The organism is Paenibacillus alba (assembly GCF_013204855.1).
GTDB lineage: Bacteria > Bacillota > Bacilli > Paenibacillales > NBRC-103111 > Paenibacillus_E > Paenibacillus_E alba.
The window spans coordinates 1-57,671 of the sequence record NZ_JABMKZ010000024.1 but is presented as its reverse complement, the minus strand read 5'-3'; the positions used below and the strand labels follow the sequence as shown (position 1 = coordinate 57,671).

Below are 57,671 nucleotides of genomic sequence, written 5' to 3'. Positions count from 1 at the left end.
GCGGCCTGGTCCGCAAATGGTTGAGAGAACGAGTGAGAGGCTGGATTGGCAAGTCGCTTATTAATGGTTTGGGAGGCATTGTCTCCTTTGCCGTGCTGCTGATCTTTTGTTTCACCAAATTCAGCGAGGGTGCTTGGATCGTCATTATCGTGACGCCAATTCTGCTCTGGCTCATTACGAAGGTGAGTCATCACTACGATGACGTGGCCAAACAACTGCGCATTGATATTGAGCATGAGCGTGTTTGCACCAAAGAACCTGTAATTATCGTGCCTGTTGCAGGGATTCACCGCGTTGTTGCGCAATCCTTGAACTATGCCAAATCTTTATCCCCTAACGTCATAGCTTTCTATGTATCGTTCTCAGATGAGGATGAAGAAGCGATGCAGGAGAAGTGGGATAAATGGGACCCTGGCGTTCGTCTCGTTGTGTTCAAATCACGTTATCGGACGATTCTGAAGCCGCTGGCTGAATTCATCGAACGCATTGATACCCATGTTTCGGATAAGCAATCCATTATGGTGATCCTGCCCCAATTTATGCCGAAAAAATGGTGGCACCGATTGCTCCACAATCAGTCTGCTGCGCGTATTCGTTCCAAACTCCAGTCGGACAAAGATATTGTTGTCGCAACAGTACCCTATCATTTGCATGAGTAGAGTTGTACAATAAAGGGGAAAACTGTGTGAGAAATGGAACAGAGGTGAACCCGTTATGGCTAAGAAAAAATGGTCGTCTACATCCGCTGATACCAGTGTGCAAGATAAACCAGCAACGCTAAAGGACTTACTTCGCCCAGAAATTCTGGAGGGGCTGAAAGCTCAAGCAGATGCAATGAAAGCGGAGGAACAAGCGCGCAAGGATGCGATCCGAGCTGAGGCAGAAGCTGCACGCAAGGCGGAGGAGAAACGGCTGGAGAACGATTTTGGACACCTGCTCGAGAAGAGCAGCTTGGACTGGAGAAAGCACAAATGAGGGAGCGCAGATTGTGCTTCCTCTTCTTTCTAGTTGCCATGATTGCGCTATCAAGCTGCGAGGCACACAGTTCGCACACAGCTTCTATACCAACGACAAAGACAGCCCCTAACGCAACTTCAGAGCACATTCCCAAACAAACTTCAGAGCAGGTATCTGCTTCAACTACAGATCGCACACCGAACCAAACTTCAGAGCCTACAGTGGCACCAACTTTAAATCCTACACAGACCCAAAATTTAGATCCTAAACAGACCCAAAATTTAGAGCCAACTCCAGTTCTGACTTCTGAATTCACGTCATCCTTATCCACGTCTGCGTTGACAGCGCTAATCGACCGTTATAGCAAGGCAGTCCCGAAGAAGTGGGGCGAGCAAATTACTGGAGTACGGACACATCTGGTGACAAAAGAAAAAGCAATAGCGCTGACATTTGATGCATGTGGCGGCAAAGAAGGCAGCGGATATGATGAGAAATTGATCAACTATTTGATCAAAGAACATATTCCGGCCACCTTATTTATCAATTCCAGATGGATCATTGCCAATCCAGACACGTTTACGAAGCTCGCTGCAAATCCCCTATTCGAGATCGAAAATCACGGGACCGAGCATCGGCCCTTATCTATCAATGGGAAGCCTGCCTATGGCATCGCAGGAACGAAAAACGTGAGCGAAGTCATTCACGAAGTGACCGACAATGCGGACCGGATTGAGCAGCTGACAGGTCGTCGGCCTGTATTTTTTCGCTCAGGTACGGCTTATTACGACGATGTCGCCGCAGCGATCGCTCACGATTTGGGCACCCAGCTGGCAGGCTACAATGTCCTAGGGGACGCAGGTGCCACATACAACACCGATCAGGTCTACCATGCACTAATGAAAGCAAAGAGCGGTTCCATCGTTCTCGCGCACATGAACCACCCCGAAAAAGACACAGCAGAAGGCGTCATCAAAGCAATCCCTGACTTGCAAAAGGCAGGCTTTCAATTCGTCCAGCTTTCTACCTATCCGTTAGAGTAGAAAGCAACCTCATCCCGCGCAAATGAAAGCTGAGCCTGCCAAAAAGGCCGGCTCAAGCTCGGAAACGGCTCGAAACCGACCAAAGTCGCACTGAGCCTGCCAAAAAAGCAGTCTCGGAGGTGGAAAAGCTGCTACTTGCCGCTGAGCCTGCCAAAAAGGCCGGCTCAAGCTCGGAAACGGCTCGAAACCGACCAAAGTCGCACTGAGCCTGCCGAAAAAGCAGTCTCAGCAGCCCGAAAGCAGCCACCTCGCCCTGAGCCTGCCAAAAAGGCCGGCTCAATACGCGAAAGCAGCCACCCCGCGCTCTTATCTTCTTTTCATCTCGAAAAATTCACATGCATCGCGATCATAGTACGTCAAATCGCTGACACGCGTTTGTACGACAATCGTTTTCTCGCTGAAACGGAGGATGATGGCATTCGTATCGACGATATGATCATCTTTGAAAATGCGGACAGGAGCCTGTCGATCCATGGCTTCCTGAAAATCGACATTCGTTACTAAACGCTGATTACTAGCCATTGCGGTACATGCCCCTTACTTGTTTAAAATAGTTCCTTTATTGTACCACAAGGTGCCTGTGAACTCCCGAAATGCGCGAACGCCTACGCCTAGCCGAGCATATAGTGTAGCACCAAGTGCTGCTTAGGCAGAGAGGATGCGTGATTCGAGTGGAGATTCAATTATTGCCGATTCATTGGGTCTATCTCGTATTTATTGGTTTTATTCTTGCGCTTTTGATCAAGCGAAGAGATACGACGATGATTTGTGTAGTCGGTATATTTGCTCTGGGTTTACTGGCCACTGAAACGTTGAGCGGTTCGGTGTCCGGAATTTTCAACAGTTTTCTGTATGCAACGAAAGAACTGATGGGTACGATCATGATCATCTCCATTGTTGTGGCGATGAGCAGGGTGCTCATTCGAACGGGCATCAATGAAGCGATGGTAGCCCCGTTGACCCGGTTTCTGCGCACACCGGCACTTGCTTTCTGGGGAATTGGGATCATCATGATGGTGACCTCATGGTTTTTCTGGCCTTCACCTGGAGTGGCTTTGATTGGAGCGGTCCTGCTTCCGGTGGCGGTTCGTGTTGGTTTGCCTGCATTAGGTGCAGCGATGGCGATGAACTTGTTCGGCCATGGGATTGCGCTATCGGGAGATTATATTATTCAAGGAGCGCCCAAGCTAACAGCAGATGCAGCCGGATTGCCGGTTAGCTCGGTCATGGAGGCCAGCATTCCGCTTGTGATCGTGATGGGACTGGTGACGACGGTCACGGCATTTTGGATGATGCGCCGGGACATCAGGAACGGGACATGGCGGGATGGTCTTGTAGCAAGCGGCACAGGGGATAGCGGCTCGCTCCTTGCCTCAGACGAAAAAGCGCAGGTTAGCTTAACGCCTAAGGTGAAAAAGACACTGGCGATCCTTATCCCGCTGCTTTTCGCTCTGGACGTCGTGGCGATGTTCGCGCTTCATCTGCAAGGCGGAGATGCCACTGCGCTCGTTGGCGGCACTGCTGTGTTCATCTTGATTGCAGTAACGCTGCTCGCGCACCGCAATCAAGGTCTGGAACAAACGACTTCTTACCTCATCGAAGGTTTTGTATTCGGTTTCAAAGTGTTCGGCCCCGTTATTCCGATTGCGGCTTTTTTCTACCTTGGCGACTCGGCTTTTACGGAGCTCTTCGGTAAAATACTGCCCGAAGGGTCGCACGGGATCGTGAACGATCTCGGCGTTGCACTGGCGGGGCATGTTCCCCTGAACGGCGCGGTTGGCGCCGTGACGCTCACCGTCGTCGGCGCGATTACCGGTCTCGACGGCTCCGGCTTCTCCGGCATCTCCCTCGCGGGCTCGATTGCCCAGCTCTTCGCGACGGCAATCGGCTCTGGCGCGGCTGTGTTAACCGCGCTCGGGCAAGTGGCCGCCATCTGGGTCGGCGGCGGCACCTTGATTCCGTGGGCGCTCATTCCGGCCGCGGCGATTTGCGGCGTCAGTCCGTTCGAGCTTGCAAGACGGAATCTGAAGCCTGTGCTCATCGGCCTCGGCGTGACGACGGTCGTGGCGATGTTTCTGGTATAAACGGAGTAAGCATACAGCGGCAGTTCTGGGCATGTTATTTCCTAGGTAGCCGCTGTGTGCTTTTTTATTGTCTTCCGAAATGGGAGTTGCCTATTGTCCACTTGAAGCAGTAAGCTTAAAGAACAGATGAATCTAGGAAGTTGGAGATGAGATAGATGGAAGCTAAATTTTGTATGACTTGCGGAGCCGCAATGGAATCGCGCGATGTGGATGGCACGGTACGCAGAGCCTGTACGGTTTGCAGCTTTGTGCATTGGGGCAACTACAGCATTGGCGTGGGTGCGCTGGTGATGAAGGATGAGAAAATCCTGCTTGTACGCAGAGCACAGGAGCCAGGCAAGGGTCGATGGACGAACCCCGGCGGATACATTGAGCAGCATGAGCTGATTCAAGAGACGATTGTGCGCGAGGTGATGGAGGAGTGCGGTGTTAAGGCAGAAGTCACACGCTTGGTTGCAGTGCGCGATTTGCCTAGAAGCATACATAATGTTTACATTGCATTTGAACTGGATTATATCAGCGGAGAGCCTACTCCGGACGGTGTTGAAGTGGATGCGGCTGGCTTCTTTAGCTTGCAGGAGATGGAGACTATGCCAGTGGCCGATTTTACACGTTGGCTCATTGATGTAGCTCTTCATTCCACACAGGCCGGACTCGTCGAAGACGAAGACCCCATCATCCAAATGGATGGATATGGCTTGTATCGCGTACCGAAGGTGTCTGCTCAATGAGTGGGCCCATAGGACTCAGAGGCCATCACTTGCTTTGTTTATTGGGTTACCGGGGCATGGGGTACTCCAAAGAATTTTGCGAGAATATGACCGACGTTTATGAAACACTGCGCCAGCAGCCGGAGACAATCATTCAAGTCGTTCTCGGACCCGACGATCTCTGCGCAGCTTATCCAGCGAATGAGGTTGCGCATTGTGAGAACAGGTCGGTCTATGAACGGGATGCGGAAATTGTGGAAAGGCTTGGCCTGCAAGTAGGCATGAAGCTCAGCTGGGCGGAGGTTTGCGGCCAAGTGGCCGATTTTGTGAAGCCGGGGGATATCGGCCAGCTTTGCGCGACATGTCGTTGGGAGCCTTATGGCGTATGTGCGGAAGGCGTGCGCTTGATTGGAGAAGGCGGCGAATTGCCGCCTGTGCCGCACAATAAATAAAAGGGCTTGCCCTTTTCCTACCCGTAAAAAAGCTGCCCTCAAGTAGTTTTATCTACTTATAGGACAGCTCTTGTTTTTTTAAGCAAAAACACTCAGATCGGAGCCCGTATCCAGCTTTTCTTCCGGAGAAGAAAGCACGTTTGCGACCATCAGAAGATCGTCGACAGGGCGAAGGAGCGACCGAAGTAGACGGCTGTCCCGCTGCTCAGGAGCAAGCCACATCTCCGCTTGATCTTGATCGAGGATCGCAGGCATATGGCGATGATAAGGGGAGACCACAGAGTTGGCATCCGTCATCAACATCATACAAGTGCGCATTTCCTCTTGGCCGGACGGAGCTTGCCAAACATCGTACAGACCTGCGATGCCGAACGTGCCGCTGCGCATTTTGAACCTAGTCCACTGAGTTTCCTTGCCTTCTGTCACACTCACATAAAAGCTGCTGCACGGAATAATACAACGCTGCTTTCTAACGATTCGCTCGAATACGTGATTCGAGAAGATCGAATCGCGCTCCCCGCAGACGGCATCCTTGGCCCAGAACGGCATTAATCCCCAACGGAATTCATCAAGGAGACGTTCGCCCTTTTTGTTCATCATGACCGCGGAAACCGACTCCGTCGGCTTCACCTCATAACGATTGGAGCTGTAGGAGAGCAGCCGATCAATACGGAATTGTTTCATAATATCATTAACGTCAGCAAGCATAGCTATGGAATGGCACATCGTTATCACCTCATTTGATTTTGGCTATTATTGGCGGAATTCACCAAAATCATGTATGAGGTTTTTTGTTTTTTTGCGATAGGGTCGTTTAACTGAAAAGCACCTTATGTCTTATAGTGAAAAATGCGCATGAATGCGGTTTTTTCCGTTTCTTTTGGCTACGTACAAGCACTCGTCCACCTGTTGGAACCAGGCTTTCTTCATCGTATTTCGATTATAGGGAGCGAGGCCGATACTCATCGTTAAGGCTTGACCAGGCATCTCCGGGATTTCCGTTTCGCGAATGATTTGCATGAGCTTTTCGCACACTTCCATTACTTCCTTATGTGATTTGCCCACGAACAGAACCGCAAATTCCTCACCGCCATAGCGGAAAGACATATCGTCGGGTCCGAGTACTTCTTTCAGTAGGGTACCAATGGTTTTGAGCACAACATCCCCAACCCAATGGCCGTAGGTATCATTAATTTTTTTGAAATTATCAATATCCATCAGCGCAAGCTCAAGGGGAGTATCAAAGGGCATATGTGAAATCAGATGATCGGTATGGTCTTGAAAAGAGCGGTGATTGAAAAGTTCAGTGAGCGCATCAACTTTGGAAAGCCGATCGATCATCACATTTCGAATGAGTAGATCCTGCTCGCGAACGACAGATTCTTTGAGCAGCGTAATAAGGGCCAAGCCTTTGTTCATGATAGCGAAACAGACGAGCGCCGTTGAGGTGACAACCGTTATGGAGACAATGATTTCATAAGGGGTAATCGTTATGTCATTATTAACCTGGTTAAACAATAAGGCGATTAAATACATCATGCCTAAACTATAAGCGAAGATAATATATTTTTTCTGAAAATAGATAGATGCCATAATAATAGGAATGCTAAGTAATTCATAGCTTTTCGAGAGTTCAGGAATACAGATGATATAAATACTAACCGTGGTCATGGTCCATATAATCATGATAAAATCACTGTATTGTTTCAGATAGCGGACAGCTAGATAACCAGCTCCCATGAGGGAAAGCTGCAAGCAAGTCGGGATGACTTGAAATTGCATGAAGCTGATGTGCCACTGTGCAGGCTGATCATACAAATCAAAGAAAAATCCAATCATAGCGGCTACTTCATAGATGAGCAGGATCCACCATAGAAGATGTATTAGCTTACGATTCCAAATATGATCATTCGCCGGAAGTTGTTCCATCGGAGGAAGGCCACTTTCCTTTCAAGGTAGCAGTTATTGGAAAAACGTTTTGTGCCTTATCAGATCATTGTAAAGAATAACACCCCATTTAGGCAAGCAATGAAAATAGAGAGTCATTCAGGAGGGCTATGGCAGTTCAAGGGTATATCCATGCATGGGAACATTATAAAGACGAGCTTGCTTTGTTGGATAAAAAGCTAGAGCTTCTATATAAACGCCGTCAAAAGCTAACCCCAGATCCGCAAACAGATTCGTTTCGTGGGATGTTTGTGTCCGAAGATGAATTCATCCGTTTGGTGGGCGGGATTGGCGAGCAGACGGAGATAGACGAGGAAGAGCGTCAGATTCTAACAGCAATAGGGGATTTAGAGACATTCGTTGCAGAGCGTCTGGTCAAAAGCAGGGAGACCGGCGTGTTCCTTCCTCTGTCCTATATCACTTCAGTTTTCGGACTTTCTCTGGTAGAAGAGCGGTTCGTGATGCTCGGACTGGCTGTGGAGCTGGATCGCAAATACGAGCGGATTTTCGGTTTTCTGCAAGATGATTTGACTAGCAAAACACCGAATATCAGTTTGGCTCTACAAATAGCCTGCAGCCAACCGGAGGAAATGCGGGCAGCCCGCACCACCTTCATGGCCCCGGAAGGCAGACTGGCTCGTTACCTTCTTCATAGGGACGAGCAGCCAAACAGCAGTCAGTCGTTATTGTCCAAGCCGCTGCTGCTCGATAAGAGAATCATTACCTTTCTGATGGATTCCGGTGAAGTGGATCCGAAGCTGAAGCCGGCGGTTCAGATGATTTACCCGGATGACGAGCTGGCGCCTATGCTCGTCCATGAGGATTTTCAGCTGCGGCTGCGAGGCTTCATCGGCGAGATGCTGCAGTCGCCGGCAGCTGAGCGCAAGCGGCTCGCGTTCCACGTGTGGGGGAACGCGGGCGCTGGCAAGAAGCTGCAGGTCATGCACCTCAGCCGCTTCTTCAAGAAGCCGCTGCTGCTGGTTGATCTGGCGGACGTGCTTTTGCACGCCGTGAGCCTGGAAGAGCAGCTGAGCGTGATTATTCGCGAGGCGATCCTGCACCAGGCCGTGCTGTGCTTCACACGGCTGGAGGTGCTTTACCCAGAGGAGCCGGATTTGGCGGCGCAGCAGCGGCTCGGACGGTTTCACGAGCTGCTGGACGGCTACGGCGGCATGGTGTTTCTGCTCGCCGGGAAGTACAACCGGCAGAGCTGGAAGCCCAAGGAGCGGCTGCTCCTTGAGCATGAACTGCAAGTGCCGGACGAGGGCGGGCGTGAGCGCCTCTGGACGGCATTCGCGCGCGAGCTTGGCGTGAGCGCGGACATCGACTTCGCGGTGATGAGCGGCAAATTCCGCTTCACCCCAGGACAGATTCGCCGCGCGCTGACGCTGGCTCGCGGGTACTCTGCCTGGCAGGCGGGAGGGGAAAGCCCCGCCGCTGCGCCGCTGCGGGTCGATGCGCTCTACAAAGCATGCTACCAGCAGGTGCAGCATAAGCTCGAGCGCAAAGCGACGCGCATTGAGCCGCGCTATGGGTGGGAGGACATTGTCCTCCCGCCCGAGCAGAAGGATCAGCTGCGCAACGCTTGCAATCAAGTGAAATATCGCGGCGTCGTCTACGGCGATTGGGGCTTCGAAAAGAAGCTGGCCTACGGCAAGGGGCTCAGCATGCTGTTCGCCGGCCCGCCGGGCACAGGGAAGACGATGTCTGCGCAGGTTGTGGCCGGCGACCTGCAGCTCGAGCTTTACAAGGTTGATCTCTCGCAGGTGATCAGTAAATACATTGGCGAGACCGAGAAGAACCTGCACGAAATCTTCGAGGAGGCGCAGCTCAGCAATGCGGTGCTGTTCTTCGATGAAACCGATGCGCTGTTTGGGAAACGCTCGGAAGTGAAGGATTCGCATGACAAGTATGCGAATATCGAAACGGCCTATCTGCTTCAGAAGATGGAAGAGTATCAGGGGATCACCGTGCTGGCGACGAATCTCTTAAATAATATTGATGAAGCCTTTCTGCGGCGGATCAATTATGTGATTAAGTTTCCTTTTCCGGATAGCGAATACCGTGAAAAGATTTGGCAGGCGATGTTTCCGGCAGCAGCCCCTCTTAGCGACGACGTCGATTTCAAATATTTGGCGCAGCGCTATGAAATTGCCGGGGGAAATATTAAAAATGTGGTGGTTTCATCGGCATTTTTGGCTGCTGAAGCGGGTCAATCCATTCGCATGCAGCATATCATCAAATCGATCCGGCACGAATTGCAGAAATCCGGTAAAATTTTGGCTCGACAAGAATGGGAAGAGTATTGAGGCATGGGGCGATAGTATGAATGCAATGCAGCGTCATTAATGTGAGCACAACAGTGCTCCTCGGAGCGTGAAGCGGAACTAGGTTACGCTATTTGCCTGAAAATGGCCTATTTCCAGTTCAAACGGAACTACGATACGCTATTCGCTTACGTTTCCCTCTGAAACGTGCTTTTTGGAGCAATTAGCGTACCGTAGTTCCCATTCGCTGCCCATTTCACCTGATAACCCGCATATAGCGGATCGCAGTTCCCTTTCAGGCAGCCTCAGGCATCTTCAGTCCCCTTTCCGACATATAAAGTGTCAAAGAACCTCCAATTCCACGGATCCAAGTGGTTTGGGAGGTTCTTTTGTCTACCTAGGGATTGGGTGGCACCGCGCATGAAGCATGTTCGGGCAGAAAATAAAATCTCATGTAAGGTATTTTCCATCTTTCACGAAACTCTTAAATAATCGCTATAGTCATCCTAGCAATTTGCAATTATAATAGAAAAAGGTACACAATGTGACATATTCCCCATGGTTTCAACACATGAATTAGGTATTTTGAGGCAGGAAGTGAATCCCATAGGCGATTATTCGGTAATTGCTGATGTAAGTGCATCTTTAGTCAAGCTGCTTAGAGAAAACATGACCCCGGATCCCATTCCCCAACCAGAGATGATTGGGCTCGCTTCGCCTGTCGATAAAGGTGATTTTTACTTATCTCTTTATTTGTACAACATTCGCGAAAGCGGTGATAATCGTCGCACACATATGATTGCCCGAGGGACGAATGAAATTCAGTTTCCGCCTATGGTGGTAGATCTCAGCTTTTTGCTGACGGTACAATCCCCAGCCGAGCTTCAATCCAGAGCGTTGGATGAGCATCGGATCATAGGCAGAGCGATGCAAGTGCTTTATGATCATTCCGTACTTCGAGGTTCGATGACCGTAGGAACCCTAGCCGAGCAAGATGAAGAAGTGCGTATTGTGATGGACCCTCTTAAGGGAGAGAGTATGTTGAATTTATGGAATTTCGCTGAAACCCCTTACCGACTCTCAGTCAGCTACACAGTTGGGCCTGTAAACATTGATTCAACGCGCATTCGAACGACCAAAAGGGTTTCAGAAACCGATTTTCGTATCCAAGGTTAGGAGGGTTAGGTTGTGGACCATATTCGTGTATCGCAATTCAAAAACCGCGTCTCCCTTGTTGTGTACGTCATCGATGCAAGCACCTCCAAAACCCCTCTTGGCAATACCACCACCGTTTATCTCGAAGGCACCCGTTCGAAAGCAATCAGCAAGTCGAATGGTTCCTATATATTCAATGATTTGCCGCCTGGTGATTATCGTTTAACTGTAACCAGCGAGTACTATTTTCAAGAACAGTCTCTGATCACCATAGGAACTGACAATTACATAGAGATTATTCAATTGAAGCCGCTTCCTTCTTATCCTTTTTCCCAAGGCATCGGGCTGATCCGAGCTATGCTGCAGAATGCGGCGGGTTCTCCCATACGGGATGCTCAGCTGCAGGCAACAATTCTGACAGAGGAATGCGCCCGGGCTCGATTAATGGTAGACCAAGCAGAAAAAGGCGCAATGGAAGTGACACTCGGTTCGTTTACAGGAACGATTGCTGCAGGTGATTCCTACATACTGCGTGGCCGAGGGGCCAAGCCTTCTGAGGAGTATATTCGCATCGCAGAGGTGTTGGAGCATCAGAAACGGTTTCGTTTAGAGCGGAAGCTTACCAAAGCCTTCACTAGAGGAGCCTTGCTGCTGCCTGTTCAAGAAACCCGCGTAACCGAACGGGGTGAGGTTGTTATCGCCTTTCGCGGAAATCGCGTGCAAGCTTTTCAAACAGAGCTAATGATTACCTATGGCACGGATCGCCGAGCGCTCACGAAGGAAGTTTTCGTCGCAGAAGGCACCACAACAAACCTTGGTATCGTTCGTCTCACCTAACCCTATTTAGTAGAATGGACACGTCCATCTTCTATACAAAATGACAAGCAGAAAGGAGAGAACTGGTTTCATGTCTATGGCCGTATTCATTTGCAAGAAGAGCCATCTGACTGAACTGGGGAACAATGGCTGACTATTTATCACCTGGAGTCTATGTGGAAGAGTTTGACAGCGGGGCACAACCGCTTGAGGGTGCAAGCACAAGTACGGCCGGGTTTATAGGGCTTGCGCAAAGAGGGGAAATTGAAGGTGTCCCCCAATTGGTTACAAGTGTAGCTGATTTCCATCGTTTATTCGGCAGCTACTTGTCAGAGAACGAATTTGGTGAGTACCGCTTCCTTTCTTATGCTGTTGAGCACTTTTACTTAAATGGGGGTTCCCGCTGTTACGTTATGCGCGTAGCGCCAACTGACGCTAAAGTAGCTAAGAACAAAGCGGATAGCAACAAAGAAGCTTCCATTCTAGAAATCTCATCCAAAAACCCTGGTACTTGGGGCAACCAAGTTCGCATCGTGGTTGTACCATCCAGCAAAGCCAAAACACAAATCTACGAAGTGCTTAGCGAAAGACAATACCGTGTGAAAAATAACGCGGGGTTCAACGTTGGCGACGTCGTGGCTTTTGAGGCAGCTGGCCAAAAGCAATACAACAAAGTCATTTCTTCCCAAGATAACATCATCGAGCTTGCTGAAGAGCTGGACGGCGATGTTGTGGATGCGGGTCTGCTCCCATCCAAAGTGTTAACTACTTCTGAGTTCACACTGCATGTTTTCTACGGTGACGAGGCTGAGACTTACGAGAAGGTATCCCTGAACATTTCCGCAGCCAACCATATCGAGAAAATCGTTTCCCGTTCCAACATCATCACGGTGAAGGATTTGACAGAAGGCAAAGATCTCGGCGCAATCGCTCCTTTTGAAGTGCTTTCCGGTGAGAACGAGTCGGTTGGCAAATTCCAAATCGCTTTGTCCGGCGGAAGCAACGGTTCCATCGCGCAAGTGACGCCTGATGTGTTCATGGGTGTAGACCGTGGTCCTGGTAAACGTACAGGTATTCAGTCTTTCATCGATAACGATGTCGTCAGCATCATTGCGATTCCGGGTGTAACGGAGCCTACAGTGCAATTATCCCTAGTTGCGCACTGTGAAAACTTGGGCAGCCGCTTTGCGGTTCTCGATATTCCACGCGAGAAGACCAAGGTAGCAGATGTTATGACGCACCGCAATATTTTTGACAGCAGCTACGCAGCTATGTACAATCCGTGGTTGCAAGTTTTTGATCCATTAGATAAAAGAAACATTTACATACCGCCGTCCGGTTCTGTCATTGGGATCTACTCCCGTTCCGACCAAACACGCGGCGTTCAAAAAGCGCCTGCCAACGAAGTCGTTCGCGGCGCAGTTGGTCTGGATTGCCAATATAACAAAGGCGAGCAGGATATCCTGAACCCGCAAGGCGTAAACTTGATCCGTCATTTCGCTGGACAAGGTATTCGTGTATGGGGAGCCCGCACTACTTCTTCCAACGGTTTATGGAAATATGTGAACGTAAGACGCTTGTTCATCTTCATTGAAGAGTCGATCAAGAACGGCACGAACTGGGTTGTTTTCGAACCCAATGATGAACAGCTTTGGGCTCGTGTACAACGGACCATCGATGCGTTCTTAACTCGGGTATGGAGAGATGGTGCCTTGATGGGCGGAAGTCCTTCAGAGGCTTTCTACATTAACATCGGGCGCAGTACGATGACGCAGGATGACATTGATAATGGTCGACTCATCTGTGTGATCGGGGTTGCTCCAGTGAAACCTGCCGAGTTCGTGATCTTCCGCATTACTCAGAAAACAAGAGAAGAATAGTTGAAACGTTAAATATTTTTCATATTAGGAAAGGGGTATTATATGGCTGGCGAACGTAGGGATCCATACCGCAATTTTAGATTTCGAATTGAAGTAGAAGGTATTCAGCAAGCTGGATTCAGTGAAATCTCTGGATTTGACGCTTCTCTTTCGGTAATTGAATACCGTGAAGGCAACGAAACGATTACGCCTCGGAAGCTTCCGGGACTTGCCAAATACGGCAACATTACGTTGAAATGGGGGGTTACTGACTCCTTGGATATGTACAACTGGATGTCAGAATCCATTCAAGGCAAAATCTCCCGCAAAACGGTCACCATTATCGCAATCAACGAAGAAGGCGGAGACGTGGCGACATGGCAGGTTATCGAAGCATGGCCGTCCAAGTACTCAGCTCCAAGCTTCAAGGGTACTGGGAACGAAGTTGCGATCGAGAGCTTAGAGCTTGCTCATGAAGGCATGACGCGCACGAAGTAATGATAGGTTAGAGTAGGCGCCGGGACGTGAGTTCCGGTTCCTGACTCTTCTTTTTTTCAATTATACAAATGGCTAAGGAGGCACCATGATGGCTTTCAAAACGGAATACGAGTTCGAGCTGCCTAGAGGATATGTGGATGATAATGGTACGCTGCACAAGAGAGGCGTTATGCGACTTGCCACAGCTGCAGACGAAATTCTGCCCATGCGCGATCAACGCGTTCAGCAAAATCCCGGCTATTTAACGATTATTTTACTTACCCGTGTCATTACGAATCTTGGTGATTTGCGTGCCATTGATACTCGCGTAGTGGAGAAGTTTTTTACAGCGGATCTCGCTTTCCTGCAAAATTTCTATCGCCAAATTAATGAAATGGAAGTGCCAAGAGTACACACAAGCTGCCCGAAATGCGAGCATGAGTTTGATGTGGACGTGTCTTTTTTGGACGAGATGGCGGGGGCATAACGGGATATCCCATTGACAAGATCTATGAAGAAGCGGGTTTTATTGCTTACTATTTTCATTGGACACACGATGAAATCATGTCAATGGAGCACCGGGAGCGCCGAACGTGGTGTGAGGAAATCTCCCGCATCAACCGCAATTTGAACGACGATGGCAAGAAGCAGCCTGACAATCCATTTGATGTGTTCGGTAAGAGGTGAGTAAGACATGGAGATGTTAAATTTTCATAATATCGGCGGGGCTTTTCGATTCGTGGTCGAGCTTGATGGCCTTATCGCTGCGGGCTTCTCGGAAGTAACCGGCATGAAGTCTGAGGTAGAAGTAAAGCCATTGTGGGAAGGCGGCGTGAATACGCACCCTCACTATATGGTACAGCATACGAAGTTTCCTAATATAGTTTTAAAAAGAGGGATGTCCAACTCCAACGAGCTTTGGGAATGGTATTATGCGGTCTCGCAAGGCAAAATTAAACGGATGAACGGTTCGATCATTTTGAATAATGCGGAAGGCCATGAAATGTGCCGCTGGAATTTCTTTCGCGCGTTTCCCGTGAAATGGAATGGGCCTGATCTCAATGCAAGCAATGGCAATGTGGCCATTGAGTCGCTTGAACTGGTGCATGAGGGCTTGAAAACCATATTCAAAAATTAAGTGACGTTAGCTAAAGCAAACCATAAAGGGGGATTGTTTATGAAATCTCGACAATCACATAAACCCCGTGGTAAGCGGAAAAAGGGCACCCTTCTAGCCAACGCTTCCAGCATCCCGGCTGCTGGGCATGTAGGACGACAATCGAACCTTTTTGCAACTGGCGTTATGGGCAAGTATGGCTTTTGGCGCAACAATTATTTGGGGCTGCTGGCACTTATTTTTAACAAAAAGGGCCCGTTGAATAAGAAAGAATTAGCTGCTTTGACAGATACAAGTGCTCAAGCGTGGGTCATCCAGCTTCAATTGCAGTTAAACAACTTACAGCATCCCGAATCGGCATCGCTAATTACGAAGAAACAAACCATCCGCCAATTACAGCAATTGCTTGCGAATAGCGGATATCAGCTTCCTTCACCGAAGACAAGTGAACAACCTGCCAAACAAACAGACACAATTCAAGCTTATCAACAACAATTCGAGGCTACTCGCAATCTATCTAAGAACATCGGAACGAAATCCGGGTTCGTTAACAACGTTAATAAAGGAAGCTCACCACTTATTCAGCGCTCCATCGGGCAAATTGCCGCTTCCATCGGCATGTTGGCAAGCAGCCGCAATAGCAGTACGGATGCGCAGTTACATAAGGTGAGCGAACCTCAACATACAAGTCTTTCAGCAAATATCCAGCTCAAACACATACAGCTGTTCCACAAAAGTGCGACCTCAAATGCTAAAGTAGTTAATCACGTTAAAGCATTTGGCAATACTTCACAATGGCTGGAACAGTTTCAAGAAGGAAAGCCAAGTGCAGGCGCATTGGAAACAACCGAACCGAATTTGGGCTCCGTAAGACCTCAACCTGTGAGGGAGCTTTCTTTTTTGCAGCAAGCCGGACTTTTGATGCAGCAAGTGATTGGGCAGCAAATGCGCCCAACCAGCAACCAAAGCAACCAGCAAGATCAATGGTTTGCTGAGGTTAATATTGAAGCCGTTACTGGCCGTACGACGCCAGCGCGATCAGCTCGCAAGGGGTTGCCAAAGCTAGGAGAAGGTCCTTTCAGTGAAAGTGCTGCGCCAGCGACTGTCCAATTTATTAAGAGCTTGTTAGTTAGGCATATGGCGGAAGAAGCTGCACCTGCTCCAGTGAATGCAATGCGCCAAGAAGTACTGATCGGCGACGATTCCAAAGCTAGTGGAATATCAGCCAAATCTTCTGCTAGAGGCTTTCTAAAGGGAAGTCAACGGCCATCAGCTATTCAAGCAGCTAATCTGACATCAACGTTGCCTTTTGCTATGCATGCTGCAACAAGAAGGCCAGCTAGATCTGCCTCTTGGGAGAGCGGTCAGAGCACAACGCAAGTTTGGCGAAAGCAGATCGAGCAAGCGAATGATCCTAAAGGGCAAGTGCAAAGGCAGCAGCAGGAGCAATTGGATGTGCGAGCGCGAGTACAAGTGCAAGAAGAATTACAAGATCAAGTGCAGCGCAGCACTCTTCTGCGAGAAGAGCACATCCAGGAGCAACAACGGATACAAGAGCAAAGCAGCATGAATTTGCAGGAGCAGTTACAGAACTTGCATGAAGAACGGTCGGAAGAGCAAGAGATTCAAAGGCAAGAGGCGCAGGCGCGGGAAGTACGAAGACAAGAAGCGCAAGCGCAAGAGGTACAGGCGCAGGAAGTACGAAGACAAGAAGAGCAGAAGCAAGAGATACAGGTGCAAGAAGAAGTACGAAGACAAGAAGTGCAGAAACAAGAAATACAGGCGCAAGAAGTACGAAGACCAGAAGAGCACAAACAGGAAATGCAGGCGCAGGAAGTACGAAGACAAGAAGTGCAGAAACAAGAAATACAGGTGCAAGAAGAAGTACGAAGACAAGAAGTGCAGAAACAAGAGATACAGGTGCAAGAAGAAGTACGAAAACAAGAAGTGCAGAAACGAGAAATGCAAGCGCAAGAAGTACGAAGAGAAGAAACGAGTGAACAAGATAAACGGAGTGGCGAAGTGCAAGGAATAGAACGGCAAAAGCAGCAAGAAGAACACCAGCAGCTCCTGAGATTGCAAGAGACTGAGACGGCGACTACTCGGCCCCTCCTGCGTGCAGTCAGCAAGAAGGAGCAAGTGCAAGGCCTCGTTATGGGAAGTTTAACTCATAGAAAGTCTAGTGTGACGGAGAATGGCGTAGACACGGCGAGGAAAATCCAAAGCAATGAGCAATTGTTGCAGCAACTTGTTCAAAAACCAAGACAACGCTCTTCTAATGACTCATTAGTTAGAAGTACATATACAGATTTAATAGGTAAGCAAGAGTTGATTTCCAGGGATTCCAAGATGATAGGGCGCAATCCGCGAGGGAGGCAGCCGCTCACACAGACAGGCTCACTGACCCCAGGCGATATCCAGTCGAAGAGTTTGCCTTCTGTGATATCTGCAAATGGATCGCAAGCTAGTTCACAGAAAGTGATCCCGACTAATCCGAGTGAAGGTTACTTTGCCAGTGTGCAAGCAAGCAAGGTTGTACAAGATGCTCAGCGTCTATTTCGGACAGCATCGAACTTAAATAACAATGAAGATTTTCAGGCACCTAAAGTGCGTAGTGGTGAGGATTCCCAAAGTTTATCTTCTGAGATATCTGCAAAAACGGCGGAAAACAGCTTAGGCAAGGTGATTCCAACTAATCCGGTGCAAGGGTCTCGTGCAGGTGGAATAGCCAAGAATTTTGTGCAAGATGCCGAGCGTTTATTCCGGTCTGCTGCCAAGCGTGATGGTCAACTTGAAAGTCAAGAAGATGTAGGCCGCAGGCAAACAGTCAATCAAGATGAAAATCAGCGAGTACCTGCATCCTCTAATGATGATACGGATCCGATTGATTTATCCGCTGAAATCTTTGCAAAAGTGGCGCAAAATGGTTTTCAACAAATAGGAGATCCAAGTCCATTTGAAGGATATCGTGCTGGGCTTCAAGCCAGTAGTCATTTGCAGGATGTTGGACGTGTATTTCGCAAGGCAGTGGGAACGGAAAAGCTGGATGTTGAGGGGCAGAAACAGCAGTTGTTTCATGAAGAGCCTCAAAGCGGCTATGTGATTCCGTCGGTGAAGAGTGCAGCAGCTTCGACCTCTTTAGCAGAAGAGATTGTTGCAAGAGCAGCTGCATCCAGCATGAATAAAACTGCTTCAAGCGTTTCGATAGCAGATGATGTTGAAGTTCATGTAGGACACAAAGTTTCGCGTAGATCGGGGCGATTGGGACCCAATACACAAGGAAATGAACTACGTAAAGTTCATCTTACAGATGATTCCAGTTCTAGAGTACGAAGCAATCCAGCTTCCAACAATTTGGCTGCGGTCGCTGCAAAGACAGCTGAAAGCAGCTTGAGGAAAATAAGCTCAAGTCTTGTTACGGAAGCAAGACCAACTGGTTTGCAACGCAGGTTGCCAAATGATCAGGTGACACAGGTTCCTTCTACTGTTCAAGCTGCATGGCGGCGTGCTCCCAAAGGGCAGACGGAAGAAAGTGCAACCGGGGCAGCGTCCACAACACGGCTAGCAGCGGAAGATCAGCACCTTGGGCAAACGATTTTAGAAAAAAGCAATGAAACGACCAATACGGCTGTGGAAGTGGTTCGAGGAACAATGAGCCGTCCGCCTGTAGAAATTGTCAGAAGAACGGCTGAGCCTACGCGAGCGGAGCAGGTTAGACAACGATTGAAGCAGGGGCAAGCAAGCTTAGTAAGTTTAGTAGGCCGGACGAGCTTCACTAATCGTCCGGGAGAGAATGAAGTTGGGACTAAGCTTCCAACTGAGGCAGCAAGAGCCAGACGAAGCAAGCGTCCGTCTGGCGAAGAAGTTTGGCGCGGGGCGCAAGTCGAGCATGTTCAGCGGCAGGTCAATGCTGCTGAAGAAGAGCGCGAGCATCGCCAAGAGCAGGGTTCGGAGAATCGGCTGGAAGCCGAAGGCTTGCAGACAGATTGGGTGGAACGAACCATCAGGGCTAGAGTGAGCGCGCTGGAAGAAGAGCGCGCGCAAGGGGCACAGCCCGCTGCCGCTTCGCGGGCAGCGCTCGCGCCGATGGCTCGCCAGCCCGTAAGCATGACACCGCGTGTCATGCCGCTGCTGGCGAGCAGCGCAGGAGCGCTTCGCGCCGCTCCTGCGGGTCTAGCTGCGGCTTCGCCTACCGCAGCGGCAATCCAGCTGCCCGCCCGCGGGACGGGCAGTTTCACACATGCGGCTAAGGCAGCCGCCGCAAGCACCACAGCTGGCGCGCAGCGAAGCGCCAGCATGACCCACAGCAGCAGCCCAAGCCTGGCTGCTGCCACAATGGCGAAGCCGCTGAGCACGCAGGTGCAGCGGCAAGCGCAGACCGTCGGCGTGCCAAGCGCCGGCGCATCAAGCCAAGGCGCGCTGGGAAGCCGCGCGCCAAGCAGCGGCAGCAGCGCGACGCAGGCGAGGCAGGACTACGCAGCCTCGCAGCAGCAAACGCCGATGCTGGAGCACAAACAAGCGCAAGCGGCGCTCATCGAGCAGAGCGCGCTAGCCGTGGCGCCGCTTGAGATGGACTGGCTGCGCGCCAAAGGCAGCGCTGACGAAGCGCAAGCTCCGGCCGCTCCTATCCCTGAGGCAGCGCCGAAGCTTACAGAGGAACAGCTGCAGGAGCTGATCAAAGAGCTCCCGCAGCTGGACATCGCCAAAATCGCGGACAAGGTGTACCGCGAGATCGAGAAGAAAATGAAGTTCGAACGGCAGCGTCGCGGACTATAATAGTAGAAAGGACTGACCTGAATGGCACTCAAGAAAGCGATGATTATCGTCGACAAAGGAAACAGCAAAGAGAACGTACCCGTTTTATTTAACCCAGGTGAATATACACTCGACACGAAAAACAGCTACTCTTGGAAAACAGTGCCAGGTCTGTCCATGCCGATTGGTCAATTCGTGAGTGGCGGAACAACATCGCTTTCCATGGATTTTTATTTTGATACGTATGAAAAAGGGACGGACGTCCGTGACTATACGAAGAAAATATCCGGTTTACTGGATGTAGAGAAGGAACTGCATGCGCCGCCGATTTGCCGATTCGTCTGGGGTTCCTTGGATTTCAAAGGGGTCGTAGAGAAAGTGACACAGCAGTTTACGATGTTTTTGGACACCGGAGTTCCTGTCAGGGCTAAGCTGAATGTCGTGTTTCGTTCTTGGCACAACAAAAAAGAGCAGCTTCAAACGATTCCCCGCCACTCTGCGGACCGTACGAAGCAGAAAATGCTGAACCAAGGCGAGCAGCTCTGGATGCTGGCCGCCCATGAATATGAAGATCCGACGTTGTGGCGGGAAATCGCCAAGGCGAATCAAATTGATAATCCACTTAAAGTCGTAACGGGGCGCCGCATTTCAGTCCCAAGATTGGACTAAGCCGATGGCCACATTACAACTGGATTCAAGCTCTTCGACCTATGATGAATTAGCTAAAAAGTATAAAGAATTCTTTGCTCCGGCTTATCTTATTACCGTTGACGGAACGAAAATTTCGGAGAATATGGCGATTGCCACCATCCGAGTGGAAACGTCGATTGATGGCACAGCGGATTCTTTTTCATTCCGAGTCACGAATGCCTATGATGTCATGAAGAACGATTTCCAGTGGATTTCCGAATTTACGTTAGGCAAAGCCATAGATATCAGTCTAGGCTATGTGGATAAGTTTACCCCTGTATTTACGGGATTTATTACTTCTGTTGTTGTTGATTTCCCGGAAGACGGTGCGCCAGGTCTCATCGTGCGGGGGATGGACATGTCTTATCTGATGATGAAGGGCACGAGGTCGCGTTCATGGAATAAAAAGAAATATAGCGATGTGGTTACAGAGATCGCCAAAACGTATGGAGCCAAGGTTCATATTGATGCAACCACGACAGAATTTCCAACGATTTCTCAAAGCCAAATCAACGATTTTCATTTTATTCAAAACTTGGCTAATTTGGTCAATTACGATTTCTTCATCGTTGGCAAAAACTTATATTTTCGCAAGCCGCTTACGGAAATGACGGCAGTTATGACACTCGAAATGGGCAAAACGCTGCGCAGTCTTACGCTTGACATGAATCTATCCGAGCAAATTACAGGTGTAACGGTTCGGGCTTGGGACAACAAAGAGCTGAAAGTGATTCAGGGCGAATCGGGCACGATTGCCAAGCTGGGTTCCAACTCCAAGACAGGCAAGGATTTGCTGGCTTCCAAAGGCGATTTCGTGGAACATATTTATACGAATGCGGCATCTGCGGAGGAAGCGAAAACCTATGCGGATGCGCTGCTCAACCGGCGGGCGATGAAGCTGATTAGCGGTACTGGGGAATGTATCGGGATTCCGGAGATCCGGGCCGGGCGCTATATCAAGCTCAGCGGTGTCGGCAAAAAATTCGATCAACCCTATTATCTTACTGGGGCTACGCATATTTTTGATGATGAGGGCTACACAACTCGCTTTCAGATTGGAGGGAATGCGGTATAATGTTCAAGGCTCCCGATATCACGATAGGCGGTGTGACGGATTTCGCCAGCCAGAAAATAGGCGGAGTCATGGTCGCTGTTGTCACGAATAATAATGATCCAGATAAGATGGGCCGTGTGAAATTAAAGCTGCCTATGCAGGAGACCGATACGGAAACAGATTGGGTGCGCATCGCAACATTTATGGGCGGCAAGGATATGGGCAGTCTATTCATCCCGGAAGTGAATGATGAGGTATTGGTTGCCTTTCATCTGGGGGAACTGCGCCAGCCCTTCGTCATTGGCATGCTTTGGAATCCGAAGAATATGCCTCCTGCTCCTGCGGAGAAAAATGATTTGCGTATGATCAAATCACGTTCTGGTCATGAATTATCCTTCAATGATAAGAGCGGTGACGAGAGCATCACAATCAAAACAAAAAAGGGCCAAATTATCGAGCTGAAAGATAAAGATGACAGTATTTCGATAGCCGATCAGAGTGGCAATAACAAAATTGTAATCAAGGGCGGATCAGCCAATGAGATTTCGGTCGTGAGCAGCAGCTCCAAAATCACGTTAAATGCCAAAGGCGATGTAGCCATTGAAAGCTCAAAAGAAATCAAAATTAAATCAACGCAAATTAACATAGAAGCTTCGGCTACGATGGCTCTGAAAGCAGGAGCTACACTGGATCTGAAGTCAGACGGCATTATTAATATTAAAGGCAGCATGGTCAAAATCAATTAGCGAGGGGCGGGGATGGGATGTCGGAAGCATTTTTGGGACGAGGCTGGAAATTCCCGATTCAGGTCGATCCTGCAACGGGGCGAATCCGGATGTCCGAGTATGAGGAAGACATTGCTGAAGCGATCCGCGTCATCCTCGGCACGACGCAAGGAGAAAGGGTCATGCGGCCTAGCTTTGGGTGCGGCGTTCAAGAATTTATATTCGGCTTAACGGATGACACCTCGCTTCATCTGCTGGAAAGCAACATACAGGAAGCGATCCGCAACTGGGAACCAAGAGTTCACGAAGTGGATGTGAAAGCTGTGCCGGAAGTCGATGACCCCGGTAAAGTGATGATTCGGATTTCGTATCTGGTTCGTACGACGAATAACTTATTCAACCAAGTGTATCCTTTTTATTTATATGAGGGTTCCAAATAGAAAGAGGCTGCGGAAGCGATGACAATATATACAGAGAGGAGGTGGAGCTGTGCAACCTCCCAAAATTGATCCTAGGGATATTCCTGATTTGATCACGCAAATGAAGGAAATGGCGCCTTATTACACGCCGGAATGGCGGTTTACGCCGGATAACCCGGACCCAGGTTCCGCGTTGTTCCTCATGTTCGCCGATATGTTTCATGACAATATCAAACGGCTGAATCGTGTGCCGACGAAGAATTTGATCTCTTTCCTCAACATGTTCGATGTGACTTTGCTCCCGGCGCGTCCGGCTAGCAGCTATGTGACGTTTGCTCTGAACGAAGGCACGAAAGAGTCGGTATATATTTCAGCGGGAACTCAAGTTGCGGCCGCTGCCGAGGATGGCTACATTTTGTATGAGACTGCCCGCAGTGCACTTCTCACTCCTGCATTGCTGACAGATGTCTATATGACAAGCCGGAAGCAGGATAAAATTTTGCGCATATCCCAAGACTTTGTTGCCGCATCTCGGCAAGGACAAGCTTGTCCGACGAAGCTATTTTGCTTGCAGGATGGCGACAATTTGCAGGAGCATGCGATTTATTTGCAGCACAGCTCACTTTTCACCCTCTCTAGCACGGCACGTATTGAAATTGAATTCCGCAATTCCAAGAGGCGCTTTGACGAGCTTGCGATGACCAGCCAGCTGGCGGACCCTGCACTGACAGAGTGGCTGTATGCTACCGCGGACGGTTGGAAGCCATTTGATCAAGTTGAAGCTAGTGGCAATCGAATTCTTCTATTGAAAGGTCAAGCAGATGAGCTTGCCGAGCAGGAAGTGAACGGAACAGTAGGGCGATACATCCAGTGCCGTTTAAAGCCGCTTGCGCAGGGTGGACAAACACTGGCAGACAGCAAGCTTTCCATGGATCACATTTCATTCAAAACGGATTATGTGGATACGCTTGAAACGGGCGGCATTCAGCCCGATTTGATGTTTTATAATGATGTTGCCGCAGACCGGACTGGGTTTTATCCGTTTGGCGATCAGTTTGCGCTGTATGGTTCCTTCTATATCGGGAGTCAGGAAGTGTTTACGAAAAAAGACGGCGATATCAAGCTGAGCTTCGGACTTCAAGCGATTCAGAATCGCTTTCAGCCGGAGCTGACCGAGCAAGTCGATTGGAAAATGGTGATGAAAAAATCCAAGTTCGATAAGCCGCCGGTCACTCATGTTACCGTCATGCAGGTCGCTTGGGAGTATTGGAACGGCTCATCCTGGGTGCGGCTTGAGGTAGGCAAAGAAGCGGAGAAGCTATTTTATTACCCGCAAGAGCAAAAGGTGCGTAAAGATATTCACTTCCGCTGCCCAGCGGATCTGGAAGCGACCTATGTGAACGGCAATGATAATTGGTGGATACGAGCGCGGATTTTGCATATCGAGAATGCTTATGTGGCACAAGCGGTTTACCTTTCGCCGTGGATTGATGAAGTCGCATTAACGTATCGCTATGATGATCGTCTTTATCCGGCGGAAAACTGCTTGGCGTTGAATAATACGGTATTTGTAGATCGCACACGTTATAGCCGGCAGCTCGAGGGGGGATTTGAACCCTTTCAACCCTTGGAAGGCAGTCATCCCGCCTTGCATCTTGCTTTTGACACACCGCCAGTGAAAGGTCCGATTTCCTTGTTCGTTTCGGTGAAACAGCAGCGTTTTTCTGAACAGGATATCCCTTTGTTGGAATGGGAATACTTGCGGGCTGGGTTAATGCCCGGACTTCCTCCGGAATGGGTAGCTCTTAAAGTGATTGATGGCACCAACGGTTTGACGCAGAGCGGAACGGTGCAGTTCGTTGGACCTTCCGATTTTGCCGGAGCTTCGTTATTTGGCCGAGATGGCTACTGGGTTCGTGCAGTGAATCGTGATGATAAATATGATGATTTGACGGGTCATATCCAAATTCCGACGATCCACGGATTATATATGAATACGGTGCATGTGCTGCAGCAGGAAACGATCATTGGAGAGGTTCCTGATCCGAAGGGGCTGGAAGAACTGGAATATCAGTTAAGCCGTGGCAGCATCGTATCGGAAGAAGTATGGGTGGATGAGTCCGAGTTCATAACCGAAGAAGAAATTGTGGAATATGAGCATGCGGGAACCCCGATGATGGATATCAGTCGAGATTCGGATGGCAACCTGCTGCAGGTATGGGTTCGCTGGACTGCCGTTCGCCAAATGGCGGATTCCGGACATCGGGATCGTCATTACATGATTGATCGTACCTTCGGCCGAATTCGGGTAGGCGACGGCATTCATGGGATGCATCCTCCCAAAGGCGGACTTGAGCAGCTGAAAGTAACGTACCAAGTGACTGCTGGCCAAATCGGCAATACAGCAGCACGGCAAATTAATCAGATGCAGGATTCGATTGCTTTTGTCGGCGAGGTATATAACCCAGAGCCAGCCTCTGGCGGGTGCCAAGCGGAGAAGCTGGACTCGGCTTTGCAGCGCGGACCTGAGCTTCTCAAGCATCGAGACCGGGCCGTCTCGTCCAAAGACTACGAGTGGCTAGCGCGTGAAGCTTATCCGAACATTGCCAAAGTCACCTGCATTGCGAACCGCAATGCTTATATGAATAAAGAGGTCGGGGCTATGACCCTTGTCATTTTGCCCAAAGAAGGCCAGCAGGGCAGCTCCACATTCCCGGAATTAAAGAAGCAAGTTGAGCGGTATATTTTGCAAAGGGCTTCCAGTTTGGTTGCATTTCCTGAACGATTGCAAGTTATCGAACCGGTATATATGGAAATCTCCGTGTCAGCAATCGTTGCTGTGGAGGGGATGGATGCTGTCGTTGCTACAGAAATTCAAGCGATGGACAAGCTGGATCGCTTCCTCGATCCGCTTACCGGCAACTTCGACGGCAAAGGCTGGGGAATTGGCCAGCAAATTCACCCATCAGTTTTCTACGCGTTATTGAAATCCATTCGAGCAATCAGCCATGTAGAGAAGCTCTACATGACCGTATACAAACTGGAAGACAGCGAACGAATTGAACTTGACGTGAACCGTCTCCCAGCTTTGCCGCATGGGATCATCGTGAGTGGGAAGCACAAGGTCGTTGTGAATGCTCTGTAGCGGTTAGGCGGTTGTGAGCAAGTCGTTAAAAGTAGCCTATTCGAAGGAGGTGAGTACAAGTGCTGCCGATTCCTAATTTGGATGACCGCATGTTTGAACAGATGGTGCAGGAAGCCCGGAAGTCGATTCCGAAGCTATTTCCGGAGTGGACGGATGAGAACGAGCATGATCCGGGGATTACGCTGCTGGAGTTGATGTCGTGGGTGACGGAGTTGCAGCAGTACTATTTGAATCGCGTGACAGAGCGCAGCGAGCGGAAGTTTCTGAAGCTGCTTGGCATTCGTCCGCATGAAGCGGTATCCGCCGTTTGCGAGGTATCGTTCACAGGCTTACAGCAGCAGCTTGTGCTCCCGAAGGGAACACCGCTGCAAGCGATGGATCAGCGTTATGAGACGGTGGGCACGGTTCAGCTCGTGCCTTCGACTCTGGAGAAAGTACTGGTTCGTACTGAAACAGCGGCGGGTGACTTCACTTCGAATAACCATGCGAAGATCGCATATTATGCTTTTGGCCCTGAGGCGCGTAAAGGGGCGCATCTGTATCTAGGATTTGATCGCGCATTGCCGGAGCAAACGGAGATCTCGATTTCTTTTAAATTGTTCGATCGTTATCCGGTAACGATGGCTAGTACGGTTAACGGAACAGCGCCAATGATATCATCGGCCAAGGTAGCTTGGACTTTCGCGGGCGCAGGACAGCAAGGAATGAGTGAAAGCTGGCTGCCCATCGAATCGGTCAGTGATACGACTGTTCACTTATCGCAAAGCGGTGAACTCCGTTTTCGTGTCACATCCGAGATGAAGCCGATCGCCTTGTACCCAGCGGATGATCGCAGCCGGTATTGGATTTGTTGTACGCTTGAGGAGGATGGCTACGAGCTGTCGCCGAAGATTGAGAAGGTAAGCCTGAATGCCGTGAAGGCGGCTCAGGTGGAAACCTTTAGTGAAGTTACTTCCTTCACGAGCAGCGGAGAGCCGAATCAGAGCTTTGAGGCAAGCTCTTATCTAGCCTACAACGGCCTGCACACGATACAGGTGCAGGACGAGCAAGGGCGCTGGCGCGACTGGCAGGCCGTCGCGCAGCTTGCGGCTTGCGGGCCGGCTGATTACTGCTGCGAGCTGCAGCAGGATTCGGCCCGTCGCGTCACCCGTCTGCGCTTCGGCGACGGCGTGCACGGCAGCATCCCGCCGCAGGGCGCGCAGCGGGTGCGGCTCATTGCCTATACGGCCGAGTTCGACTACGGCCGTTATGTCGGGGGCAGCAAAGGTCTGCCTGGGCAGACCTTTGAGGTCAGCCGCGGCCTGATCTATAAGCCCAGCAGCCTGCTGCTGCAGGTGGGCTCTAGGCCGCGCGGAGAGACCAGCGTCGTCTGGGACGACTGGCAGGCCGTGGATGACATCGACAATTCGAAGTCCACGGACCGCCATTACGTCTACGACGCTGCTGCCGGAACCATCCGCTTCGGCAATAACGAAGCGGGCCTTACGCCGCCGAAGTCCGTGGAACCGAATATTCGGTTCATCCGGCTGCAAGCCGGCGGGGGTGTGCGAGGCAACGTGAAGGACGGTCTGGTGACCGGCTTCACGGAAGTGCCTGGCGTGAGCGTCACGAACGCCTTCCCGGCACGGGGCGGCCTCGAAGCGGAGACGCTCGATCAAGCGAAGCTTCGCGTACAGCGCGAGCTCAGCACGCCGACAAGAGCCGTAACCGCCGAGGATTACGAGGCGATTGCCAAGGCCACGCCAGGGCTGCGCGTCGCGCGGGTCAAAGCGATCCCGCTCTACAAGCCAGGCATGCGGGATTATCCGAAGATCAAAGCGCCGGCACAGATGACCATCGTTGTCGTTCCATACAGCGAAAGCGATAAGCCGAAGGCAGGCAAGGGCTTTTTGCAAACGATTAAGCAGCATTTGGATCGGCATCGTCTTTTAACAACAGAACTTCATGTGATTCCGGCTGAATATATTAAGCTTACCGTTCATGCCATTGTGGTTATGGAGCCCAAATTTAAAAATGAACAGCGGGCAATTACACAAGCGTTAAGACTATTGCTTCAGCCGATGGATCTTGGACAGGGCTCTGAGGGCTGGCGTTTTGGACGAACGGTCTATAAGGGCGATATATATGGGGTCATTTCACGCATGAAAGGCGTGGTTTATGTGCAGGACATCTGGTTGGATGCGGAAGGCACAGGTTTCCATAAGGATGCCGCCGGTGATATTCATATCCCGCCATATGCGTTGGTTTATTCAGGTGATCACGAAGTAGAAACGATTAGTCAGACCGATGTATAAATCATTATGTAGAGACGAGATGAGGTGACGAACGATGCAGGATGGACAAACTTTTTTTTCACTGAACAAGCCGCTGGATTGGGAGCAAGGTTATGAAGCGAATATCGATATGCAGGAGCATGGATTTTCGATCGGGCAGACCGAGAAGTATAGCATTCATCGCATCGTTCGCACGGACGAGCTGGAAGGCGTTCCTTCCATTTGCGATATGGCGGTGGGGCCTGGTCGGAAGCTCATTTTACTGGATGAGGCATCGAATGTGTGGATCTATGAGGATGAAAGCCGCCATCGGGAGCTGTTATTCCGTCAGGGTCATCACTTGTTCAGCAATCAAGCGATGCTAGCGTCCATGTCTGATCTCCTTGTCATCGCAGATGCGAATCCGGCTAGTGAAAGACGACTTGCTGTGTACGCTATTTCGAATGGACAAACGATGTGGGCTTTGAATGAATGGGATGGATTAGAACTGTTCCCGCTGTCAGTTAATACGAAATTAGCATCTGCCACTACACTGTATACGACAGTTCCTTTGGATATTAGTGTTGGTATGAATGGAAATCCGGAAGTGCCCCAAGGCGGCAGGATTGGCATTATCGCATGGAACGCAGCTGGCGAGGTTATGCAGGTGTATGAGCATGAAGCTCACCGACTGGAAACAGCCTCTGAAATAACAGCGCTTCATTCGCGTTATTTTACCGCTGCCTCAGATGGGACATTGGCGCTGCTGGATGCCAAACTTCGGACGGTGACGATCTTCCATGAGGATGGTCGGGATCCGCTGCATGTTAAGCTTGAGCAAGAGGGGCGGTTTGCAGGCATTTCCATTGATACGAATCATAATCTCTTTATAGGGGATAGCGGGTACGCACAGCAAGAAGGGGTCACCGAACGCTTTATTTTGAAATATCGCGGTAATGGCGAGCAGATGGATAAGGTGACAGGCTTTCGTGGGCGAACGGATAAATTGCTGCATGATGGGCGCAACCGTTTGTATGTTTTTGATCGGATCAGCGGACAGATTAGTCTGCTCGATCTGCGTGCTCGCACGATGCTGCTGGAGGATACTCAATTGCCGGAGGCCGTCTATTTCTCAGCAGAGCTGGATACGACAGAGACGGAGCTCGAGTGGCACAAAATCCGCTTGGAAGCCGACATTCCCGAGGAAACGCAGGTTCGTTTTTCATATTTCGCATCGGATGAGAGCGAGGGGCTTGTAGATGGCGATTACGTGTCGTATACGAGCTATTTCACGGACCCCGGCATTCCGGTTCATACGAAGCTGACGGCAACGCGTGACCTATGGTCGGAGCCGATTTTGAATCCTAAGGACGCGCTGCTCATGAATGCCAAGGGTCGTTATCTCTGGTTCAAAATTGAGCTCATTGGCAGTGAACAGAAATCGCCGTTTATCCGCAAGCTGCGGGTGTATTACCCGAGAACCTCATTGATTGCCTATCTCCCCCCGATGTACCAGCAGGATGCTGAACATAGTCCTTTTCTGGAGCGGTTTCTGGCGATGTTTAGTACGTTTTTCGATGACATGGAGGATAAAATTGATCATATCTCCGCGCATTTTGATCCGGATGCTGTCTCCGGCACTTATCTGGAGTGGCTGGGCCGTTGGCTGGCGATTACGGATCATGAAGCTTGGGGTGAGGTCAAGCTAAGGAAGCTGATTAAGCAGGCTCCTGAGCTCTATAAGCTGCGTGGGACTCGCGAGGGCTTGATCAATATGGTGAAGATTTATACGGGTTCCGAGCCGTTCTTGCTTGAATATTTTCAATTTAAGCAAATGCAGGAGACATCGGAGCTGCGGCAGCTTTTTGCCCAATTGTATGGCGATAATCCGTATTGCTTCTGCCTCATGCTTAAACCGGAATTCGTCCGTACGGATGCACAGCGAATGACGATCGAGCAGATCATTGAAGACCACAAGCCCGCCTACACCGAAGGCAAGCTGATCGTGCTTCAGCCGTGGATGTACGCAGATATGCATACGTATTTGGGCATTAACACTTACTTATCTGAACCTACGTTATTAACGCTCGATCAGCGTTCGTCAATGCCTTACAACACGGTGTTGATTGATATCGACCGCGATAAACGAATGGATATACATACACGCTTGGGACTGGATTCCGAAATCGAATAAACGAAATGAGCCTTGGAAGGTGAGGGGAAAGTTATGAAAAAAACACGATATTACCCGTTTGAACGAAATCGGTATTTCTATGGAAAGCTGTTGACGGTTAGGGATTTCGAGTCCGAGCAAAAGTATTTCAACGACAAGCGCCGAATGATGAATCGCCTGCTGCATGGCTCCGGCGTGCTGACAGGTCTGCAGGTTGTTGCGGTGGATGATAAATCCGTTTCCGTGGAAATGGGGGCTGCAATCGACGCGCTTGGCCGGGAAATTGTTGTGCCAACACCGATGACGCTGAAGCTGTCGATGATGGATGGATTCAGCAACAATGAATACGCGAAGAATGTGTATCTCTGCATCGCCTATGACGAAAAGGATAAAGAGCCTGTTCATGCCGTTGCCAATTCATCCGTTCGTTCGGATGAAATTAATGATTATAATCGGGTGTTGGAGAGCTACCGCGTATTTATTCGCGAGGATGCGCCTGATCCGGCTTCGCTGCCTTTGGCTAATTTGTCGGATCAGACGGTCGTGCTGTATCAAGATTCCAAAGTGCGTGTTCTACAAACAACACCACGTTATGTGAACCCAGGGCAATTGTTCGAGATGAAGCTGCGCTTCGAGAAAACGCTTAAAGCTGGCCGATTATCCTTTCAATATGAATTAGCGGCTGATCGTGTAGAAGCGATGGATGGCACAACCATAGCGTTCCAAGAGCCGCAGGATGAGCCGGATAGCGAGTATGAAATGAAGGTACTGCTTAGAGCTGACAGTACAGCTTCTGTGAAAAGCACAATCGGCGTTCAGCAGGGATCGGCTGTTTTGAAGCTTGATGACAGACAGCTGGATATTCAAGCGCAAGCGGTAGGCGAAGTGCAGATTATCCCTACATCTGTTCATGAGAAGCTTATGAATGATTTCGTGAAGCAGTCATTGGAAGCCTCGTTAGAAGCCCCTACGGAACCATGTATTTACTTGGCTAAGATCTGCTTGATCAAAATGGGAGCGACATATGTCATTGAAAATGTTGAGCAGGTTCCATTCGGCGAATATGTCTATAACTCTTCGGTCATGTACAGACTTGGGCAAACGAGCCAATATCGCGAAGATACAGCTGGTCAGTTCGTGACCAAGTCCAAAGTGAAAACCTTGGCACCGGGTCAACCTCCGGAATTCAAAGTGAACTATAATAAAGCGATTAGTGAGCTTTCTTTTGATTTAAGCATTCCCGCCGGTGGCGGCAGCGGTATTGCCGGTATTCTGAGCGGTGTGGCGGATATTCCCGTCGAGCCGTTTACGAAGATCGCGGTATCGCCATTCGGGCGAGCGACCAAGAGCTTTTTCTCCGGCGAAATCGCGCATGGCCTCGGGGAAGGCAATGTGCTGATCATCACGAGTCTGGAAGAGAGCAGCGGCGATGCGTTCTCCGATATGCTGTCCAGCGGGGATCGTGTGTATGGCGGAGCTTCCGATGTGTTCAAAGGCAGTGAATTTGAGCCGGATGCGCCTGAAGTGAAGATTGGTACTATCGCTTATCCGCAGAAAGGGACATTCCGTATCGGCGTGAAAGTGCAGCAAACCTCAGAGCCTATGAATGTTCGCGTTCGGTGGTGGGCGTACAGCGCTGAGATGGCTAGCACGGTGCGCAGCGGCGGCGATTCCATTGAGGATGCGCTATCTGCCGCGATGCGGGAAGCGGCTTCGGCAGGCAGTGGAGCGGAGTAGATTTTGATTCAAAGAAATAGGCTGTGATCTAGGGTATATGTAAACAAAGAAATCTCTCTTTTTGTTCAAATGGTTGGGTGCTACCTCCATTTTGCCAAAGAGAGGTTTCTTTTTATTATTCTCTGGGGTCTTTCAGACTTTTAATGCAGCTTCTTGTCTGTGCCCTCTAGGAAGGCGTTTTTTGCATTTCACTGGATAAACTCCAGTCAAAGCAGCATTTCCTCCTTCCGAAACCCGATAACACTGTAGTAATTCCAGTGGAATTTGGGTTTGCGGCCTCTAGGAAGGTGTTTTTTGCATTTCACTGGATAAACTCCAGTTAAAACAGTATTTCTACCTCCCAAACCTGATAACACTGTAGTAATTCCAGTGGAATTTGCTAACAGGGTTGGGGTTGCAGTCGCAATTGCAGATGCTATTGCAGTTAGCGGTACCCAATTGAGCCACTAAAACAGAAGGGGCTGCCTCGCAGTCATTTTCGACGTTTGAGACAGCCTATTATTGTTGTGTAGTGGTAAATGACATCTGTTTGAGACGAATATGTTTGCAGCACACACTTCTAAATATTCGATAAAGCAGCAGTCTCCGTTTCCTTCGAAACCATAGCTTTCTTCTGCTTCTCTCTACCAAATGTGAGGAAGTAGAGCATGAAAACGACAAGCTGCAAGACGGCTATGACGAGGCAGATATTACTATAAATAGAACCGGAGGAATAGCAGTATAACGGGTTCCAATGCGGGACTCCTGCGGATCCAAGATCCACGACCTTGCTGTATATGCCAATGGCGATCCCTTGCGAGATGAAATTGACCATCGACAACATGCCCATGCCAACGCCAACTTGATCTGTAGGCAAGGTTCTTGAAACTGAATTGGATATGGCGATGACGATGAAGGATTGCCCCACATTGCCAAGTATCAAAAAAACAGCAATCAACAGCGGGGATCCGCCGGTAAAAGTCGATAGTAAAACAAAGCAGCTCAGCAGTAAGCTGGAAGCCACAGTAACGACAAACGAGTTGCCTTTGATATCTGCGAGTCTGCCTCCTTTACGTCCAAAAAAGGCAGAAGCAATGGCAGCCGGGACCATCGCGAAGCCGATCCAAACGGAGGGCAGCTTTTGAATATCCGTCAAGAGGAGCGGGCTCAGCACGAAAAGCGAGCAGCAGGTTCCGCTGATGAGGAACGCAATGGTTAATCCAAGGGTATACTTCTTATTTTGAAAAAGTTTGGGAGCAATGAAAGGATCTCCGGCTGTGCAGATACGTGCTATAAATAATCCCAAGGCAAGTAGTCCACCCAATAGAAGCCAGAGGCCCTTGGTTACACTGAGCAGGAATAAGCCGATGGTAACACCCAGCAGCAAACCGCCGATCCAATCGAACTTGCCAGCTGCTCCCGGTTGTTCATTCCCTAAATACTTCCGGTAAAAGGGAAGTGTGATCAGCACAAGTAAAGTGACAGCGAATAACCAGCGCCAGTGCAGGGTACTCACGATTAAAGCCGCGATGACGGGTCCTAGCGCATTACCGAACGCCAAACCAACTGCGGTCATACTAAGTGCGAAACCTCTTCGCTCAGGAGCGAAGTAGCGCAAAGGGATAATCATCGCAATGGCGGGAATAACAGCGGCTCCAGCCGATTGCAGGCATCGTGCGATTAAGGCCACTGCAAAGGTGTGGGAGGCCAGACCGATCAAGGAGCCTACAGTGAATAGAAGGAGCCCGAAGGTCACCAAGCTCTTGAGCTTGTAGCGATCTGCCAGCTTTCCATAGGTGACTGCGCCAATGGCATAGATCAGAATGTAGGCAGAGGAGAGCCAACTGACCTGTGCGATCGTAAGGGAGAAATCCAGACTAATCTTAGGCAGGGCAATGTTGAACATGATGCCGCTCATCATGGAGAGTGTCAGGGTGAACATTAAGACACGCATTAATTTGTTGCCGATTTGCTGCTGATCTTGTGTGGATACTTTCATAGGGGATCACGTCCTTTTTAAAATAGACTGTCAGTACTGACTGACAATACTTTGGTAAAAAAACTAGGGTTTCAAAGCCCTAGCAAAAATTTTTACGCTATTCTGAATAAATGGCTCAAGTGAAATACTGGCATAGTATTTATGGCTGTCGAGATCATTCATGAAAGCCCCGAAATGCATCATCATAAAGGCGAAGGCATGCGCCTCCGGGTCGACAGGAATTATTTTCCCTTTTTCGGCCATCGTGATGAAATAATTCGTTAAGATATCCAGCAGCTGCAGCGGATGCCTATGCGTTCGTTCGCGGAATCCGGGGAGTTGGCTTTCTTCTTTGAAGCTGATTTGAATCATTTTCCGGTTGCGGTTCATGATTTCATGATAGGTTTTACTGACCAGAAGCAGGTCCTCTTCCAAGTCCCATACGAGCTTTTCACTAAAAAGCTTCTTCATCTCTTCCGCGTAGTGATAGCGGTCGAAAGCCGCTTCGAGGAGTTTCTGCTTGCTGCCGAAATGACGAAACAGGGTTTTCTCGCTCAGCCCTGCGGCGGTGGCAATTTCAAGGGTGGTTACCCCATTGTAGCCTTTTTCCGCAATTAAATTGAGCGCTGCTAACAGAAGCTTTTCGCCGCTTCCCAGCTTGCTGTTATCCATGCCATCCCTCTTTCGTAACGATGTCAGTACTCACTGACATCATAATAAAATGATTATGGGATAATGTCAATGTTGACATTTTCGATGCCAGCAGAGCAGCACACAACCATTGTCCTTATTGCGGTTTCAGGGGCGCACCTTTCTGGCGAATAAAGCGTTTGGTTCACGTAACTGGAAAGCCTGCGAAAGTGCAGGTTTTTTTGACGAAAACGTGTGAAAAGTGGAAATGCCTGCGATTGTGCAGGTATTATTAGCCTTTTCATCCTCAAATCCAGAAAAGGCCTAAAAAGCATGCAGATACGCAGGAATTTCATCATTAAGGTTATACCGGGGGCAAAAAAGATGCATAATTGCAGGTTTCTGCTATGTAACTGGAACGAAGGCTGTTGTCACTGTTAACCAAAGAAGCTAATAACCAGAATGCCGATCAAAATGAGAATTGAACAAATAATGCGCAGTGTTCCTTGTTTTTCTTTGAGTACAACAATGCCGAGAATGGTGGCAAATACGGTGCCGATTTCACGGATTGGCGAGATATGGGCGACAGGAGCATATTGCATAGCGAATAAAAATAGCAAGTAAGAGCCTGGGTTAAGGAGCGCACCGAGTAAAATGATTTTGGCATTCAGCTTCCATTCCATGCGGATCTGTTTCGAGCGGAGAACAATCGGCGTCAGGGCAGCCATGAACCCGATATTCGTCACCTCTAGCAATGAGATCGCGGAAACATGCTGAAGGTTGATGCGATCAACAAAAACGTAACAGGTCGTACATAAGCCGACACTAAGGGCCATAAGGAATGGTTTGACTGTACCTGCGTCAATGGATGTTGGTTTACGGGTGAAAATACCGCTAAGCCAAAGGAATCCAAAGACCATGCAAAGCAATCCAAGCCATCCATATCCAGATAAGGATTCACGAAGAAACAAGACGCTGCCGATCGGAATAAACAGGGTACTGGTGCCGCGCATAATCGGATAGACTTGGGAAAGATCGCCCATATTGTACGTTCGAGCCAACAGCAGGGCATAGATGCTTTGTAGACAGGCAGATAAAAGTAAAAATCCGTACGCTTTCAGAGACAAAGGATTCATCCACAGTTCTCTGATTAAATAGGGAAGGAGCCCAATTGTGGTTACCATGACGATAGCCCACAGGAAAACACTTTTATTGTGGCTTCTTTTGGTGAATAGACTCCATACGGCGTGCGTAAGACCTGAGGCAACGACAAGGAGCAGTGAAACGATAAACACGGGACCATCTCCAAACTATGAGTGAAAGTAAACGCGTGGGCATGCCCGGATGCGAATCCTGAGTAAACATTGTATTTTGGTACATGTTGTAGTATTTATGTTGTTTTATAATAAAATCATGTTGTTTGTTGACAATTGTATCTCCTATTCCTTCTGACTGTCAATGCAAAATTTACGCCGTTATCATGAGCTGGTACCTCACAGAACAAATCCCATTCCTGGATCAAAACGAAAGAATGAGCTTTTTCATAAAAAAAAGCGATCAGCTAAAAATCGTCGATATACGAGAAAGCGATTACAATTTATCCTTGGTAAGCAAGTCATTTAGCTAAGGAGGGATTTAATACGATGTCTAAATTGCTTCGATCGGTAAGTCTGCTATGCCTTTGTCTGGTCGTAGTGAGCGTATGTGCAGTAGGGATCAGCCCAAGGTATGTACAGGCAAGTGATGAGTACGATGGGTTGAGGACGAAGCTGCAAAGACTGCTTCTCGGTGATGGGGAATATGTTGTGCCTGTAACGGATGCCTTGCTTCAGGCGAAAATTTCAGCCATGGACAGCCTCATATCCTCATGCTCTGCTGCACAGGCGCCTTGCACAAGTGGCAAAGGATACTGGGATCTGATGAATCGCAGTGTAGATCGTACTTATTTATGGGTGGACATGCCTTTTACGAGTACGGACAGCTTTACCAAATCAGGAGATATTTCTGGTTCTTATGGGCGTTTGTATGCGATGATTGTGGGCTATTACACACCGGGTTCGGTCATGTATCAGAATGCTGCGCTCAAAACAGACGTGATTAACGCACTTGATTGGTTAAATGTTCAGAAGTACAACACGACCGTTGCAACATATGGCAACTGGTTCCATTGGCAAATTGGGGTGCCGCAGATTCTGACCAAAACTGTGCTTCTGATGAAAAATGAGCTGACGCCTGTGCAGGTAACCAGTTATATGGATGCTGTCAATCGGTTCATCCCGAACTCAGCGGCCAGAACAGTGAGCGGCAGCCCGGTGATGACCGGAGCGAATTTACTGGATCAAGCGATTGCGGTTGCCTATAGAGGCATTATTATGAAAGATTCAGCGAAGCTGGCTGATGCCCGTGATGCGCTGAGCAGCGTGTTTGCTTATGTGTCTCCAGCGTCTGCCGTCAATACATCGGCCCGTGACGGGTTTTATGCGGACGGCTCATTTATCCAGCATGCGGCAATGCCCTACATCGGCGGTTATGGAACATCATTGCTTAATGATGTAGGCATTCTGCTGCATATCCTAAGCGGTTCCAGCTGGGATGTCACGGATACGAACAAATGGCATGCGTACCGGTGGATTTTTATTCCGTGGAGCCCTTCATTTACAATGGGAATGTTATGGATATGGTGAGAGGGCGAAATATCGCCTATGGTCCTGCATTAGGTTTGAAGGATACCGATCCCATTCTCACCGCCAAGGGGCTCATGTCTTCGATTTGTTATCTGCTGCTGACAGCGCCTGCGACGAATGACCAGCTGGGGGCCGCATATCCCGGCAATCCCAAACAAGCGATTCAGAGCATGCTGAAATATTGGATTACGCAGGATTTGACGAATCAAATTCTGGATGCGGCGCCGATTTATCAATATGTGCAGCTGAAACAAATCGCAGCGGATGCGTCGATTCCTTCTCGAGGGGAGAAGCTCGGACAGTTCCTGTTCCCGAATCAGGATCGTGCTCTGCAGCTGCGGCCTGGATATGGCTTTGGCATCAGTATGTCATCCAAGCGGGTAGATAAATATGAATCCGGCAACAAAAATAATGTCAAAGGCTGGTACACCGGCGACGGTATGACCTATTTATATAATGCGGATAAGGCGCAATATGAAAACTACTGGCCAACCGTAAATCCTTATCGTCTTCCAGGCACAACAGTCGATACACAGACGCGGACCACCAGCAGCAACTGGACGAATTACATGAGTCCGAATAGCTGGACAGGTGGGGCTGAACTGCTGGGCAGCTATGGGGCCATTGGCATGGACTTGAAGGCGCCCGGCGATATCGGGAATGGCGGAGCGATTGTGACGCCGTCGAATTTGACTGCCAAAAAATCATGGTTCACTTTCGACAACGAAATCGTAGCGCTTGGAGCAGGGATAACGAATACGGGACAATCGGGGAATGGCTGGGATGGAACTCCGCGTAAGGTAGAAACCATCGTGGATAATCGCCAAATAAGCGGCAGCAATGCTTTCACCGTGAATGGCAGCGCACAGCCGACCACATTGGGCTGGTCATCCGCGCTAAGTGGAACCAACTGGCTGCATCTGCAAGGAGATACGGGTGGCAATGACGCCAGTGTTGGATACTATTTCCCAAGCGGCACGACGATTCAAGCGAAGCGGGAAGCGCGCACGGGGACTTGGAACGAGATCAATCAAGCAACGGCTAACGTATATACCGTGTTTAATACAGAGGATTCTTATGTCAGGCAAAATGAAGCCAATCATGGGACAGAATCCACGTTGCTTGTGAAGAATGATACCGGCGGCTATGCCAGAGAAAGCTACCTGAAGTTTGATGTCAGTGCGTTTGTACCGGATGGGGTTACTTTTGACACGGCTAAAGTGACGCTGGTTCCTACCTCCGTTGGGACAACAGCGAATACGATTCAGCATACCGCTGAATGGGTTGCGGACAACAGCTGGACCGAATCGGGATTGCTTTGGGCGAATAAGCCAAGCTCGGTACCGCTGTCGCCACTTCAGCAATGGAGCGGGATGCAGGCAGGGACGCCGATCACGATTGATGTGACCAAAGCTCTGCAAGCCGCACTTGCAGGCAATCAGAAAGTATTTTCACTGCGGATTACAGCAACTTCCCCAGCGGACGCTAATGGTTGGGTTTACTATGCCAGTCGAGAGAATGCGAACGCTGCCTATCGGCCTAAGCTGGTGCTAAGCAATTATAAAGAGCAGGTTGCAGCTAATTACATGACGTTATGGATGAACCACGGGACGAATCCAAGCAATGCAGCTTACAGCTATGTCATGCTTCCGAATATGAGCAGCGCGCAAGTACAGAATTATGCGGCGAATCCCACAGTTGCGATCGTAGAAAATACGACAAGCGCGCAAGCTGTCAAGGAAACGGACTTGAACCTGGTAGCCGCGAATGTATGGCAAGACGGGCTCAAAACAATCGGGGATGGGAATGGCGGCAGCCTGATCACCGTCAATAAGAAGTCGTCTTTGTTGGTCCAAGAAGCCGGAGGTTTGTTGGATTTGGCCATCAGTGATCCGACTCAGGCTAATACGGGAACCATTGAGGTGGAGCTGAACCGCAGCTATGCGAATGCCATTTGGCTGGATACAGGGATTACAGTTACGCAGTACAGTCCTACCCTGAAACTGTCGGTTGACGTTAACGGTTCCTATGGGAAATCGTTCCACGCCAAGTTTGGGAACACAGCCCCAACTATCATTTCGAGTTCGGCCGATGCCTGGGTGCGGGATGGCAGTACCGGGAATACGAATTACGGGACCGCAGGGTATATGGAGGTTAAAAATGAGAGCGTCGGCTACAACCGCACCGCTTTCGTGCAGTTCGATCTTTCCTCCTACAGCGGAACGATGACGCGGGCAGCCATCCTGTTGTCGGAAGGCGGGACACCCAGCGTTGATGTGAGACATCAAGCGAAGGTGGTCGCGCAGCCATGGTCTGAGAACACGCTGACGTGGAACAATAAGCCAGCAGCCTCTCTCCCACTGGCAGAATGGAAAGTTCCTGCGGCAGGCAGCTATGTCTGGATCGATGTAACGGACCAAGTGCGGAGTGCACTCTCCTCCGCGAATAAAAACGTAGCGATTGAGGTTTCCTCGCTGACAGGCGGCTCTGCAACGTATGTCAGCTACGGCTCCAAAGAGAATGCGACGGCGGCAAGCCGGCCTGTTTTGCGGATTACGCCGTAGATCAGCGTTGAAGCCGCTCCATTAACGGCATGATAGGATGAATAACCTTCAGCTCCACATTTAATGTGGTGTTGGAGGTTATTTTGGCTTGGCGTTAATTGTGGGATAGCCTTCGGCGTGAAGAGCATAGGTAGAGCCCTCAGCCAACGAGCGTGATCATGCGCGGCCGCTTACCCCAAAAGATGCAAAAGAGCAGGTATTTTCCGTGAAATCGTGCGAAAAAGCGGAAAACCTGCAAAAGTGCAGGCATTTTAAGCTTTCCAGAGTGAAATCAAACAAAAAGCTGAAAAAGCCTGCATTTTTGCAGGAATATATGAATTTGGGGTATTCCAGAGAGTAAAAGGATGCACAATTGCAGGTTTTCGACTATCGGCTAAATTAGGAACGTATTTAGTAGAAGGTTCCTCTGTCAGTATGTAAGTTTTTTTGCCCTTGTCCGCCCGCGGCTGTTGAATAGTGCGCCAATGGTACCTCGTTCACCACTAGTTAGGTTAGCACTCATATGACCCAATGGAGTATCTATTCCTAAATTAGTTAACCGCGCCTACTTTCCAGCACAAGCCAGCTAAGCCCCCTTTTTGCCCAATAGAGCATTGCGCCTCCCTCCCAATCCGACATCCGGTTGACAGGTTCATGCCGTGACCCTACACTAATAAAAACAACAAAAAACAACGACATATACAAACTATCGGTCATGGCAGGAGGCCAACATGTCTTTAACCTTTGAAGATCGCAGGATGACGATCCTGAATCAGCTGGAGATGGAAGGAAAAGTCCAGGTGCATCACCTGTCGGAGCTGCTTGCCGTTTCGACGGAAACGGTGAGGCGTGATTTGGATCGGCTGGAGAAGGAAGGCAAGCTGCGCAAGGTATATGGCGGCGCCGTGAAGATGCGCATGGAGCTGGTGGAGCCGCCTTTCCTTAAGCGGGCGCAGATGATGAGGCCGGAGAAAATGGCGATTGGGAAACTTGCCGCTTCGCTAGTTCAAGATGGCGAAACCATTATGCTGGACAATGGGACGACGACGATTGAAATGCTGCCCTATTTGAAGGATCGTACGAATGTCACCATCATTACGCACTCTATTCCGATCCTGAATCTAGCTTTGGAAACCTTTAGAGGCAGGATTATTTTTGCGGGCGGAGAAGTGAATGCCGAGTATAAAGCCGTTAGTGGCGTTTTAACGGATCAGACGCTCGATCAATTTAAGGTGAATAAGGCGTTCGTCTCGGTTGGCGGTATTTCGTTGGCTGATGGAATTACGGATTTCCATTTGGGGGAAGCCGTTATTTCACGGAAGATGATGCAGCGGGCGGAGGAAGCGATTGTCCTTACGGACCATACGAAGTTCGGGATGGCTACCTTTGCCAGAGTGTCCAAGCTGGAGGATATCTCGATGTTGATTACGGACGCAGGATGCCCGAAGGAATGGATTGATACCATAGAGGCGCTAGGTATTGAAGTATTGATCAGCGAATAAGCTATGAAGGATAATCGTCTCGAAACCGGCTCAATTAGCGGTGGAACGGGCGATTTTTCTTTTGTCTAGGAGCTCATTCTAATAAAACGATGATGCGCCAAATAACGCCGATTCCGTTTCTGAAGAAAACAATACCAACGAAGAATTGCCGATATACGGCACCATTCTGCATCGTATATGCTTCATTCACAGGCCACGCCCGCTTTCACGGCGGGAACGTCGGATTATACAAATAAGGGGAGTGTTTCGATGAAAAGACAATCTCAATTCAAAGTGCTGCCAGTTGCGGCATCCATTCTCGCGCTATCGTTAGTTGCCGCTTGTGGCAACTCAGGATCTTCAACAAAAGAAAGTGCAACGCCCGCAGCAACGGCAGCGGCTTCTAAAGAACCTGTCAATGTGAAGTACTGGACACCACTTAATCCCAACGCAAAAGCAGTTGTCAAAAGCTTGAGCGAGCTGCCATTCGTCAAAGAATGGGAAAAGAAAACGAATGTGAAAGTGGATTTCCAGCATTCCTCAGGAAACACCACACAAGATGATATCCAGCAATACGGGGTTATGATTGCTTCTAATAATTTGCCGGATGCGATGCTGTGGAACTGGAACAACGTACAGGGCGGCTTGTCCAAAATGTTCAAAGACGGCACCATCATTAAATTGAATGAGCTGATCGAGAAAAACGCGCCGAACCTGAAAAAGGTACTGGACGAGAACCCGCAAATCGCCAAGCAAATCAAAGCGGATAACGGCGACATCTATGTGCTGCCTCATTTGCGTGCAGGCAAGTATGGTCAATACAAAACATTCAGCGGCATGGTTATTCGTCAAGACTGGCTGGACGAGCTCGGACTCAAGCAGCCGGAAACGATGGATGAGTGGGAAACGGTGCTGAAAGCTTTTAAAGAGAAGAAAAATGTGATTCCTTTCACGCTTCGCAAAGACTATCCGATTTCTTTCGCTGATTTCGCGGGAGCCTATGGCGTTGCGGGTATGGGAACTACGGCGACATCCGATAGCTTCTACCTCGATAACGGCAAGGTGAAGTTCGGACCGGCGCAGCCGGAATTCAAGCAATATTTGACGACGATGCAAAGATGGTACAAAGAAGGTCTGATTGACCAAGACTTCGCTTCGAATGATACGAAAACGATGGATGCGAAAATCACATCCGGTAAAGCGGGAGCTTTCTACGGCTTCATTGGCGGCAGCATCGGGACTTATATGCCTGCTCTGCAAAAAACGGATGCCAAAGCGCAACTGTCTGCGGTGCAATATCCGGTCTTGAAAAAAGGCGACGAGCCGAAATTCGTCAAAGCGGCATGGGAGTACGATAACGTAGGGACAGTCCTCACTAGTGCCAATAAACATGCAGCTGAGACGGTCAAAGCGCTTGATTATCTATACAGTGAAGAAGGCGCGCTGCTCAAAAACTTTGGTATTGAAGGCCAAACCTATACGAAAGAAAACGGTCAACCGAAATATACGGACTTGATCTTGAAAAACCCGGACAATCTCCCAATCAGCCAAGCTATGGCTAAGTATTTTATTGCCAATTACAGCTTCTCCGGCTTAGATGACGATCGTTACAACGATCAGTACTACCAATTGCAAGCTCAAAAAGATGCGGCCAAAGTATATGCCAAATATACAGCAAATGCCTTCAAAGTCATGCTTCCTCCTGTGGCGCTGACAACGGACGAAGCGAAGGAAACAGCGAAAATTTTGAATGATGTAAGCACGCTTCTGACTGAGAAAATCACGAAAGTGATCATGGGTGCTGCGTCCATTGAGGATTTCGATAAAGCGGTTGAACAAATGAACAAAATGAACATCAACCGTGCTGTCGAGGTGTACCAAGCGGCAACGGATCGTTTTAACAAACGCTAAAAGATGCGGGGGAGCCAGCCTCCCCTTTTTGATCTCTACAAAAGGAAGTGAAATGATGGGGAATTCCATCCGGGTTTTAACGAACGACCTGAAGAAAAATCGCGCAATTTACCTGATGGTGCTGCCTGTTGTGCTGTACTTCTTTATTTTCAAATATTTCCCGATGTACGGCGCGGTTATTGCCTTTAAGGATTTCAGTCCAGCCAAAGGGATCTGGGGCAGTGATTGGGTCGGCTTCGTCCATTTCAAAGATTTCTTCCAAAGCTATTATTTCCTGCGCGTCCTGCGCAACACGTTTCTTATCAGCTTTTATCAACTGGTTTTTGGCTTTCCTGCACCGATTATTTTGGCTTTGCTGCTCAATGAGATTCGCCAAAAGCTGTTCAAATCGATCATCCAGACGGTTTCTTATTTGCCGCATTTTATATCCATTGTTGTCATCTCCGGTTTAATTATTGATTTCACGAACCGAGGTGGTATTGCGAACAGCATCATTACTTTTTTCGGCGGGCAGGATACAGCGCTGCTGAATGATGCGGGTAATTTCCGCAGCATTTTTGTCAGTACATCGGTTTGGCAGGAGCTGGGCTGGTCGTCCATTATTTATTTAGCGGCGTTAAGCGGAATTAATCCTGAGCTCTATGAAGCTTCTCGTGTCGATGGAGCAGGACGTTTTCGCCAAATTTGGAGCGTTACGCTGCCTGGGCTGATCCCTACCATTATGATTTTGCTGATTCTTCGCATCGGCGGCTTGATGGAGGTAGGCTTCGAGAAAATTGTGCTGCTGTATAACCCGAACACCTACGAAACGGCCGATGTGATTTCATCCTTCGTTTACCGTGAGGGCCTTGCGCAAGGCAATGATTACAGCTATACAACAGCCGTAGGCTTGTTCCAATCCATGATCAATTTCATTCTGTTAATTAGCGCCAACAGCATATCCCGCCGCTTCTCAGGGAGCCGGTTGTGGTAGGAGGTACGAACCATGAAAACAAGCGCAGCTGAGCGAGTCTTTGATGTGGGTAATGCCATACTGATGATGCTGCTGATCATATGCACACTTTATCCGTTCTATTATGTGGCAGTTGCTTCGATAAGTGACTCGAATCTGCTGATTCAGCATACGGGGCTGTTGTTCAAACCGCTTGGATTTAATCTCGCCGCTTTTGAGAAGGTGATTGCGAATCCGAACATTTTGACAGGCTACGGGAACACGCTGATCATTTTGATTGCGGGTACGGCGGTTAATCTCTTTTTTACAACCATTGGCGCTTATGCGTTATCGCGAAAATTTGTCATGCGTAAATTTCTGATGGTTGCTATCGTGTTTACGATGTATTTTAGCGGAGGATTAATTCCGATGTACTTGCTGATCAATAATTTCCTGCATATGGGGAACAGCTATCTGGCTCTCATCCTTCCTGTGGCGATCAGCACGTGGAATTTAATCATCATGCGGACCTCGTTCGAAGCGATCCCGGAAGGACTGCTCGAATCTGCCAAGATTGACGGGGCGGGAGAGTACCGCATTTTATTCCAAATTGTGGTCCCGCTCTCGATGCCGGTTATTGCCGTGATGGTGCTCTATTATGGAGTGGCTCACTGGAATTCCTGGTTTAATGCGATGCTGTTCCTGCATGATCGGGATAAATTTCCGCTGCAGCTTATTCTTCGTGAAATTCTCGTCCAGAACAGCACAGATTCGATGACGACAGGGACAGGCAATGCCAGCGATACGGAAGCTATTGGACAAAGCATTAAGTACGCGACGATTATGGTCGCAACGCTGCCGATTCTTATCGTCTATCCTTTCTTGCAAAAATACTTCGTCAAAGGCGTCATGGTCGGCGCTGTGAAAGAATAGTCCCAAAGCACATGAACCCATTTCCTGCTCTCTTTTTGGAATTTTCAGAAAGAAGGAGCGGGATATTTGGGTTTTTCCCATTTCCACAACAAATCATAAAAAACGACGATCCACTAAAAAACGATGATGTACAGGTGATATCAGAGATGGGATAATACAACGTACAGCAAGAGTAAGGGAGGAATTTCATTGAAGCGGAGCGTGTTTCTATTCTGGTTGTACTCCAATTTAACCATTCTATGTATTCCTATCGTCATCACGATGGTCGTATTATTTCAATCCCAGCATCTGTTAAGCTCGGAAGTAACACGTTCCAATGAAGCGCTGCTTAATCAAGTGAAGCAATCCTTCGATAACCAATTTAAAGATATTAAACGGATGGGACTGCAGCTTTCATTGGACCCGAAGGTGACTAAATTTATTAATCAAACGGATTTCAGCACACCCGAGGTGAAGCTGGATACGTTGGAGCTTATCACCTCCTTGCGTTCTTACGGAGCTTCTAACGGGGATATCACCGATCTGTATATGTATATGAAAACGGAGCAAATCGGCGTGTCAACCTCAGCCATGAATGAGGCGGACCTGCTCTTTCAGTTGTTCCACGGCGATAGTGAGATGACGATGGCCCAGTGGCAGGAAGCTGTAAATAAAACGTATTTCGGGAATTTTGTGAAATTCGGAAATGGCGACATGGTGTACTTGCAATCGCTGCCGATTCAAAATATGAATGACGCCAAAGCAACGCTTGTCGTGCTTTTGAATATGGAAAGACTGAAAGCAGCCATTGCCAATATCCAGCTTGCGCAGTCCGGCAGTGTGCTAATTATTGATTCAAACAATCAGCTTCTAACGGCGGCTGGCGAAACCTCCCACCTCTCTGATATCGACTATGGGCGTTTGACCTCTTCGGAAGGCTCCTTTCAACAGAAATGGGAACAAGGCGAAGTCACGGTTTCTTACGTTTCCTCGGTAGAAAATGCTTGGAAGTATGTCGCAATCGTTCCATCCAAAGTGTACTCAGCTAAAGTGGGGCAGCTGCGTGATTGGATCTATGCGGGGTTGTTCTTATGTGTTTTTGTTGGCGGGCCTATGTCCATCTGGCTGACGAAACGGCATTACATGCCTATCCGCCGCATGGTAGATATGATTTCGCCGAAGGTCAAATCGAATCTGGCAGGCATCGGGAACGAATTTTCACTGCTCCAGTCGTTCATGACCGAGAATGCGGCTTTCCAGGATAGCGCGAATCGGACAATTCAACTGCAGCAAGACGTGCTGCGCAGTCATTTCCTGGCGCGCTTGTTGAAGGGACGTGTGGAAAGCGGCTCCGCGCTCGCGCAATCCATGGCTTCGTTCGAGCTGCGCTTCGCAACGAATAAGTTTGCGATTTTGCTGTTTCATATCGGAGATTATGCCGATTTATTCAAAGGCTCCGGGCCTGGTGACGCGGAGTCACGGCTGCAATACGTGTACTATATCGTCACGAATATTACCGAGGAGCTAATCGGCAGGAAGCATAGCGTTTATTCGACTGAAGTCGAAGGAATGGTTGCCTTCCTCGTCAATATCCAAGGCGACGATGAAGTGGCGGCGAAGCAGGAATTAATTGAGGTCGCGCATGAGGCGCAAACGATCATACAAGGCAAATTCTATATCCAGCTGACGATCGGGATCAGTGACATTCATCCGTCAGTGACAGGCATTCCGCATGGTTTCGAGGAAGCCTTGGAAGCCCTTGAATACAAATTCGTCATTGGGCCAAGCCAAATCATCCCTTATGAGCGGATCAAAAGGCCGAAGAATGAACTGTATTATCCGCTGGATACAGAGCGGAAGCTGATCAATCATATCAAGACCGGACAATACGAAGAGGCGATGGATGCGGTCAGTGAGTTGATCGTGACGAATGTATCGGACGGTACATTGTCTTTGCAGCTTGGGAAGCTGTTGATGTTTGAATTGATTGGCACCATTCTGAAGGCGATCGAGCATTTCCAGCAAGGTCCCAACGAGCTGGCGGTCGAGAAAACCGTGCTGATTAAGCAGCTGACCCAATGTGAATCTTTTGCCGAAATAGAGGATGAAATCTATAAATTCCTGAAAATCGTATGCGATTACGTCGATTCCAAAAAGAAAAGCCACAACACGAACTTGAAGGATCAGGTGTTGACCTATATCGACGAACACCTGGCGGATATGGATCTGAGCCTCACCTCATTATCTCTGAAATTCGAAGTAAACGCGCCGTATTTATCAAGCTTCATTAAGGAACAATCCGGCGAAACGTTCATTGACTATGTGAACAAGCAGCGAGTTCGTCTAGCGAAGAAGCTGATGACGGATACCGATGACACCATCACCGATATTACGCAAAAAGTCGGGTTCACGAATAGCAACACGTTCATCCGCGTGTTTAAGCGGTATGAAGGGATTACGCCGGGACAGTTTCGGAAGGGCGAGTAGGGGGAGAGGGGCAAGGAGGCAAGGAGGCAGGGAGACAAGGAGGCAGGGAGACAGGGAGGCTAGGAGGCTAGGAGGCAAGGAGACAAGGAGACAAGGAGACCGGGAGGCAGGGAGGCAAGGAGACAGGGAGACAGGGAGACAGGGAGACAGGGAGACAGGGAGACAGGGAGACAGGGAGGCAGGGAGACAGGGAGACAGGGAGGCAAGGAGACAGGGAGACAAGGAGGCAAGGAGACAGGGAGACAAGGTGACTGGGAGGCAAGGAGGCAGGGCCATGAGCAGCCTCTCGGTTGCCAGGTGGCTGACTTGACTCTAATAAGATGACTCAATGGACGTAAAAACGAGGAATGTTCCGCAGATTTCTCCTCGGTTCATAGGGATATGTGCCTGCGGTTGCAAAAACCTGCGATTATGCATCTTTTATTGGTCAAATCATCCTCAAACTAGCAAATTCCTGCGAATGTGCAGGCTTTTGGAGCTCGTTTTTGATTTTAGGTTGGAAAGTGCGACAAAACCTGCACAATTGCAGGCTTTTCGGCTTTTTGAATGATTTTGTTGATAAAGCCTGCACAATTGCAGGCTTTCCTGAGCGCGCGCGTAATTCTGAGCGGATGCCGTATGGCGGCGGCTAAGCCCCGCGCGACGAATGCACAATTGATGCTCCATGTGACATGAGCTAGCTTGAGCGGTTCATCTAATCCGGCTGCGCAGCATGATGCTTGGGCCTGAACTCACTCGGCGACTGGCCCGTCCAGCGGCGGAATTGCCGCGAGAAGTGGCTCGCTGACTGGAAGCCGAGCTTGTCCGCGATGTCTGTCATCGACAGATGGGTCGTGACGAGGAGCTCTTTGGCCAGCTTCAGCTTCTGCTGGCTGACATATTGACGCGGTGACAGGCCGTACACCTTGGAGAAAAGCTTGCTGCACTGGCTGCGGCTAAGGTTCATCTCCTTGGCCACCCCTGCGACGGTAGTTTCCTCGCAGAGGCCAAGCGAAAGCTTCTCTTCGATGGCGTGCGCGACATCGGTCGTGAACAACGAGGCGTCTCGGCTCGTTGCAAGGGCTCGCGTGTTTGGCGCAGCAGCTTGCCTACCAGCAGTCTCTGCTTGCCCGCTCGCAGCTGCAGTTTGCTTGCTCGCAGCCGATGCCTGCCCGCTCATCGCCAATGCTTGCTCGCTCACTCCCGATGCTTGCCCGCTCATCGCCAATGTTTGCTCGCTCACTCCCGATGCCTGCCCGCTCATCGCCAACGCTTGCTCACTCACTCCCGATGCCTGCCCGCTCATCGCCAATGTTTGTTCGCTCACTGCCGATGATTGCCCGCCCATCGCCAACGCTTGCTCACTCACTACCGATGCCTGCCCGCCCATCGCCAATGTTTGCTCGCTCACTACCGATGATTGCCCGCTCATCGCCAACGCTTGCTCACTCACTACCGATGCCTGCCCGCCCATCGCCGACGCCTGCCCGCTCACCGCCCGTGCTCGCCCACTCACCACCCCCGCTTGCCCAACAGCCGCAGGCTGTCCGCGAAACAAAGCAAGCACATCGTGAACGATGAGCAGGGTGTAGGACTGGAGCAGCAGCTTATCCTCGAAGCGCAGAGGCGTTGGCTGCGCCACTGCGGCCGAGCCTTCTTGCGCGATCAGACGGTTGCGGTGCATGACCGTCTCCAGTTCGCTTACGTAGTAGCGAAGCTTGCTCTCGGAGGCTTCTTCTCGTGTGATATATCGAAAAGGCGTAGCGGCAAGCAGGCTGCGAATCTCCGTATCATCGAGATCAAAATGCACATTAAAATAGCTGTAATTAAAAGCCGACGGATTGGTCGTTTGATGCCGAACGCCGGATTTGATCAGCAGCCAGTCCCCCTCACGCATGGTCACCGACTCGCGGTTCATAACATGCACGACTTCGCCTTCCAAGCAATATAGCAGCTCAAATAAATGATGATGATGACGTGGATACTCCCACCCTGGAGGCTTGATTCCAAAATGGCAGCCTATGACTTGAAGGGTTTGAATCAGGTTAGGGAAACGATATAAATCTTCCGTAGTAGGGTCCTCCCTTGCTTTAAAATGGTTCTTTTTATCATAGCATCGAATTGGCACATTTGGTATAGAAAATGATCCATTTGGAGATTGAGATGCGTGTATCCTTCAGCGATGATAGGAGGAGATAAACACTAATCGTTTTCATAATCCGGAGGGATATTTATGGCTATTTTAGAGGCAAAAAACAAACAATTTTTATTAGATGGGACGCCAATTCAACTGTTGTCAGGGGCGATCCATTATTTCCGCGTCGTACCTGAGTATTGGGAAGATCGACTGCTGAAGCTTAAAGCATGTGGATTCAATACGGTGGAAACCTATGTGCCTTGGAATTTGCATGAACCGCAGGAAAATGTGTTTAATTTCGAAGGGCTTGCGGATGTGGAGAAGTTCATTAAGCTTGCAGGCAGTTTGGGGCTGCATGTCATTGTGCGTCCAAGTCCCTACATTTGTGCAGAGTGGGAGTTTGGCGGGCTGCCGGCCTGGCTGCTGCAATATTCGAATATGAAGCTTCGCTGCATGGATACGATGTATTTGGAAAAAGTGGATCGCTACTATGATGAGCTGATTCCTCGGTTGACTCCGCTGCTAAGCACGAATGGCGGGCCCATTTTGGCGGTGCAAATTGAGAATGAGTACGGCAGCTACGGAAACGACACCGCTTACCTAACTTATTTGCGTGATGGGTTGATCCGACGTGGGGTGGATGTTTTGCTGTTTACGTCCGATGGTCCGGAAGATGGCATGCTGCAGGGCGGAACGGTTCCCGGTACGCTAGCTACCGTCAACTTCGGCTCCAAATCAGAGGAAGCTTTCGAGAAATTCCGAGAGTATCGTGCGGATGAGCCGCTTTTTTGCATGGAGTACTGGAATGGCTGGTTTGATCATTGGCTGAAACCACACCATACGAGAGATGCCGGCGATGTGGCTGATGTTTTCGATCGTATGCTGCGTGCGGGTGCATCGGTTAATTTTTATATGTTCCATGGCGGGACGAATTTCGGCTTCTATAATGGCGCTAATTATCACGATAAATATGAAGCAACGATCACCAGCTATGATTATGATTCGCCTTTATCCGAATGCGGGGATGAAACTGAGAAATACAGAGCGGTTCGCTCCGTGATCGCGAATTATTTGGGTAAAGCCGAGGAGGATTTCCCGGCATGGCCTGCGCCTATTGCGAAGAAAGGATATGGGCCTGTCGTTTTGACTGAAAAAGCAGATCTGCTCAATCATTTGCCGCTGCTTGCTGAGCCCGTGAAGCGAACCTTCCCGGAGCCGATGGAGAAGCTTGGGCAAAATTACGGGTTCATCGTTTATTCAACCCAGATATCTGGACCGCGTACAGGTGAAAAGCTGCATCTGCAAGACGTGCATGATCGCGCACAAGTTTTCTTAGACGGTGTCTATCAAGGAACGGTAGAGCGATGGGATGCCCATCCACTCCCACTGGACATTCCGGCGCAAGGAGCGAAGCTGGATATTGTTGTCGAGAACATGGGACGTGTCAACTATGGCCCGCAATTGAAAGATTATAAAGGAATTACAGAGGGTGTGAGGATGAACAATCAGTTCTTGTTCGATTGGACGATCTATCCACTCCCAATGGACAATTTAGAGGCAGTTCCCTTTGAGCCATCAACGACGGAAGCGGAAGAGGGAGACCGTCCTGCTTTTTACCGTGGGGAATTTACCGTTGAAGAGGCTGGAGATACGTTCGTCCGATTAGATGGTTGGGCCAAAGGCGTTGTTTGGGTAAATGGATTTAATTTGGGGCGTTATTGGGAAAAAGGGCCGCAGCGTACATTGTATCTTCCTGCCCCTTTGCTGAAACTGGGTACGAATGAGATCATTGTTTTGGAATTGCACCATGCGGAGAAGGCTGTCATTGAGCTTACGGATACGCCGGACTTAGGATAATACACACGTGGAGGAACTCATTATGACATCAACAGCGGCAATTCAACGAGTCATCATTTTGGGTATGGATGGGGCGGGAGCTTTCGTTCGAGAAGCACATACACCGCACATCGAAAAGCTGCTCGCAGGAGGTGGCCAAACTGACCGTGCGCAAACTGTTTTTCCTTCGAACAGTGGGGAGTGTTGGGGTTCGCTGCTGCATGGTGTAAGGCCAGAGAAGCATGAATCTCACATGTATATCCAAAAAGAGAAGACCTATCCGCGGGATTCGTCTACTCCTTCCTTATTTCACATGCTAAGCAGCGCAAAGCCAGATAGCAGGATGGCATCTTTCGTTTGTTGGGCGCCGATTCAGACCGGTATTATAGAGGAATTGGATGTCATGGATAAATGCCAAGCGCCAGATGATGAATTAGTCCCTGCTATTGCTGCTTATCTCCGGGCAACTCCGGATCTCAAGCTTATGTTCGTTCAGCTGGATGATGTAGATGCTGCCGGACATCGGCATGGATACGGCTCTGCCGAATATTTGCAGGCAATCTCACATGCGGACGGGCAGATTGGCGAGATCTGCCAAGCGCTTCGAGAAGCCAATATGCTGGAAGACAGCTTGCTTATTGTGACAACAGATCATGGAGGCGGTGGATTGGACGCTTTTAATCACGGCAGCGATCATCCCAAAGATATGACTGTATTCTGGGGATGCACAGGTCCGGGGATTTCCGCTCATGCCGACCTTAGCGGCTTGAGTATTATGGACACCGCTGCTGTCGCTTTGCATGCGCTTGGTCTTCCATTCCCGCAGGACTGGGATGCGAAGCTGCCAGACGGATTGTTCATCCAGGCATAGGCGAATGAAGCAAGTCTGAAGTCTGACAGCAGTTTGATGAGAGATCAGCTCGAGTAAACTCGGCTGTTCTTTTTTTTGCCTATATGGCGGAGTTTATCCGATGTTTTTGTTGTATTCCGCTGCTTGCCAGGTTTATCTCCTTGCCTGAACGAAAGCGTCATGCGAGAATAGGAATTGGACAAATTTATCGCGATACAAGACAGAAGGAGTCATTGCAGCATGATACATATCAGTTTAGAGATGATGATTTTCGTCATCGTTGGGGGATTTCTAGCAGCCTATGTGGATTCGGTCGTTGGAGGAGGCGGGCTAATCTCGGTACCGCTGCTGCTGGCAACGGGGTTGCCTCCTGCCGTGGCGCTAGGCACGAATAAATTGGCGAGCACGATGTCCTCATTGACAAGCACCATTTCTTTTATGCGCTCGGGCAATATTGATTTAAAAGCCGTCAAAGGCTTGTTCCTCTTATCTTTGTTAGGTGCCGTGTGCGGGACAATGGTCCTGCGGCAGATTCCTTCGGATTTCTTAAAGCCGCTGGTTGTCATCATGCTGATTTTGATTACTATTTATACGATTTTTCGTAAAAGCTGGGGAGCCAGCTCTACCTTTCAGCAGTATTCCATCAAGACGGCCTTATTAATGGGCGGTGCGGCATTCGGATTAGGTTTTTACGACGGTTTTTTTGGACCGGGCACGGGTTCATTCCTTATTTTCGTTTTTCTGATGTTGGGTTTCGATTTTGTGAAAGCAGCCGGGAATTCGAAAGTGTTGAATTTCGGAAGCAACATTGCTAGTCTAGCGACTTTTATGGTATTAGGCTCTATCAATTACAGCATTGGAATCCCAATGGGATTGGCGATGGTAGCGGGATCTTTTCTAGGCTCGCGGATGGCGATTCGGAAAGGTACGGCCTATGTTCGGCCTTTATTTCTAACCGTGTGTTTACTCCTTATTGGCAAGCAGATCTGGGACTTCTTATAAGGTTAGCTTAAAAAAGGAACGGTTCCGGTTGCGAATTGACCGATGGTTATGCTATGATTTTGACATCATGTTTCATAAGGAGGTGAAGGTAGGATGAATCGAGAGTTTGCAAACAACCGTGTGAGCCAGTTACCCATTGCGATGGCTGGCATCGTTCATGCAGCAGTCAAAGACGCGAGAGGTCTGTCCAATTTTGCTCATACGGTACTACAACTCACGAAAAGACGCCTACCTTAACCTCGAACGGATCATTCGAAAGGTCGTAGGAATTTTCCTGCGGCTTTTTTTTGTTGGCTGCTTGCGGAAGGATGGGGTCTTTCTATAACCAGGAGGCTCCTTATATGTTAATGATAAATGCTCAAAATGTGAAAAAATACCACGGTGCACAGCTTGTTCTGGAAGATGTCACGTTCGAAATCCATCAGGGTGAACGAATTGGCCTGGTGGGTCGCAACGGCAGCGGGAAATCAACACTGCTTCGCCTGATTGCCAAAATGGAAAAACCCGATGAGGGCCAATTAACGGTACGCAAAGACACGAGGATTGGTTATCTGGCACAAATTCCTACAGAGTGGGAGAGCGGTACGGTGTATGATGTGCTTGCTGTCGGCTTTCATGAGCTGATGGACTGCCGGGCTGTGATGACGGAGCTGGAGCAGCAGATGGCCGGCGTTGAAGCAGCGAACGATGCCAATCTGCTCGATCAGCTGCTTAAACGTTATGCACAGCTGCAGGAGCGTTTCGAGCGCGAAGGCGGGTATGAAATGGATGCCCGCATAGACCAAGTGGCGAATGGGCTGCGTATTGCCCGCGAATTTTATGAGCGGAGCTTCGCTTCGTTATCCGGAGGTGAGAAAACGAAGGTTGCCCTCGCTTCTCAGCTTATCGGGAAGCCGGATTTGCTCCTGCTGGATGAGCCTACGAATCATTTGGATTTGACCGGCGTGGAGTGGTTGGAGGATTATCTTGCTCATTATGAGGGCGCATGCGTGGTCGTATCCCATGATCGTTATTTCCTCGATCGAGCCGTTACGAAAATGGTCGAGCTGGAAGATGGAGAAGCGTCGATCTATCACAGTTCCTATACGGGGTATGTGAAGGAGAAAGAAGTCAGGCTCATGCAGCAGTTTGCCGACTATCAGGAGCAGCAGAAGGTCATCAAGAAGATGAAAGAGACCATTAAGAAGCTGACCGAGTGGGGCCGAATTGGAGATAATGAGAAGTTTTTCCGCCGTGCGGCATCTATGCAAAAAGCGCTGGATCGGATGGAAAAGCTGAAACGTCCTGTTCTCGATCCTAAAGCGGCAGAATTCGGCCTTAAGCTGGACGATCGTTCCGGTCGAAGAGTTGTACGTTTTGAAGAGGTGGATAAACGTTTTGGCGATAAAGTGCTGCTGCACAGAGCGAATGGTTTGCTCCAATATGGTGAGAAGGTCATGCTTGTCGGGCACAACGGTTCCGGCAAAACCACCCTGCTAAAGCTGATCCTTGGCGAAGAGCTGCCCGATCAAGGGGAGCTTGAGGTGGGTGCTCGCGTGGATATTGGCTATTTGGCACAGCAAGCTTATCCGGAGGATCATAAGAAAACGGTGCTGAGCTACTTCTGTGAGGAAGCGAAGATGGAAGAAGGCGCAGCGCGAGGACGACTTGCCGCTTATCTCTTCTATGGAGCCGATGTGTTCAAATCGGTGAGCTCGCTGTCGGGTGGCGAGTGGACGCGGCTGCGTTTGGCACTGCTTGTGCTGCGCAAGCCTAACTTGCTCATTCTCGATGAGCCGACAAATCACATTGACATTGCCTCGCGAGAAGCCTTGGAGGATGCGCTCGAGGAGTTTCCGGGAACCGTGTTGGCGGTAACACATGACCGATATTTTATGAACAGGCTGTCTCAGAAAATATGGGAGTTGGATCAAGGGCGGATCACTGTCTTTCTGGGCAGCTTTGATGACTATAAGGCGAAGAGAGCTGAGCTGCTCGATAGTCAGCAAAGTGAAGTTGGTTCATTGAAAAAAACGGCTGCTGCAAGCACGGTGGGTAAAATAGCTCCCAATTCTGTATCTCGGGAGAAGTCGGGAAGCTCCACCGCGTATACGCGGGAGCGGCTTGAAAAGCAGATTGCCGATGGCGAATCGCAGCTGACTAAGCTCGACGAACGCTTGGAAAGTAATCTGGCGAACGATGAGCTCGGCCAACTATGGGTGGAGAGAGAAGCGGCGCAGAAGCTGCTGGACACGCTCTATGAGCAGTGGATGCGACTAGCAGAGTAGAGGGATGAGCGAGTTGCTGCAACTCGCGTTAAGTGGTTGCTCTGATGGTAGCAAATTCGGCAAAATGAAGATTTTCGTTTTTTGGAATCGGAGTCTTGCCGGCATCTGCCAAAGGTAAGGGATTCATTTTGGGCTTGGGGTTAAGCGAGAGCTTAACCCTTTTTTGTTTTACTGGGGGGTGGAACCTAGCAAAGCCGAACCGAGCCAGCCGAAAAAGCAGTCTCAGAAGGAGAAGAGCCGCGAACCGCCTCTGAGCCTGCCGAAAAGGCAGGCTCAAGCTCAAAAAAGGAATAAACCCCAGCAAAACCGAACCGAGCCAGCCGAAAAAGCAGTCTCAGAAGGAGAAGAGCCACGGACTGCCTCTGAGCCTGCCGAAAAGTCAGGCTCAAGCTCAAAAAAGGAACAAACCCTAGCAAAGCCGAACTCAGCCAGCCCAAAAAGCCGGCTCAGAAGGAGAAGAGCCGCGGACCCCCTTCGAGCCTGCTGAAAAGGCAGGCTCAGAGGTCGCACACGTCCATGCTCAAGCATGTACCCACTGCACAGGTACCTCAATACGCTGCGGAGCGTACTGCCCGTTACACTGCTCGAGCAGCAATTTAACCGCCGATAAGGCCATCTGTGCTTCATCTTGCAAAATGTGTGAAATCCCCGGGATTTCAGGATCATCGAAGGACACCAGCTCGATTAGCGGATTCAAGTCTTCTTCCTGATGCAGAGCATGGTGCGTGAGCCTGGCCATCTCAGCGGTCAGAGCAAAAACAGCCGTAATGCTCGGATGCTGATGAAGGAACTTTACAATATAAGCGGAGGTGTCCCCATTTCTGAGGATGTCGATCGGGACATGGCACCATAGGCTTTTATCTATCAGAATGTTGCCGTCAATATAAGCTTTCTCGAAGCCGTGGGTCCGATCTTCAATCGTGGTATTCGTGTTATCCGGGGAAATCAGCGCTATTTGCTGATGGCCTTCGCTTAGCAGATTGGTAACAGTCTCATAGGCGCCGCCCCAATTATCGGAGGTAATCCGGTAGGTATCAATATTACGCAAATAGCGGTCGATGAAGACGAACGGATATTTATCCAGGGATAGTCGGAGCAGCGATTCATTATAACTTTCGTCCTCCGTAGGGAAAACAATAATGCCGCGCACACCCTTGGTGTTGGTTAGTTCTTGGACGGAACGTGATTCTTCCGTGGAAGACTCGCGTGTGATATGCAGGACAAGCTGATACCCGGCTTCTTTGACGTGAAATTCGATATAGTCGACAAGTCGTTGAATGACTTTTGTCTTCATGGTAGGGATAATCAGACCTATGTAATGAGCGGCAGATGGGGCGTTCGTGTGGCTTTTTGGCACCTCTGCAAGGAAGTTGGGGTTAGCTGAAACGAATGTTCCCTTTCCTTGAATGCGAGTGACGAGCCCTTCGTCAACCAATACGGCCAAAGCATTCTTCACCGTAATTTTACTGACCATAAATGCATCCATAAATTCTTGCTCGGAAGGCACGCGATCTTTGGGGCGCAGCTCTCCGGTTAGAATTTTATCTTTGATGGATTGGTAGATTTGCTTATAAAGAGGAATTTTATTCATATGTCATCACCTGATTCATCATAGTCTTTGCTTTATTGTACTGAGAAAACGGGGAAAAGGAAACACAAAGCATAAAGAAAAGTATAATAATAATACTTTATATAATTTTTATAATCAATTAAATATGAGTAGCGAGTGTTAGCTAGCAAAATCCATTTACGAAATGGAACTATAGTCCGCTATTTGTGGCAAATCGGCCGATATGCGTATCCTTGCGGAACTACGATCCGCTATTTCGCGTGAATCCGCCCATTTCGGGGGCGAAACAGTGAAATAGAGGAACAGAGTTCCGCGTGCGGTCCATTTAGCACGGTTTTTGGCAAAATAGAGGAACGACGTTCCCTCTGGAGTGGATTTGCTACTGGTGGTGGAGTTAAATAGATGGTTGGGAGAACGCGGAGAGTAGCTACAAGGGAAAGTAGCTGATTAGTTGGACGTTTGGCAGCCGTCAAGAGGAACTATGATCCGCTATATATGACAAATCGGCCGATGTAAGCGTCCTTGCGGAACTACGATCCACAATTTCGCGTGAATCCGCCCATTTCGGGGGCGAAACAGTGAAATAGAGGAACAGAGTTCCGCGTGCGGTCCATTTAGCACGGTTTTTGGCAAAATAGAGGAACGACGTTCCCTCTGGAGTGG

44 protein-coding genes (1 of these 44 running past the window's edge) are annotated in these 57,671 nt (G+C 49.5%); 35 read left to right on the top strand and 9 right to left on the bottom strand.

The genetic code is table 11. From position 1 onward, the window contains the following. The 3 genes in view from HQN90_RS24985 to HQN90_RS24975 are tightly spaced (at most 55 nt apart) and all read left to right on the top strand, a layout consistent with a single transcriptional unit that may run on beyond the window. Positions 1–659 carry the 3' end of an APC family permease gene (locus tag HQN90_RS24985; protein WP_173223769.1) on the top strand. It extends 1,177 nt beyond the left edge of the window, so 659 of the gene's 1,836 nt are visible here — the last part of the coding sequence; the start codon falls outside the window, past its left edge; the stop codon is at positions 657–659. 55 nt (positions 660–714) lie between these two features. Further along, positions 715–975, top strand: a complete 261-nt coding sequence (locus tag HQN90_RS24980; RefSeq protein WP_173223767.1) for a YqkE family protein — start codon at positions 715–717, stop codon at positions 973–975. Then, positions 972–1,997, top strand: a complete 1,026-nt coding sequence (locus tag HQN90_RS24975) for a polysaccharide deacetylase family protein (protein ID WP_216855453.1) — start codon at positions 972–974, stop codon at positions 1,995–1,997. The genes HQN90_RS24980 and HQN90_RS24975 overlap by 4 nt, the downstream gene beginning before the upstream one ends. Before the next feature lie 306 nt (positions 1,998–2,303). Here the strand turns inward: HQN90_RS24975 and HQN90_RS24970 are convergent, their stop codons facing one another. Then, a complete protein-coding gene (locus tag HQN90_RS24970; protein WP_079410438.1) occupies positions 2,304–2,519 on the bottom strand; it encodes a hypothetical protein in 216 nt (71 codons plus the stop codon). Positions 2,520–2,668: 149 nt separating this feature from the next. Here HQN90_RS24970 and HQN90_RS24965 point away from each other — a divergent pair, with 149 nt between their 5' ends. From HQN90_RS24965 to HQN90_RS24955, 3 genes are all read left to right on the top strand, one after another. Then, positions 2,669–4,081, top strand: coding sequence for a hypothetical protein (locus tag HQN90_RS24965; RefSeq protein ID WP_173223765.1), 1,413 nt, complete (start codon positions 2,669–2,671; stop codon positions 4,079–4,081). Between the two features lie 155 nt (positions 4,082–4,236). Further along, positions 4,237–4,812 (top strand): NUDIX domain-containing protein, encoded by a 576-nt coding sequence (locus HQN90_RS24960; protein ID WP_173223763.1) that lies wholly within the window; start codon positions 4,237–4,239, stop codon positions 4,810–4,812. Next, a complete protein-coding gene (locus HQN90_RS24955) occupies positions 4,809–5,243 on the top strand; it encodes a DUF1284 domain-containing protein (protein WP_173223761.1) in 435 nt (144 codons plus the stop codon). The genes HQN90_RS24960 and HQN90_RS24955 overlap by 4 nt, the downstream gene beginning before the upstream one ends. A 78-nt stretch (positions 5,244–5,321) precedes the next feature. Here HQN90_RS24955 and HQN90_RS24950 read toward each other — a convergent pair whose 3' ends face one another. Both HQN90_RS24950 and HQN90_RS24945 read right to left on the bottom strand, forming a co-directional pair. Further along, positions 5,322–5,969 (bottom strand): SOS response-associated peptidase, encoded by a 648-nt coding sequence (locus HQN90_RS24950; protein ID WP_173223759.1) that lies wholly within the window; start codon positions 5,967–5,969, stop codon positions 5,322–5,324. A gap of 111 nt (positions 5,970–6,080) precedes the next feature. Next, positions 6,081–7,172, bottom strand: coding sequence for a GGDEF domain-containing protein (locus HQN90_RS24945; protein ID WP_173223757.1), 1,092 nt, complete (start codon positions 7,170–7,172; stop codon positions 6,081–6,083). A gap of 128 nt (positions 7,173–7,300) precedes the next feature. Here HQN90_RS24945 and HQN90_RS24940 point away from each other — a divergent pair, with 128 nt between their 5' ends. From HQN90_RS24940 to HQN90_RS24865, 17 genes are all read left to right on the top strand, one after another. Then, positions 7,301–9,499: an ATP-binding protein gene (locus HQN90_RS24940; RefSeq protein ID WP_173223755.1), complete on the top strand. Its 2,199-nt coding sequence runs from the start codon at positions 7,301–7,303 to the stop codon at positions 9,497–9,499. Positions 9,500–10,015: 516 nt separating this feature from the next. After that, positions 10,016–10,633, top strand: coding sequence for a Pvc16 family protein (locus HQN90_RS24935; protein ID WP_173223753.1), 618 nt, complete (start codon positions 10,016–10,018; stop codon positions 10,631–10,633). 12 nt (positions 10,634–10,645) lie between these two features. Beyond that, positions 10,646–11,449 carry a beta-sandwich domain-containing protein gene (locus HQN90_RS24930; protein ID WP_173223751.1) on the top strand — a complete coding sequence of 268 codons (804 nt, stop codon included), beginning with the start codon at positions 10,646–10,648 and terminating at the stop codon, positions 11,447–11,449. Positions 11,450–11,574: 125 nt separating this feature from the next. Beyond that, complete coding sequence (locus HQN90_RS24925) at positions 11,575–13,308, top strand: phage tail sheath family protein (protein WP_173223748.1); 1,734 nt, start codon at positions 11,575–11,577, stop codon at positions 13,306–13,308. Positions 13,309–13,350: 42 nt separating this feature from the next. Next, complete coding sequence (locus HQN90_RS24920; protein WP_173223746.1) at positions 13,351–13,785, top strand: phage tail protein; 435 nt, start codon at positions 13,351–13,353, stop codon at positions 13,783–13,785. 88 nt (positions 13,786–13,873) lie between these two features. Next, the gene (locus HQN90_RS24915; protein ID WP_057304095.1) at positions 13,874–14,251 is read left to right on the top strand and encodes a hypothetical protein; all 378 of its coding nucleotides are present in this window, start codon (positions 13,874–13,876) and stop codon (positions 14,249–14,251) included. Further along, a complete protein-coding gene (locus HQN90_RS39695) occupies positions 14,248–14,451 on the top strand; it encodes a DUF6760 family protein (RefSeq protein WP_079410461.1) in 204 nt (67 codons plus the stop codon). Before HQN90_RS24915 ends, HQN90_RS39695 begins: the two co-directional genes overlap by 4 nt. A gap of 7 nt (positions 14,452–14,458) precedes the next feature. Next, positions 14,459–14,902: a phage tail protein gene (locus tag HQN90_RS24910; RefSeq protein WP_173223744.1), complete on the top strand. Its 444-nt coding sequence runs from the start codon at positions 14,459–14,461 to the stop codon at positions 14,900–14,902. Positions 14,903–14,941: 39 nt separating this feature from the next. After that, positions 14,942–19,657, top strand: coding sequence for a hypothetical protein (locus HQN90_RS24905; RefSeq protein WP_173223742.1), 4,716 nt, complete (start codon positions 14,942–14,944; stop codon positions 19,655–19,657). Between the two features lie 21 nt (positions 19,658–19,678). Then, positions 19,679–20,305: a CIS tube protein gene (locus tag HQN90_RS24900; protein WP_173223740.1), complete on the top strand. Its 627-nt coding sequence runs from the start codon at positions 19,679–19,681 to the stop codon at positions 20,303–20,305. Between the two features lie 4 nt (positions 20,306–20,309). Beyond that, positions 20,310–21,401, top strand: coding sequence for a phage late control D family protein (locus HQN90_RS24895; RefSeq protein ID WP_173223737.1), 1,092 nt, complete (start codon positions 20,310–20,312; stop codon positions 21,399–21,401). Continuing rightward, a complete protein-coding gene (locus HQN90_RS24890; protein ID WP_173223735.1) occupies positions 21,401–22,126 on the top strand; it encodes a phage baseplate assembly protein V in 726 nt (241 codons plus the stop codon). Before HQN90_RS24895 ends, HQN90_RS24890 begins: the two co-directional genes overlap by 1 nt. Before the next feature lie 17 nt (positions 22,127–22,143). Next, positions 22,144–22,545 (top strand): GPW/gp25 family protein, encoded by a 402-nt coding sequence (locus HQN90_RS24885; protein WP_173223733.1) that lies wholly within the window; start codon positions 22,144–22,146, stop codon positions 22,543–22,545. A 49-nt stretch (positions 22,546–22,594) separates the two neighbouring features. Next, positions 22,595–25,669 carry a baseplate J/gp47 family protein gene (locus HQN90_RS39690; protein ID WP_173223731.1) on the top strand — a complete coding sequence of 1,025 codons (3,075 nt, stop codon included), beginning with the start codon at positions 22,595–22,597 and terminating at the stop codon, positions 25,667–25,669. A gap of 59 nt (positions 25,670–25,728) precedes the next feature. After that, positions 25,729–27,963, top strand: coding sequence for a putative baseplate assembly protein (locus HQN90_RS24875; protein WP_173223729.1), 2,235 nt, complete (start codon positions 25,729–25,731; stop codon positions 27,961–27,963). Between the two features lie 34 nt (positions 27,964–27,997). Further along, complete coding sequence (locus HQN90_RS24870; RefSeq protein ID WP_173223727.1) at positions 27,998–30,115, top strand: phage tail protein; 2,118 nt, start codon at positions 27,998–28,000, stop codon at positions 30,113–30,115. A 33-nt stretch (positions 30,116–30,148) separates the two neighbouring features. Next, positions 30,149–31,831, top strand: a complete 1,683-nt coding sequence (locus tag HQN90_RS24865) for a hypothetical protein (protein WP_173223725.1) — start codon at positions 30,149–30,151, stop codon at positions 31,829–31,831. Between the two features lie 559 nt (positions 31,832–32,390). Here the strand turns inward: HQN90_RS24865 and HQN90_RS24860 are convergent. From HQN90_RS24860 to HQN90_RS24850, 3 genes are all read right to left on the bottom strand, one after another. Then, positions 32,391–33,809, bottom strand: coding sequence for an MFS transporter (locus tag HQN90_RS24860; protein ID WP_173223723.1), 1,419 nt, complete (start codon positions 33,807–33,809; stop codon positions 32,391–32,393). Between the two features lie 63 nt (positions 33,810–33,872). Continuing rightward, entirely contained in the window at positions 33,873–34,460 is a 588-nt protein-coding gene (locus HQN90_RS24855; protein ID WP_173223721.1) for a TetR/AcrR family transcriptional regulator, read from the bottom strand. 395 nt (positions 34,461–34,855) lie between these two features. Continuing rightward, positions 34,856–35,713, bottom strand: coding sequence for an EamA family transporter (locus HQN90_RS24850; protein WP_173223719.1), 858 nt, complete (start codon positions 35,711–35,713; stop codon positions 34,856–34,858). Positions 35,714–36,061: 348 nt separating this feature from the next. Between HQN90_RS24850 and HQN90_RS38945 the strand changes: the two genes are divergently transcribed. From HQN90_RS38945 to HQN90_RS24815, 8 genes are all read left to right on the top strand, one after another. Then, on the top strand, positions 36,062–37,102 hold the full coding sequence (locus tag HQN90_RS38945; protein WP_246362824.1) for a chondroitinase family polysaccharide lyase: 1,041 nt from the start codon (positions 36,062–36,064) through the stop codon (positions 37,100–37,102). Continuing rightward, positions 37,060–39,666, top strand: coding sequence for a polysaccharide lyase family 8 super-sandwich domain-containing protein (locus HQN90_RS38940; RefSeq protein WP_338042379.1), 2,607 nt, complete (start codon positions 37,060–37,062; stop codon positions 39,664–39,666). The genes HQN90_RS38945 and HQN90_RS38940 overlap by 43 nt, the downstream gene beginning before the upstream one ends. Before the next feature lie 710 nt (positions 39,667–40,376). Further along, the gene (locus tag HQN90_RS24840; protein WP_173223717.1) at positions 40,377–41,147 is read left to right on the top strand and encodes a DeoR/GlpR family DNA-binding transcription regulator; all 771 of its coding nucleotides are present in this window, start codon (positions 40,377–40,379) and stop codon (positions 41,145–41,147) included. A 249-nt stretch (positions 41,148–41,396) separates the two neighbouring features. Then, a complete protein-coding gene (locus tag HQN90_RS24835) occupies positions 41,397–43,037 on the top strand; it encodes a type 2 periplasmic-binding domain-containing protein (protein ID WP_173223715.1) in 1,641 nt (546 codons plus the stop codon). Between the two features lie 52 nt (positions 43,038–43,089). Continuing rightward, entirely contained in the window at positions 43,090–44,010 is a 921-nt protein-coding gene (locus HQN90_RS24830; RefSeq protein WP_079410506.1) for an ABC transporter permease, read from the top strand. Positions 44,011–44,022: 12 nt separating this feature from the next. Beyond that, positions 44,023–44,901, top strand: coding sequence for a carbohydrate ABC transporter permease (locus tag HQN90_RS24825; protein WP_173223713.1), 879 nt, complete (start codon positions 44,023–44,025; stop codon positions 44,899–44,901). Between the two features lie 189 nt (positions 44,902–45,090). Next, positions 45,091–47,367 (top strand): helix-turn-helix domain-containing protein, encoded by a 2,277-nt coding sequence (locus tag HQN90_RS24820; protein WP_173223711.1) that lies wholly within the window; start codon positions 45,091–45,093, stop codon positions 47,365–47,367. A 485-nt stretch (positions 47,368–47,852) separates the two neighbouring features. Beyond that, positions 47,853–47,999 carry a hypothetical protein gene (locus HQN90_RS24815; RefSeq protein WP_173223709.1) on the top strand — a complete coding sequence of 49 codons (147 nt, stop codon included), beginning with the start codon at positions 47,853–47,855 and terminating at the stop codon, positions 47,997–47,999. Between the two features lie 62 nt (positions 48,000–48,061). Here the strand turns inward: HQN90_RS24815 and HQN90_RS38935 are convergent, their stop codons facing one another. After that, positions 48,062–49,474: an AraC family transcriptional regulator gene (locus tag HQN90_RS38935; RefSeq protein ID WP_338042378.1), complete on the bottom strand. Its 1,413-nt coding sequence runs from the start codon at positions 49,472–49,474 to the stop codon at positions 48,062–48,064. Between the two features lie 105 nt (positions 49,475–49,579). Here HQN90_RS38935 and HQN90_RS24800 point away from each other — a divergent pair, with 105 nt between their 5' ends. From HQN90_RS24800 to abc-f, 4 genes are all read left to right on the top strand, one after another. Continuing rightward, positions 49,580–51,340, top strand: coding sequence for a glycoside hydrolase family 35 protein (locus HQN90_RS24800; RefSeq protein WP_173223707.1), 1,761 nt, complete (start codon positions 49,580–49,582; stop codon positions 51,338–51,340). A 22-nt stretch (positions 51,341–51,362) separates the two neighbouring features. Continuing rightward, positions 51,363–52,190, top strand: a complete 828-nt coding sequence (locus tag HQN90_RS24795; protein WP_173223705.1) for an alkaline phosphatase family protein — start codon at positions 51,363–51,365, stop codon at positions 52,188–52,190. A gap of 219 nt (positions 52,191–52,409) precedes the next feature. Continuing rightward, positions 52,410–53,171 (top strand): TSUP family transporter, encoded by a 762-nt coding sequence (locus tag HQN90_RS24790; RefSeq protein WP_173223703.1) that lies wholly within the window; start codon positions 52,410–52,412, stop codon positions 53,169–53,171. A gap of 341 nt (positions 53,172–53,512) precedes the next feature. Next, positions 53,513–55,438, top strand: coding sequence for a ribosomal protection-like ABC-F family protein (gene abc-f / locus HQN90_RS24785; protein ID WP_173223701.1), 1,926 nt, complete (start codon positions 53,513–53,515; stop codon positions 55,436–55,438). 520 nt (positions 55,439–55,958) lie between these two features. Here the strand turns inward: abc-f and HQN90_RS24780 are convergent. Both HQN90_RS24780 and HQN90_RS38370 read right to left on the bottom strand, forming a co-directional pair. After that, a complete protein-coding gene (locus tag HQN90_RS24780) occupies positions 55,959–57,029 on the bottom strand; it encodes a GntR family transcriptional regulator (protein ID WP_173223699.1) in 1,071 nt (356 codons plus the stop codon). A gap of 448 nt (positions 57,030–57,477) precedes the next feature. Continuing rightward, the coding region (locus tag HQN90_RS38370; protein WP_216855452.1) for a hypothetical protein at positions 57,478–57,671 on the bottom strand (194 nt) is incomplete at its 5' end.

Excerpts from the sequence above, each read along its gene's own strand:
- HQN90_RS24980 (WP_173223767.1), top strand. The coding sequence starts at position 715 with ATGGCTAAGAAAAAATGGTCGTCTACATCCGCTGATACCAGTGTGCAA.
- HQN90_RS24975 (WP_216855453.1), top strand. The coding sequence starts at position 972 with ATGAGGGAGCGCAGATTGTGCTTCCTCTTCTTTCTAGTTGCCATGATT.
- HQN90_RS24970 (WP_079410438.1), bottom strand. The coding sequence starts at position 2,519 with ATGGCTAGTAATCAGCGTTTAGTAACGAATGTCGATTTTCAGGAAGCC.
- HQN90_RS24960 (WP_173223763.1), top strand. The coding sequence starts at position 4,237 with ATGGAAGCTAAATTTTGTATGACTTGCGGAGCCGCAATGGAATCGCGC.
- HQN90_RS24955 (WP_173223761.1), top strand. The coding sequence starts at position 4,809 with ATGAGTGGGCCCATAGGACTCAGAGGCCATCACTTGCTTTGTTTATTG.
- HQN90_RS24950 (WP_173223759.1), bottom strand. The coding sequence starts at position 5,969 with ATGTGCCATTCCATAGCTATGCTTGCTGACGTTAATGATATTATGAAA.
- HQN90_RS24945 (WP_173223757.1), bottom strand. The coding sequence starts at position 7,172 with ATGGAACAACTTCCGGCGAATGATCATATTTGGAATCGTAAGCTAATA.
- HQN90_RS24940 (WP_173223755.1), top strand. The coding sequence starts at position 7,301 with ATGGCAGTTCAAGGGTATATCCATGCATGGGAACATTATAAAGACGAG.
- HQN90_RS24935 (WP_173223753.1), top strand. The coding sequence starts at position 10,016 with ATGGTTTCAACACATGAATTAGGTATTTTGAGGCAGGAAGTGAATCCC.
- HQN90_RS24925 (WP_173223748.1), top strand. The coding sequence starts at position 11,575 with ATGGCTGACTATTTATCACCTGGAGTCTATGTGGAAGAGTTTGACAGC.
- HQN90_RS24920 (WP_173223746.1), top strand. The coding sequence starts at position 13,351 with ATGGCTGGCGAACGTAGGGATCCATACCGCAATTTTAGATTTCGAATT.
- HQN90_RS24915 (WP_057304095.1), top strand. The coding sequence starts at position 13,874 with ATGGCTTTCAAAACGGAATACGAGTTCGAGCTGCCTAGAGGATATGTG.
- HQN90_RS24910 (WP_173223744.1), top strand. The coding sequence starts at position 14,459 with ATGGAGATGTTAAATTTTCATAATATCGGCGGGGCTTTTCGATTCGTG.
- HQN90_RS24905 (WP_173223742.1), top strand. The coding sequence starts at position 14,942 with ATGAAATCTCGACAATCACATAAACCCCGTGGTAAGCGGAAAAAGGGC.
- HQN90_RS24900 (WP_173223740.1), top strand. The coding sequence starts at position 19,679 with ATGGCACTCAAGAAAGCGATGATTATCGTCGACAAAGGAAACAGCAAA.
- HQN90_RS24895 (WP_173223737.1), top strand. The coding sequence starts at position 20,310 with ATGGCCACATTACAACTGGATTCAAGCTCTTCGACCTATGATGAATTA.
- HQN90_RS24890 (WP_173223735.1), top strand. The coding sequence starts at position 21,401 with ATGTTCAAGGCTCCCGATATCACGATAGGCGGTGTGACGGATTTCGCC.
- HQN90_RS24885 (WP_173223733.1), top strand. The coding sequence starts at position 22,144 with ATGTCGGAAGCATTTTTGGGACGAGGCTGGAAATTCCCGATTCAGGTC.
- HQN90_RS24870 (WP_173223727.1), top strand. The coding sequence starts at position 27,998 with ATGCAGGATGGACAAACTTTTTTTTCACTGAACAAGCCGCTGGATTGG.
- HQN90_RS24865 (WP_173223725.1), top strand. The coding sequence starts at position 30,149 with ATGAAAAAAACACGATATTACCCGTTTGAACGAAATCGGTATTTCTAT.
- HQN90_RS24860 (WP_173223723.1), bottom strand. The coding sequence starts at position 33,809 with ATGAAAGTATCCACACAAGATCAGCAGCAAATCGGCAACAAATTAATG.
- HQN90_RS24855 (WP_173223721.1), bottom strand. The coding sequence starts at position 34,460 with ATGGATAACAGCAAGCTGGGAAGCGGCGAAAAGCTTCTGTTAGCAGCG.
- HQN90_RS38945 (WP_246362824.1), top strand. The coding sequence starts at position 36,062 with ATGTCTAAATTGCTTCGATCGGTAAGTCTGCTATGCCTTTGTCTGGTC.
- HQN90_RS24840 (WP_173223717.1), top strand. The coding sequence starts at position 40,377 with ATGTCTTTAACCTTTGAAGATCGCAGGATGACGATCCTGAATCAGCTG.
- HQN90_RS24835 (WP_173223715.1), top strand. The coding sequence starts at position 41,397 with ATGAAAAGACAATCTCAATTCAAAGTGCTGCCAGTTGCGGCATCCATT.
- HQN90_RS24830 (WP_079410506.1), top strand. The coding sequence starts at position 43,090 with ATGATGGGGAATTCCATCCGGGTTTTAACGAACGACCTGAAGAAAAAT.
- HQN90_RS24825 (WP_173223713.1), top strand. The coding sequence starts at position 44,023 with ATGAAAACAAGCGCAGCTGAGCGAGTCTTTGATGTGGGTAATGCCATA.
- HQN90_RS24800 (WP_173223707.1), top strand. The coding sequence starts at position 49,580 with ATGGCTATTTTAGAGGCAAAAAACAAACAATTTTTATTAGATGGGACG.
- HQN90_RS24795 (WP_173223705.1), top strand. The coding sequence starts at position 51,363 with ATGACATCAACAGCGGCAATTCAACGAGTCATCATTTTGGGTATGGAT.
- HQN90_RS24790 (WP_173223703.1), top strand. The coding sequence starts at position 52,410 with ATGATACATATCAGTTTAGAGATGATGATTTTCGTCATCGTTGGGGGA.
- abc-f (WP_173223701.1), top strand. The coding sequence starts at position 53,513 with ATGTTAATGATAAATGCTCAAAATGTGAAAAAATACCACGGTGCACAG.
- HQN90_RS24780 (WP_173223699.1), bottom strand. The coding sequence starts at position 57,029 with ATGAATAAAATTCCTCTTTATAAGCAAATCTACCAATCCATCAAAGAT.